A 56,100-nucleotide genomic window follows, 5' to 3' on the forward strand; every position below is an offset into this window, starting at 1 on the left:
CGCAGCTCGTCGCCACGCTCCTCGTCCTGCCCGACGACGCCCGAGCGGCCGTCGAGGGCCGCGGTGACGGCCAGCTCGGTGCAGCGCCGGATGAGCTCGAGGTCCTCCTGGTTGGGAGCGGCCGCGCGCGCGAAGTAGCCGGACTTCCACACCTTCGCCTTCTCGGCGCCGAGCGCCTCGGCGAAGGTCGAGGCGAGGTACTCACCCGGGTTGACCAGGTCGAGCTGCACGTGACCGAAGGGGTCACGGGGCACCTCGTGGCCGGAGGCCTCCATCGAGGCGACGACGTCCGCGACACCCGCCCCCTCGGCGACGAAGAGGTTGACGCACCCGATCTCGTCCATGACCGCCCGAAGGCGCCGGCCCTCACCCGCGAGGTCGAGGGGCAGCTCCGGCACGTACACGCCGTGGACGTCCCAGCGTCGCGGGTCGTTGCCGATGCCGGGGACGAAGCGCCGCGTGGCCAGGTCTGCGCGGTAGCGCCGTGCGGTCTCCGCGGTGAGCCACCCGCTGTGCCGGCCCATGACCTCGTGGACGACGAGCATCCGGGGGTTGGAGGAGTGCTCACCGATGATGTTGCGGGCGAAGAGCGCACCCTGCTCGGCCGCCGTCCAGGCGCCGAGGCTCTGCAGGATCGGGACGATGTCGTTGTCGATGGTCTTCGGCAGGCCGACGACGCGCATCGCGTGGCCCTCCGCCGCCAGGTGGGCGGCCAGGTCCGCGGCCGTCGTGTTGGTGTCGTCGCCGCCGATCGTGTGGAGCACGTCGACGCCGTCGGCGGCCAGCTGTGCCGCAGCGGTGCGAAGGGGGTCCTCCCCCGCCCGCACGAGGCCGCGTCGCTCGCAGTCGGCCGCGTTGGTCAGCTTGACCCGCGAGTTGCCGAGCGGGGAGCCACCGAAGTCGTGGAGGCGGGAGGCCTGGGAGCGCACCTCGTCGGTGACCTCGACGCTGCGGCCGGTGAGCAGCCCGGCGTACCCGTCGAGGTAGCCGACGATCCGCACCTCGGGAGCGACCTGCGTGTAGCGCTCGATGAGCCCGCCGACCGCCGAGGAGAGACAGGGCGCGATGCCCCCGGCCGTGAGGAGGCCCACCGTGCGGACGGTCACGAGCCCTCGGGCACGCAGGGCTTCTGGATCGTCTCGGCCGGACGCACGTACGGCTTGACCTGCGGCACCCGGGACTCGGGCTTGAGCCGCTCGAACTTGTTGCCGAGCACGAGGTCGACCTTGCGGCTCGTCCGGTCGTCCTTCTGCAGCTGGGCTCCCTCGATCTGCTGCGCGAGCCGCTTGGCCGAGCGCTGGCCCTCGGGCCCGAAGCGGATGATCGCGACCTCCTTCTCGAGGAAGCTCATCTGCGGGTCGTTGCCCGTGGCCTTGATCTTGAACCCGCGGTCCCTGAGGTCATCGGCGACCTCCGAGGCCAGACCTTCCTTCCACGTCGTGTTGTAGACGTTGAGGGTGATCTCCGAGGGGGCGGGCAGCGGCGGCTCGGGCTCCTTGACCAGCTTGTCGTAGCCGTAGCCGAGGACCAGCTGCACGCTGTCGCCGGGCCGGGCGTCGTTCCAGATCTTCGCGCCGGGGATCTGCTTCTGCAGCAGCAGCGCGTTGTCGCGCCCCTCCTCGCCGTAGTAGATCGTCGCCGAACCCTTGACGTAGACCGAGCTGTCGGCGTTGCCGACGGAGGCGACGTCGAAGTCGCGCAGCGTCAGCTCGCGGGCGACCTCGCTGCCGAGGCCGTTGGTGTCGTTGCTGTTGAGCAGCTGGATCTCGAAGGAGTCGCGCTCAGGGGCGGGCTCGCTGATGGGCTCGCAGACCGTCGCCTCGGTGCCGATGAGACCGGTGCCGTAGGCCGTGGCCACCGTCGCGGTGCCGAGCATCAGACCGGGCAGGGTGACGAAGAGCAGGAGCCGGCGCCGACGCTGCCGGCGGTAGTGCTCCGCGGCCGAGCCGTCGAGCTCGTCGAAGCCCACGACGCGATACGAGGCGCGCTCCTCGTCAGGCTGCAGATCCACGTCGCCCTCCTGGTCCCTCATGCGGTGTCCGTCCCCACGGTCGAGTATAGGTGGTCACATCATTCACAGTGACCACACCAGTCACACAAGCCCCACATCTCGATCGTGCTCCGAACGAGACCTGTGCGTGCCGCTCCCCATGGTCGACGACTCGGGTGTCGGAAGGGTTGCCTCCCGGTCACCGTCGGGACTCGGCACCGACCATCTCGGCCACGGCGAGCATCGCGCTCGCCCCGCGGCGCGTGGTGTCGGAGCTGACGAACATGTCGACGTGGTGCCCGGCCCCCTTGGGCTGGCGGATGCGGCCGACGAACCGCGGGTCGATGCCCACGCTGTCGACCGGGGTCGGGACCTCGCCGTCCTGCTCGTCGAGGTGGACGAGCGAGGGGGCGGCGACGCAGGCTTGGCGCACCTTGTCGATCGCGACGGGGCGGGCACAGCGGGCGTGCAGCGCCATCGAGTGCGCGAGCACGACGGGAACCTGCACGAGCGTGGCGACGACGGGCACCTGCGGACCCAGGCGCAGGATCTTGCGCACCTCGTCGGCGACCGCCAGCTCGGCGGTGGTGTATCCCCCTTCGTCGGGCTGCCCGACCCACGGGATGACGTTGAGCGCCAACGGGGCCGGGAAGGGCGAGCCGATCGGCAGGTCCGAGACCGCGGCGCGGACGTCGCCGGGGTGCTGGCCGATCGAGGGCTCGGCAGCCACGGTGTGCAGCTCCTCGCGCAGGCGGGCGACGCCGCGGTCGGACTTGGAGACGGCCGCGATGAGGCCGGTGACGACGAGGTGCTGCAGCTCCCAGCCCTGGTGCAGGACATGGGCGGCGTCGATGAGCCCCCAGGTCACCGGGCCGGGCAGCGCGACGACCCCCTTGGGGCGGTCGGCGACGAGCACGGAGTTGATGCCGGGGACGACGAGGGGCACGTCGGGGTCAAGACGGTGCGCGGCACTGGCGTCGACGACGACGGCGCCCGCGGCGACCGCCCGTCGCGCCCACTCAGGGGTGATATCGGGGGCGAGGTTGAACAGGGCGACGTCGACCCCCTCGAAGGAGTCCTCGCGCAGCGGCTCGATGACCTGCTCCCGGCCCCGGACGCTCAGGGTCCGGGTGGAGACGCCCGGGGCGAGCAGGTGGATCTCGCCCCAGGCGTCATCCCGCAGAGCGAGCGCGGAGGCGATCGCCTCCGCGAAGCGTCCCGTCGCCCCCACCAGGGCCAACGTGGGCCGGGCGGAGGACGACGGGAAGGCGGTCACCGACCGGTGCCCCCGTAGACGACGGCCTCGCCCTCGGTGTCGAGGTCGAACGCGGTGTGCACGGCGCGCAGCGCCTCGTCGAGCTGGTCGATGCGGGTGACGACCGAGATGCGGATCTCGGAGGTCGAGATCATCTCGATGTTGATGCCGGCGCCGGCGAGCGCGCTGAAGAAGGTGGCGGAGACACCGGGGTTGGTCCGCATCCCGGCGCCGACGAGGGAGAGCTTGCCGATCTGGTCGTCGTACTGGATCGACGCGAACCCGACCTCGTCCTTGGTGCCCATGAGCGCCTCGACCGCACGCTGGCCGTCACTCATCGGGAGGGTGAAGGAGATGTCGGTGCGGCCGGTGTCGGCCTCGGACACGTTCTGCACGATCATGTCGATGTTGACCTGGGCCTTCGCGACGGTCGTGAAGATCTGCCCGGCGCGGCCGGGCTCGTCCGGCACGCCGACGACGGTGATCTTGGCCTCGCTGCGGTCGTGCGCGACACCCGCGATGATCGGTTCTTCCATGTCCTGGGTCCCTTCGGGATCGGCGGTCACCACCCACGTGCCCTCCTTCGAGGAGAAGGACGAACGCACGTGGATGGGCATGTTGAAGCGGCGCGCGTACTCGACGCACCGCAGGTGGAGGATCTTGGCGCCGCTGGCCGCCATCTCCAGCATCTCGTCGTGCGAGATGCTGTCGATCTTGCGCGCCGAGGGGACGACGCGCGGGTCGGCCGTGAAGATGCCGTCGACATCCGTGTAGATCTCGCACACGTCGGCCTCGAGGGCCGCCGCGAGCGCCACCGCCGTGGTGTCGGAGCCACCGCGCCCGAGCGTGGTGATCTCCTTCGTCCCCTGGCTGACGCCCTGGAACCCGGCGACGATGACGATGTGCCGGTCGCCGAGCGCGGAGGTGATCCGGCCGGGCGTCACGTCGATGATCTTCGCCTTGCCGTGGGCGGCGTCGGTGATGACGCCCGCCTGGCTGCCGGTGAAGGAACGCACGCTGTGCCCGAGGTCGGCGATGGCCATGGCGACCAGGGCCATGGACATGCGCTCACCTGCGGTGAGGAGCATGTCCATCTCGCGCGGTGGGGGCACGGGGCTGACCTGCTCGGCCAGGTCGAGCAGCTCATCGGTCGTGTCACCCATCGCGGAGACGACGACACAGACGTCGTTCCCCGCCTTCTTCGTCTCGACGATGCGGTGGGCCACGCGCTTGATGCTCTCGGCATCTGCGAGCGACGAACCGCCGTACTTCTGGACAACCAGGCTCAAGGGAGAACTCCGTGGAATCTCGCGGGTCCGGCCCGGGCACGGACCGGCACGACCTCTTGAGGATAACGACCGTCGGTCCCACGACCCATTCGCGTCCACCCTGCAGATGTCACGACCGCTATCCGTTGGGCGCGACGGCGAGCGCCCGAGGCGAGCCGCTCAGGAGTTCAGCGCGTCGAACTCGGCCTCGCCGACGACGTCGGCGTCGGCGTCGAGCCGCAGGTGGGCGAGCAGTGTCTGCAGGACGCGCACGGCCATCGCCGCCCGGTCGCCCCAGTCGGCGAGATAGCTGTACTGCCACCACCACAGGGCCTCCGTCGCCCGGCCCGCGTCGTGGTGGGCGAGCCCGTGCGCCAGAGCGGCGGCGATGATCGCGAGGTCGTTGCTCAGGGCACCCCCCGCGGTCTCCGGCGAGGTGACGGGGTCGACGAGGTCGACGTACTCGTCGACGCCGTCGAGCAGGTGGGCCAGTCCGGTGCGCAGCGGGTCGATCTCGGTGTCGGGACCGGGATCGTCCTCGAAGCGCTGCTCGAGCACGACGTCGGCGATGGCGCCCAGGCGTGCCCCCACGAGCTGGATCTGGCTCGTCGTGAGGAGCAGGAGCGGGATGGCGCTCTCGGGGGCGACGCCGGAGGCGATGTCGGCGACGGTCGTCAGCCAGGCCCGGGCCTCGGCCGCGCACTCGTCCGCGAGCAGCGTGGTCTCGTCAGGCATTGAGCAGCTTCCTTCCCTCGAAGGCCCGGCCGAGGGTCACCTCGTCGGCGTACTCCAGGTCACCGCCGACGGGCAGGCCCGAAGCCAGTCGGGTCACGGTGATGTCGAAGGGGATGAGCAGCCGGGCCGTGTAGGAGGCCGTGGCCTCGCCCTCGAGGTTGGGGTCGGTCGCGATGATGACCTCGGTGACGGTGCCGTCGGACAGGCGCGACATGAGCTCGGTGAACCGCAGGTCGTCGGGGCCGATGCCGTCCATCGGGCTGATCGCGCCACCGAGCACGTGGTAGCGACCGCGGAACTCGCGGGTGCGCTCGATCGCGACGACGTCCTTGGGCTCCTCGACGAGACAGATCGCGGTGGCGTCGCGGCGCGGGTCGGCGCAGATGCGGCACTGGGGGCCCTCGGCGACGTTGCCGCAGGTCTCGCAGAAGGTCACCTTGTCCTTGACCTCGCTGAGGGTGTGGACGAGTCGTTGCACGTCCTGCGGGTCGGCCTGCAGGAGGTGGAAGGCGATGCGCTGGGCACTCTTGGGACCGACCCCGGGGAGTCGCCCGAGCTCGTCGATCAGGTCCTGGACCACGCCTTCGTACACCCTTGAACCCTACGCCCCGGCACCGTCGGCGCGGGACACCGGCGCGGGCGGTACGCCGCGAGGCCGTTCGTCACTCCTCGCGGATGACGGTGCCCCCGAGGATGCGCTCGATGACCGCCGGGCCGGCCGCGCCGGCGTCGACGATGTCCTCGTCGTCGTCGCTGACGGACGAGTCATCGGGCTCGGCCCGGGGCGTCGACTCCGGGACGAAGGGGGGCGCCCCGGCGTCCGACGCCGGCCCGCCCGTCGCGGACGGGGTGGCCGTGGGACCGTCCGCCCCGCCGGGGGCGGCGGTCGCCCAAGCCGGCGCCGAGGCCGCGCTCGAGGGCGCGCTCCCCCAGTCCGGGCCGGACGGACCGCCGGCAGGTGCCGGGACGCCGACGTCGGAGGGTGCCCCTCCTGAGGCCGCTCCACCCGAGGGGCCTGAGGGCGCGGGAGCACCGACGGGGTCACCGGCGGGTGCCGAACGAGTCGTCGTGGCCTGGGCGCCGCCGCCGGTCGGCATCGTCCCGGTGTCGTGGGGCACACCCTCGACCCGGGCGTCGACACCGAGCGAGTCGATGAGCGCCTGCCGCACGACCTCGGCATGCGAGCCGTTGCGGAAGGCGTTGGCCAGACCGACCGTCGCGATCCCGAGCACGAGCCGCTGCCCGTCGTAGCTGAGCACCTGCGCGTGCTCGGACAGGAAGGTCCAGGTCGCCCGGCGCATCTGGTAGATCCGTCCGAGGACGTCGGGCCAGCTACGACGCAGCGCCTCGACGTCGATGCCACCCGTCGACGGTGCCGCTACCGCGGGCTCGGCGGTCGGTCCCGCCGTGGGCTCGGGCTCCGGGGCAGGGGCCGCCTCGCGCTCCGGCGCCGGCGGCGCCGGCGCAGCTTGAACGGGTGTCGGCTGCACGAGCGCCGGCGGCTGCACAGGTGGCTGCTGCACGGGTGCCGCCACCTGGGGGGCGGGACGGGGATCCCCTTCGGCCGTGGGCACACCCCCGACCTCGAGACGACGCTCGATCCGGTCCAGGCGCGCGGCATAGCCGGACTCGCCCGCCGCGGCGGGCAGGAGGACGCGGGCGGCGATGATCTCGAGCTGGACGCGGGGCGAGGTCGCACCCGTCATCTCGGTCAGGCCGGCGTTGACGATGTCGGCGGCGCGGGACAGCGACGCGGGCCCGAAGACGCTGGCCTGCTGCAGCATCCGGTCGATCTGGTCCGCGGGCAGACCGCGCAGGATCGCGCCGGCCCCGTCGGGGGCCGCCGAGACGACGATGAGGTCACGGAAGCGCTCGAGGAGGTCCTCGACGAAGCGCCGCGGGTCCAGGCCGGTCTCGATGACCGAGTCGATGACCTTGAAGACGCCCGCGGCGTCACCGGCGCCGAAGGAGGTGACCGCGGAGTCGAGCAGCTCGGCGTCGGTGAACCCGAGGAGCGCGGCGGCGCGCTCGTAGGTCAGGCCCTGCTCGTCGCTGCCGGCCATGAGCTGGTCGAGCACGGACAGCGAGTCGCGGACCGAGCCGCCGCCCGCGCGCACGACGAAGGACAGCACCCCCGGCGCGACCTGGACACCCTCGGCATCGCACAGCTGCTGCAGGTAGTCCGTCAGGCGGGCCGGCGGGACGAGCCGGAAGGGGTAGTGGTGGGTGCGGGAGCGGATCGTGCCGATGACCTTCTCGGGCTCGGTCGTCGCGAAGACGAACTTCACGTGCTCCGGCGGCTCCTCGACGATCTTCAGCAGGGCGTTGAAGCCCTGCGGCGTCACCATGTGCGCCTCGTCGATGATGTAGATCTTGTAGCGGCTCTGGGCCGGGCCGAAGGACGCCCGCTCACGCAGGTCCCGGGCGTCGTCGACGCCTCCGTGGCTGGCGGCGTCGATCTCGATGACGTCGATCGTGCCGGCGCCCCCGCGGGCCAGCGCGGTGCACGAGTCGCACTCGCCGCACGGCGTGGGTGTCGGCCCCTGCTCGCAGTTGAGGCAGCGGGCCAGGATGCGTGCACTCGTCGTCTTGCCGCAGCCGCGTGGCCCCGAGAAGAGGTAGGCGTGGTTGACGCGCCCCGAGCGCAGAGCCTGCATGAGCGGCTCGGTCACGTGCTCCTGCCCGATGACGTCGGTGAAGGACTCGGGTCGGTAGCGGCGGTACAGCGCGGTGCTCACGGGCCCGACTCTACGTGCGGACGGCGACAGCGGCCTCCCCCGCCGGGAGGCCGCTGTGGACGCGCCTGGTCAGGAGCGGAGGGAGGCGGTCGCCTCGGTCAGCCGGGTCAGCTGCCGCAGGACGTTGCCGAGCTCCTTGGCGCGCCGCTCGGCCGGGGCGAAGACGACACCGTCGGCACCCTCGCTCACCTCGAGCATCGTCGAGAAGGAGACCTGGCCGCGCACGACGTGCATCTGCGGGTTGGCCAGGATCGTGCGCCAGTGCTCGACGGCCCGGACCCCGCCGTCGGCGCCGTAGGAGACGAGTGCAGCACCCTTGTGCAGCCATTCGGGGTAGAGGACGTCGAAGGCGTTCTTCAGCGCGGCGGGGACGCCGTGGTTGTACTCCGGCGTGACGAAGACGTAGCCGTCGAACTCGTCGATCCTGGCGCTCCAGCGCCGCGTCTTGGGGTTGTCGTACTGCCGCTTGGCGGCACCGGGGACGGTGGGCTCGTTGAGCAGGTCGAGGTCGTACTCGGCGAGGTCCACGAGCTCGTACTCGGCGTCGTCGCGATCGGCGACCTGCGTCATGACCCAGTCGGCGACCTGCGCGCCGAGGCGGCCGGGGCGGGTGCTGCCGAGGATGATGGCGATCTTCACGTGACTCCTTGGGGTCGGGGCACGGGGAGGGCCCGCCACCCGGAGGTGACGGGCCCCACCGTCGGTCTGCTCAGCCGCCGGGACGGTCGTCGCCGCGGCCGCCGTCGACCTTACCGCGCAGCTTGTCCATGAAGCCCGGCTTGCCGTGCTCCGGGTGGGTCGAGCCGGCGGACGCCACCCCGGTGCCCGGCATGTCGACGTCACGGTCGCGCACGCCCTGCTCCTCGGCGTACCCCTGGTCCCGACGGTGGGCACCGGGCTCGTCGTAGGCGCGGGGCTGCTCGTCGTGGTCGCGGCGCTGCTCGTCGTAGGAGTCCTCGGACTCGATGACGCCGTCGCGGTAGCCGTCGCGGTCGGCGTCGACGTCGTGCTGCCGGTCCCGGCCGTGACGCGCCACGCCGTCGTCGACCCGGTCGCCGTCGCCGAGCCGGTCGCCGTCGCCGAGCCGGTCGCCGTCGTCCAGCCGGTTGCCGTGCTCGTCGGTCCGCACGTCAGGGTCCTTGAGGTCGGCCTGGCGACGGGCCTCGTCGTGGGCCTCGCGGTCCTGGTGCGCGACGTCCGCCTTGGCCTGCGCCTCCTGCTGCAGGCGCTCGGCCTCGACGCGGCGCTGCTCGGCCTCCGCGGCCTGCCGGTCGGCCTCTGCGGCCTGGCGCTGCGCGTCGGCCTCGGCCGCACGGGCGTCGGCGTCGGTGGCGGCCGCGGCCGCCTGGCTCTCGCGGGTGCGGCGCTCGCGCTCTGCTGCCTCGACCCTCAGCTGCTCGGCCTCCGCGCGTTCGCGCTCGAGGCGCTTGGCCTTCGAGCCGCGCGACAACGCCACGACCAGCCCGATGATGATGAGCAGGACGATGATGCCGATGATGATCCAGATCCAGGTGTCCATGGTCCGCCTCCTAGGGGTGGGGCACGCGGCCGCGGGACACGACCGCTCTCGGGTCCAACCTAGGCGTATTTCCCCTCCGCGCCACCCGGGGGAGGCCGCTGATCCCGGCGACCGCTCGCATCGCGGGGACAGACGAGGACACCCCGCGTACCTGGAAGAGCTCGCCTACCCTTGCTGCATTCCTGCCCTGGGGGAGTTCGGTGAGGTACCACCACGCGGGGTGCCGATCGCCGAGTCTACGTGGCCTCGCAGCCAGGGGCCAAAGCGGGGCCCGAGGGGAGCAGAGAAGCCCCGGTCGTGACGACCGGGGCCTCGCTCTGGCGGAGGATAGGGGATTCGAACCCCTGAGAGCTTTCACTCAACGCGCTTTCCAAGCGCGCGCACTAGGCCACTATGCGAATCCTCCGCGGGAGAGATTACCCGAGCACCTCGCTACCTCGAAATCGGGCGGATTTCACCCCTTCGTCACCCGTCGGCGACCATGGGGCCCATGCCCTTCCCCTCCCCTCGCCGCCTCTTCATGACCGTCGCGACCGCGGAGGCGGTGACGTGGTCCCTGCTGCTCGTCGGGATGTTCCTCAAGTACGTCACCGAGACCACCGAGCTCGGGGTGCGGATCGGCGGGATGCTGCACGGCGTCGTCTTCATCGCCTACGTGCTCGTGACGATCCTCGTGTGGGTGGACCAGCGGTGGCCCGCCCGACAGGGGCTCCTCGCGCTGGCCTCCGCGGTGCCGCCGCTCCTGACGCTGTGGGCCGAGCGCCGGCTCGACCGGGCCGGCCTCCTCGCCGGCACGTGGCGGCTGCGGACGAAGGGGGTCGCCCGCACCCCGGTCGAGCAGGCCGTGTCCGGCGCGCTGCGCCGCCCGGCGCTCTTCGCGCTCGGGCTCGTCGTGGCCGTCGCCGTGCTCACCACGGTCGCCCTGGCCGTCGGCCCGCCGGTCGGCTGACGCATGGGCGGGGTGCTGCTCGGCTTCTCCACGATCGCGGCCGTCATCGGCCTCGGGGCCCTGCTCGCGCACCGCGGCGTCGTCGACGTCTCCGCGCAGGTCCTGCTCTCCCGGCTGGCGTTCTTCGTCGCCACGCCCGCCCTCATGGTCACGACGATCGGTGAGGCGCACGTCGTCGACGCGTTCTCCGGCAACCTCGTCGCGACCGCGGCGGCGGTCGTCGTCACCGCGGGCCTCTACCTCGCCGGGGCGAGGTGGGTCTGGCACCACCGGGCACCCGAGGCCGTCATCGGTGCCCTGAGCTCGGCGTACGTCAACGCCGGCAACCTCGGCATCCCGATCGCCGCGTACGTCCTCGGCGACGCGGCACTCGTCGCCCCCACGCTCCTGCTGCAGCTCCTCGTCCTGCAGCCGATCGCGCTGAGCGTCCTCGACCGCCACACCAGGGACTCACCTGCGGGCCTGCTGAGCACGGTGCGCGGGATCATCTCCAACCCGCTGACCGTGGGTGCCCTCATCGGCCTCGTGCTCTCCCTCGGCGGCTGGACGCTGCCGCCCTTCGTCGCCGACCCGCTGGGTCTCGTCGGTGACATGGCGGTGCCCGCGATGCTCATCGCGTACGGCATCGCGCTGCGCCTCGGGCCGGGCTTCGGTGACGGTGGGACCGGCAGCGAGGTCTTCGTCGCGAGCGCGCTCAAGCTGCTCGTGCAGCCGTTCGTCGCGTGGGTCGTCGCGCACTGGGTGCTCGGGCTCGACGGCACGGCGCTCTTCGCGGTCGTCGTCACCTCGGCGCTGCCGACCGCGCAGAACATCTTCGTCCACGCCACCCGCTACGGCCGCGGTCAGGTGATGGCGCGCGACACGATCCTGTTGACGACCATGGGATCGGTCCCGGTGATCCTCGTCATCGCCCTGCTGCTGGGGTGAGTCGGGCGAGCGTCAGCGCCGTCGACGACGCGAGGTGCCGAAGAGCGAGCGGGTGATCTCGCGGCCGATCACGGTGCCGGCCGAGCGCAGCGCGGACCGGAAGGCCGAGCTGGCGACCACCTGCTCCACCATGCCGGGCTCGTCCTCGTCGGCCTTCGGTGGGGACGAAGGGCGCTCCGCTCCCCCCTTCGTCCCGACCGGCGCCTCCTCGCGGGTCGGAGCGGCCTCGAGCCGGCCCGAGAGCTGCTCGTAGGCGGACTCGCGGTCGAGCGCCTCGGAGTACCTGGGCGCGAGCGGCGAGGCGGCGACGGTCTGCTCGAGGAGCTCCTGGGTCGAGGGGGACATGAGCGACTGCGGCGCCCTCATCATCGTGTGCGCGACGGGCGTCGGGGTGCCCTTCTCGGAGAGCACGGTGACGACCGCCTCGCCGGTGCCGAGCTGGGTGAGCAGCTCCTCCAGGTCGTACTCCGTGTGCGGGTAGGTCGAGACCGCCGCCCGGATCGCCTTGGAGTCCTCGGGGGTGAAGGCGCGCAGCTGGTGCTGCACGCGGTTGCCGAGCTGCGCGAGGACATCCCTCGGCACGTCCTTCGGGCTCTGGGTCACGAAGAAGACCCCGACGCCCTTGGACCGGATGAGCCGCACGGTCTGCTCGATCGCGTCATGGAAGTCCTTGCTCGCCTCGTCGAAGAGCAGGTGCGCCTCGTCGAAGAAGAAGACGAGCTTCGGCACCTCGACGTCGCCGACCTCGGGAAGGTCGTGGAAGAGGTCCGCGAGCAGCCACATGAGGAAGGTCGAGAAGAGCTCGGGCCGCGCCTGCACGGCCGGCAGCTCGAGGCAGCTGACGATCCCCCGCCCGTCGTCGGTGACGCGCAGCAGGTCGGCGGTGTCGAACTCCGGCTCCCCGAAGAAGACGTCGGCGCCCTGGTCCTCGAAGGCGATGAGCTCGCGCAGGATGACACCGGCGGTCGCGCTCGAGAGGCCACCGAGCGCCCTGAGCTCGGCCTTGCCGTCGTCCGAGACGAGGTGCTGGATGACGGCGCGCAGGTCCTTGAGGTCCAGCAGCGCCAACCCCCGCTTGTCGGCGTAGTGGAAGACCAGGCCCAGGCTCGACTCCTGCGTGGCGTTGAGCCCCAGGACCTTGCTCAGCAGCGTCGGGCCGAAGCTGGTCATCGTCGTGCGGATCGGCACCCCGATGCCCTGGCCGCCGAGCGAGAGGAACTCGGTCGGGAAACCGGTGGCCTGCCAGTCCTGGCCGATGGAGGCCGTGCGCGAGGTGAGCTTCTCACCCCCTTCGCCGGGGGTCGCGATGCCCGAGAGGTCACCCTTGATGTCCGCGAGGAACACGGGCACACCCGCGGCGGAGAGCTGCTCGGCCATGAGCTGCAGGCTCTTGGTCTTGCCCGTGCCGGTCGCTCCCGCGACGAGACCGTGCTTGGTCAGGCTCGCGAGCGGGACGCGCACCGGGGTGTCGGCGTGCGGTCGGCCGTCGACGACCGCTGCACCGAGGTCGATCGCCGGCGCCGCGAACGTGTAGCCGGCGCGGATGGAGTCCAGGTGTGAAGAGTCGGTCACGACCCCGACACTAGTGCGGTCCGCGCAGAGCCCCCCCTCTTATCGTGTCGGGGTGATCTTCCAGTCCGTGGGCGACTCCCGCCCCTACCCCGACCACGGGCTCCGCAGCCCCCGCGACTGGGCCGACGTCCCTCCACGGGCCCTGCGTCTCGAGCAGCTGACGACGACCAAGAGCTCGCTCAACCTGCATGACCTGCTGGCGGACGACTCGACCTTCTACGGTGACCTCTTCCCCCACGTCGTGCTCTGGCGCGGACGGCACTACCTCGAGGACGGGCTCCACCGCGCCCTGCGTGCGGCGCTGCAGCAGCGCTCGACCCTGCACGCCCGCGTGCTCGAGCTGGCCGACTGAGGCGTCATGGCACCGGAGGACTACGGCATGAGCAACGAGGCGCGTGGCCGTCGCCGACGTGCCGTCGTGACGATCCTGCTCGTGCTGCTCCTGATCTTCTACGCCGCCTGGTACGCGCTGTCCTACATCCGCGCCGACACCGTGAGCAGGCAGCAGGCAGCGCCGGTCACGCGGTCGGTCACGTGCACCACCTCGCCCAAGCAGGTCGAGGTCAACGTCTACAACGCGACCAACCGCGACGGCCTCGCCGCCCGCGTCGCGTCGGACCTCAAGGCCCGCGGCTTCACCGTCAAGACCGTCGCCAACGACCCGAAGAAGCGCAAGGTCACCGGCCGGGGCCAGCTGCGCTACGGCTCCGCCGGGGCGAAGGGCGCCAAGCTCGTCGCCCTGCACGTCGGCCACTTCGAGAAGCTCGCGGACAGCCGGGCGCGCACGACCGTCGACGTCGTCCTCGGGCCGGACTTCACGCGGCTCGCGAGCGAGTCGCGGATCGAGACCTGCTGAGGGTCACCGTCGGACCGAGCTCAGCTCGACCTTGCGGTCGCCGACGACGTCGCACGTGATCGTCGTGTCGGCGACGACGAAGCTGGCACCCTGCGTGCAGCGGTTCTCGACGCCGTTGGTCTCGATGACCGCCTCGCCACCCGGGGCCGCCGAGACGAGGGTGATCGTCGTCTTGTCCCGGCTCGTGCCGTCCTTGCTGTAGGGCAGCGGGAAGTCGTTCCACGCGTCCCCCTCGATCGCGACGCTGCACTCCTGCCCCGAGCAGGACGAGCTGAAGCTGTTGCTCTCGCAGGCCGCCAGGGTGGTCACGAACGAGGCGGCGGCGACGGCGACGAGGGCGCGGGTGGGGCGACGCATGGGTCCAGACAACCAGACGCCCGCAGGACCTGCAGCGGCTCCCGGGCACCCGGCGGCGCGGGTCTGGTGCGTGACGCCGTCCGACTCCATACTGCTGTGATGGCCGCTTCGCAGGCAGAGGTGCGCATCTCGACGGGGCGAGGAGAGATGCCGGCCTACTGCGCCGTGCCGACGACACCGCCCCCGTGGCCGGGTGTGGTGGTGATCCATGACATCACCGGGATGAGTCATGACCTCCGCGCCCAGGCGGACTGGCTGGCCGGACAAGGGTTCCTGGCGGTGGCGCCGGACCTGTACTACTGGAGCAGTCGACTGGGCTGTCTCCGCACGATCATGCGCGACCTCGGCAAGCGGGCGGGACGCAGCTTCGATGACATCGAGGCCGCCCGGACCTGGCTCGGTGAGCACGCCGGCTGCAGTGGACGGATCGGGGTGATCGGCTTCTGCATGGGTGGCGGGTACGCGCTGGCACTGGCCCCCGACAGCGGGTACTCGGCCGCCAGCGTGAACTACGGCGGATGCCCCTCCGACGCCGAGGACTGGCTTGCGCAGGCGTGCCCCATCGTCGGCAGCTTCGGCGGTGCCGACGGCTCGCCCCTGGGCAGGGAGGCCGGCAAGCGCCTGGACCGGCTGCTCGATCAGCACCAGGTGCCTCACGACGTGAAGATCTACCCGGGCGTCGGGCACGGCTTCATGAACGACCACGACCCGGCCGACGCCACCCTGGTGCTGCGGTTCCTGGCCCGCATCTCGGGCACGAAGTACGACCAGGCCGCCACCGAGGACGCCCGACGCAGGATCATCGGGTTCTTCGACACCCACCTGCGCGGTGGGGTCACCGACTGACCTGCTCCCGGCCTCAGCTGCGGGCGCTCCAGCGGAAGAGCCGCGCCCCGAGCAGCCCGCCGCCCGTCAGCCACGCGGCCATCACCGCGATCCCCACCCAGCTGATCGCCGGGCCCGCGGGGTCGAGGGCACCTGACATCGAGTTGGCCAGGTGCTTGAGCGGGAAGAACGCCCCCACGGTGCTCATCCACTCGGGCACCGCCCCGATGACGAACACGTCGGAGAAGAACGCCAGCGGGATCGTCAGAGCGAGCCCGACGGCCGTGACCGCCTTGCCGCTCGACAGCACGGAGACCAGCAGCACACCGCACGCGGCCAGCGCCGCGGTACCCAGGACCAGGAGGGCGGCGGCCAGCGGCACCCCACGCCAGGCGACCTCCAGGTCGAACAACAGCGTCCCGGCCAGGAGGATCAGGCCCGCGGTGGCGAGCACCAGCAGGAACGCGGAGGCGAACCGACCCACGAAGTAGATCCCGAGCTCCAGCGGGGTCCCTCGCAAGCGCTTGAGGATCCCCTCGTCGCGAGCCCGGACGATGGCGTCGGGCACCATCACGGTCGCGGTCACGATCGCCCCCCAGGCGATCATCCCGGTGGCGGACTGCAGCCCGTACGGCGGCGAGGACTGGGTGCCCGTCGTCGCGTCGCCCAGGATCGCGGCGGTGAACAGGTACTGCGCGAGTGGGAAGGCGATGGCGAAGAACACCCACGAGGTGTCGTGCAGCGCCGACTGGGTGGCCCACCGCGCCTGGTCGCCCAGCAGCGCGAGACGGCTGGGCCGTCCCACCGCGAGCGCCTCCAGCGCGGGTCCGGCGCCGGGCTCGGCGCCGGGCCCGGCGCCGAGCCCGGGGATCGGGGCCGGCTCCGGCCCGGCGTGCGCCGCCTGGATCCGGCGTCTCCGCGCTCGCCTCGCGGGCACGGGGCTCCAGTGGAAGGTCAGCGCGGCGACAGCGACGGCACCGGCGGTCCAGACCGCCATGACGGCCAGTGCGCCGAGGCCCCAGCCGTTGCCGGTGGTGAACGGGTCGAACTGGTCGGCGAGGGCGTCGTTGAAGGGCTTGAGGGGAAAGACCTGCGCGATCCGGTCCGCCCAGCTCGGCATGTCGCCGTACCCCATCACCCCGGAGACCCAGGACAGGACCACTGCGGTCGCGATGGATGCTGCCTGGGCGACCGCAGCGGAACGGGCCAGTCCGGCGACCGCGACACCGGCGGAGGCGAAGCAGGTCACGGCGACCAGCACCGTCACCACGGTGGCCGGCATCGTGTGCCACTGGACCTGCACGTCGTAGGCGATGACACCGACGACCAGCATCAACGTCAGCGAGCCGAGCGCGAAGAGCACCGCGGCGCCGATCCGCCCCGCCAGGTACACCCAGCCGGGCAGCGGCGTGCCGTGCACGCGCTTGAGCACCGCTCTTTCGCGGGCATCGGCCAGGGACGCGGCCACCGTGGGGTAGGCGCCGTACAGGGCACCCATCACCGCAGCCGAGGGGGTCACGAACTGCATGACCCGCACGGTCGAGTCGGCGCTGACCCTGGTGTTGCCGACCATGGCGCCGATGACGACCAGGAAGATGAGTGGGAACAGGAACGTGAAGATGAACGCGATCCGCGTGCGCCACAGATCCCGTACCGCGTAGTCCAGCTGGTCCAGCAGCAGCCGAGCCACCGAGGGTCGACCCGCGGTCAGGACGGACATCACGGGACCCCCACCGGGTGCGGCGGGACAGCCATGGCGCCGGCGTCCTCGATCAGCTCGAGGTAGACATCCTCGAGGGAGGGGCGCTCGACGGTCAGCCCCGCGAGGGTGACACCGCGCGAGCGTGACCAGCCGAGCAGTCTCTCCAGCACCTGCGTGGGCTGGGCGCTGCGCAGCTGCCAGTCCCCGCCCTGGGGCCGCAACGGCGCACCCACGTCGGGCAGCTCGGACTCCGCCACCCCGGCAGGCAGCCGGAACGTGATCGTCGAGCGCGCTCGAGCCTCACCGCCGATCTCCGCGGGGGCACCGAGAGCGATCAGCCGTCCGGCGACCACGACCCCGACCCGGTCGGCCAGGTGCTCGGCCTCGTCCATGTAGTGCGTGGTGAGCAGCACGGTCTTGCCCAGCCCCCGCAGGTTCTCCACCAGCTCCCAGGCCCGACGGCGCGCTGAGGGGTCGAACCCCGTGGTCGGCTCGTCGAGGAACAACAGCTCCGGATCTCCGACCAGCCCGAGCGCCAGGTCCAGCCTCCGCCGCTGACCCCCCGAGAGGCTCTTGACCTTCGCGTCCGCCTTGTCGGTGAGACCGACCAGGTCGATCACCCCGTCGACCGGCAGCTGACGCGGATACATGCCGGAGTACAGCCTCACGAGCTCGCGTGGCGTGAAGTCCTCATCGACCCCTGCGTCCTGCAGCACGATGCCGATCCGCTCCCGGTAGTCGCGACCGCCGGTCTCGGGGTCGAAGTCCAGCACCTCGACCCGGCCGGAGGTGCGACGACGGTGGCCCTCCAGGATCTCCACGGTCGTGGTCTTGCCCGCACCGTTGGGTCCCACCAGGGCGAAGACCTCCCCCGGTTCGACGCAGAACGACAGCCCGTCGACCGCGTGGGTCTCCCCGTAGTGCTTGTGCAGACCCTGCACCTCGATGGCGTGCATCGCCGTCACCTCCTGGTCGATCGCGCACTGGCTCGTTCGTCCAGTACACGCCCCGCAGCCACGACCCACCAGAGGCGAAAGCCCCGACTGCACCCGCCTGCGGTGCCGAGGACCTTCGGCCCTCCCCCGAGGCCTCGTCGCTGCATAGCGTGATCACCGACCGTTGGGGACGCCACCGAGCCCACCCACACCGGAGACGAGGGCGCGATGAACCGCAAGGACAAGATCCTCCTCGGGTTGCTGCTGTTCAACGGCCTCACGGCCGCGGGCGGGGGGCTCGCACTGATGACCGACTGGATCCCCGAGCACACGTCCTGGCTCCGGGACACCGACTTCCCCAGCAACTACTTCCCGGGCGTGATCCTGCTGGCCGTCGTCGGAGGCAGCTCGCTGGTCGCGGCCGTCGCCCTGGCCAAGCGCAGCGACGGTTGGCACCTCGCCAGCATCCTCGCCGGGACCATCATGGTGATCTGGATCGTCGGAGAGGTCGCCTCGATCCGAGGGTTCCACGTCCTGCAGGTGGTCTACCTCGTGACGGGCGTGCTCGTCGTGGCGTGGACACCGGCACTCCCCCCTTCGGCCGACCTCGGCGAGGAGGAGGGATCGTGGCGATGACGCCGGCCGACGACGTCCGACGGTCCACCGAGGAGGTGAGCCGCCGGACACAGCGGCTCTGCGCCGCCGTGGCCGCGCTGGTGGTGATCGCGGCCGTCCCGACGTTCTTCGTGGACGGGATCCTCAACGGGACGGCGGTGATGAACGGATCGGCGCGCGGCACCGCGCTCACCATGTTCGCGCTGGCGCTCCCCGTGCTCGGGCTCGGCATGGTGACCTCGACCCGGGGCTCGGTCCGGGGACGGGCGGTCCTCATCGGGTCGCTCGCCTACCTCACCTACAACGCCACCCTGCTGGTCTACGCCACCCCGTTCAACGAGCTGTTCCTGGCCTACGTCGCCCTGCTCGGGCTGTCGCTGTGGTCCCTGGTCAGCGCGCTGCTCGACCCCCGCCCGCTCCTGCTGCCGGACAGCCGGTTGCCGGCGCGCGGCATCGCCGCGTTCATCCTGACGGTGGTCGCGCTCAACGCGCTGGCCTGGTTGCGGTTCATCGTGCCCGACCTGGGGCAGGACCCGCCGGGCTTCCTGGACGGGACCGGCCTGACCACCAACCCCATCTACGTCCAGGACCTCGCGGTCTGGCTGCCCGCGCTGGCGATCGTGGCCGTGCTGCTCTGGCAGCGCCGACCTTCCGGCCTCTTCCTCGCCGGGGCCGGGCTGGTCTTCTGGCTGATCGAGGCGATCGGCGTGGCAGCCGACCAGTGGTTCGGGCACCGAGCCGATCCGACCTCCGCCGTGGCGACCCAGGGCGGCGTCGTGGTGTTCGTCGTCCTCGCTGCAGCGACCCTCGTCCCCCTGGTCCTGTGGCTGCGCGGCTCGACCCATCACGAACGGAAGTCGCCAGCGATGACCACCTCGACGTCCCCGACCGGATACCCCCGTCCAACCATCAGGAGGAAACCATGAAGGCTGCTGTCGTCCCCACGCTCGGCGCACCGCTGGAGATCCGCGATGTCCCGATCCCGACGGCCGGTCCCGGTCAGGTGCTCGTACGCATCGAGACCTGCGGGCTCTGCCACACCGACATCCACGCCGCGCGCGGTGAGTGGCCGGTCAAGCCCAAGGAGCTCCTCGTCCCCGGGCACGAGGGTGTCGGGATCGTCGAGGCCGTCGGCGAGGGAGACCTGCCGGTCCCGGTCGGGCAGCGGGTCGCGCTGCCCTGGCTGGGCCACGCGTGCGGTCACTGCCGCTACTGCGTCGACGGCTGGGAGACCTACTGCACCAGCCCCTCGTACATGGGCTACACCATGGACGGCAGCTACGCGGAGTACGCCGTCGCCTGGGCGAGCCACGTCGTGCCCGTGCCGGACGGGGTCGCGCCCATCGACGCCGCTCCGCTGACCTGCGCCGGCGTGACGACGTACAAGGCGCTCAAGGTCGCACACCCCCAGCCCGGCGAGACCACGATGGTCGTCGGCGTCGGCGGCCTGGGCCACCTCGGCCTGCAGTACGCGCGGATCTTCGGCACGCGCACCGTCGCGGTCGACGTGCATGACGACAAGCTGCAGCTCGCCCAGGAGCTCGGCGCCGACCACGTGGTCGACGCGCGCGGTGACCAGGAGTCGGAGCTGGCGGCCCTCGGCGGCGTCGACATCGCCTTGGTGACCGTGCCCTCCCCCGCGGCGATGCACGCCGCCCACGCCGCACTCAACCCCCGGGGCCGACTCGTGATCGTGGGGCTGCCGGCTGACAACCGGCTCGAGCTGCCGGTGTTCGAGACGGTGCTCAAGGGGATCTCGGTCATCGGATCGCTGGTCGGGACACGCAACGACCTGGCGACGTGCTTCGACCTCCACGCCCGTGGGCTGACCCGGGTGGTGACCCAGCGCCGTCGGCTCGAGGACGTCAACGACTGCTTCGAGGAGGTGCTGGCCGGTCAGGTGCCGGCGCGGCTGGTGTTCGACATGGGGGTCCAGCACGGGGGACGGCAGACATGACAGAGGCCCCGGAACCGCTGACACGTCAGGGTTCCAGGGCCTCGGCCTAGAGCGGTGGCGGTGGGATTTGAACCCACGGTCGGCGTCAACCGACAAACGCTTTCGAGGCGTTCTCCTTAGGCCGCTCGGACACGCCACCGCGGAGCACAATACAGCGCACGTGCCCACGGCCCGAAATCCGGGGCCCGACCCTCACGAGCCGTAGGGCACCTGCTGCCACGACAGCGTCGTCTCGCCGGCGTGGCGGCGCACCGTCGTCTTGAGCCAGTCGGTGTTGTTGTTCGACCCGTCGACCGTGACGCGCCTGAGGTTGTCCGCCGGTGCGTCGACCCCGTAGACGTCGAGCCACGAGGACCCGGTCGCCAGCGGACGGTCGTCGTTGTATGCGTGGCTGTCCCCGTTGACGAGGTAGACATTGCCGTCGAAGTCGCGGGACTCCTCGGCGAGCGCCCTGACGAAGGGGGTGAAGGCGTCCACGTGCCACGTCGGCTGGTACGAGGGGTCGAACATGTCTGCCTGGAGGAAGACCGTCACGGCTCCGTCACGGTGCCTCTTCGCGGAGTCGAAGCTGGCGCGCATCGTCGCGGTGCTGGAGTCCATGCGGGCCTCCTCCTCCGCGACCTGCTCCTGGGTGGGCTCGGTCCTGCCGAGGCCGGTCCACGGCTCGAGGCCGTTGTTGCTCCCGACCACGTGCACGGCAGCCATGGAGACCCCGGCCCTGCGCCAGGTGACGTTCTCCGGGAAGCCTGCTGCCGCGTCGTCCTGCACCCTCATCTCCTGCTCGCCGAGGGTGCGGCCCGCCTCGGGGTAGAAGAGCTCGCGGATCAGGCCGAGGCGCTCGAGCGGGTCGTAGGCGCCGTTGTTCACGCGGTGGCAGTCGGTCCACTCGTTGTCGCCCGGGCTGTAGACGAGCGGGCGGTCGAAGGACTCGAAGCGGTCGCGGATCCCCTCGAGGTAGGCATCGTCGCACCGGCTCGAGCCGTTCTTGATGTCCCCGACGTGCACGGTGAAGTGCACCTGCCGGTCGGCGTCGATCTGCTCGATCCACGACGGGAAGGCGGCGACCTGGTCGGCGCCGTAGGGCACGTCACCGATGACGGCGAACGAGTAGCCGGTCTCGGCGGGCGCCGCGGTGGACGCGGAGGCGAAGGGGGCGGCGGCGACGAGCGCGACGACGGCGGGCGCGGCGAGCAGGCGGACAGGACGCACGGGGGCTCCTCGGGGAAGGACGATCTGGTCTCGTCATGTGTGCCAGAGCGATGTGAACATCAGCCCACGTCCGGGCCAACGTCCTCCCGACGCCGCTCGAAGAAGTCGACGAGCAGCTGCGCGGCCTCCCCTTCGCGCACCCCGCCGACGACCTCGGCGCGGTGGACCGAGCGACGGTCGCGGACGATGTCCCACACCGACCCGCACGCGCCCATCTTGGGGTCCCAGGCGCCGAGGACCACGCGCGGGAGCCGGGTGAGCACGATCGCGCCGGCACACATCGGGCAGGGCTCGAGCGTCACGACGAGCGTGCACCCCGTGAGGCGCCACTCCCCCTTCGCCTCGGCCGCGGCGCGCATCGCGAGGACCTCCGCGTGCCCGGTGGGGTCGCCGTCGCGCTCCCGGGTGTTCCTCCCCTCCCCGATGACGACGCCGTCCGCGTCGACGACGACCGCGCCCACGGGGACGTCGCCGTCCGCCGCCGCCTGCGCGGCGAGCTCGAGGGCGCGCGCCATCCACGTCTCCTCGGCGGGGCGCTGGGGACGGGCGGGGTCGTGACTCACGCGCCCAGTCTCCCGCACGGTAGTTTCACGGGCATGCGCGTCATCGTCGCGGACCACCCGCTCATCGCCCACAAGCTGACCTACCTGAGGCACAAGGACACCGACAGCCCGACCTTCCGTCGTCTCGCGGACGAGCTCGTCACCCTCCTGGCCTACGAGGCCACGCGCGAGGTGCGGGTCGAGCCCTTCGACATCGTCACGCCCGTCGCCCCGACCACCGGGATCAGGCTCTCGACGCCCAAGCCGCTCGTCGTGCCGATCCTGCGCGCCGGCCTCGGGATGCTCGAGGGCATGGTGCGCCTGCTGCCGACGGCCGAGGTCGGGTTCCTCGGCATGCTGCGCAACGAGGAGACGCTGGAGGCGGTCACCTACGCCAACCGGCTCCCCGACGACCTGTCCGGCCGCCAGTGCTACGTGCTCGACCCGATGCTCGCCACCGGCGGCACGCTCGCGATGTCGATCCAGTACCTCGTCGAGCGCGGCGCCGACGACATCACCGCCGTCACCCTGCTGGCCGCCCCCGAGGGCATCGCGGCGCTCGAGGGCCAGCTCGCGAGCCTCGACGTGCCGGTCACGCTCGTCACCGCGGCCGTCGACGAGCGGCTCAACGAGGACGGCTACATCATCCCGGGGCTCGGGGACGCCGGCGACCGGCTCTACGGGGTCGTCTGATCCCCCTTCGTCCGCCGGCTCCGGCGCGCCGGGAGGAATGTCGGACGCCACACCCGTCACATCTGCAACACTTGAGCCCGTCCCACGCCCGCCTCGGGCCGACCCCAGCCCGCAGATGACGGAGGAGCACGCGAGATGAACACGCCGCCGATCAAGAAGATCGTCCTGTGGCTGCTCACGATCTTCCTCCTCTACGCGATCCTCACCTCGCCGAGCGACGCGGCCAACATCGTCGGCTCCGCCTGGGACGTGATCGCCAACGGCGTGCGCAACATCGGGCGCTTCTTCGACTCCCTCATCGCGAGGTAACGATGGCCGCGGAGGTCGCCCACCGAGGGCTGCGCAAGTACCTCCTCCCCGGCGAGACCCCGGTGGCCGAGATCCGGCACCACCGCATCGTCCTGCTCAAGCCCGCCGTGGCCGTGCTCGCCTCGCTCGCGCTCTGTCTCTGGCTCGACATCTCGGTGAGCGACGCCGACGCCGGCATCCTCGGCTACGTGTGGCTGCTGTGGTTCGGCGTGGTCGCCTGGGCCGCGTGGCAGTGGATCGAGTGGCGCCACACGCGGGTCGTCGCGACCGACAAGCGGATCGTGCTCTTCGAGGGCTGGATCAACCACAAGGTCTCGATGATGCCGCTCAAGAAGGTCACCGACATGGGCTACGAGCGCCCGCTGCTCGGCCGCATCCTCGGATACGGCACCTTCGTCCTCGAGAGCGCCGGGCAGGACCAGGCCCTCTCGAGCATCCGCTTCGTGCCCGACCCGGACGACAACTACCGGGCGATCTGCTCGGTGGTCTTCGGCATGGGTCCGATCGACGACGATGACGAAGGGGGCGCCCCCCGCGACGACGAGCCGGCCTGGGAGACCTCGGCGGACTACGCGACGCGCCTGGGGATCGTCGACGGCGTGTACGTCGGGGGCGGTCCGGTGCCCGACCCGGCGGTCTACGGGCCCCCGCCCCGCCTCGACAGCTCCATCTACCGCAGCCGCGACCTCGAGCACCGTGAGCACGACGCCGACACCGGAGAGCTCCCCCCGTACGACCCCGACGCCTACTGACCGTCGGTGCGGGCGCCGACCGGCTCGACGCGGCCGGTGTCGCGCATGCGGCGCACCGCCGTGAACGCCTCCCAGCCGGTGATGACGACGATGCCGACCGCCACCGCCGGGATCGAGAGGCTCCAGCCCGCGTCCCAGCCGAAGGTCGCTTCGAGCTCTCGCGGCAGGTCCGTCAGCAGCTGCTCGGTGAGGAGCAGCCACACGAGCGCGGCCCCGGAGACGACGGCGCTGACGAGGCTGGCTGCGGCGAGCGGGCGGCTCCACCCGCCACGCGCCCACGCACCTCTGCATTGCCCTAGGGGAATGCGGGTTCAGGTGCGCATTGCCCTAGGGGAATGCGGGGTCCGGGGACGACGAAGGGCGGCGCCCACCCCATGAGGTGAGCGCCGTCCTTCGCGGTGGTGCGGTGGTGCGGTGGTGCGGTGGCCCGGAGGACCTCAGAGGGCCTTGAGGATGTCGCTCACCCGGTCCTTGGCGTCGCCGAAGAGCATCTGGGTGTTGTCCCGGAAGAACAGCGGGTTCTGGACGCCCGCGTACCCCGTGGCCATCGAGCGCTTGAAGACGATGACGTCCTTGGCGTTCCACACCTCGAGCACCGGCATGCCGGCGATCGGGCTCGTCGGGTCCTCGGCCGCGGCCGGGTTGACCGTGTCGTTGGCGCCGATGACCAGGACGACGTCCGTCTCCGGGAAGTCGTCGTTGATCTCGTCCATCTCGAGCACGACGTCGTAGGGCACCTTCGCCTCGGCGAGGAGGACGTTCATGTGGCCCGGGAGGCGGCCGGCGACCGGGTGGATGCCGAACCGGACGTCCACCCCCTTCGCCCGCAGCTGAGCGGTGAGGTCGGCGACCGGGTACTGCGCCTGCGCGACGGCCATGCCGTAGCCCGGGGCGATGACCACCGACGAGGCCTCGAGGAGCAGCTCGGCGACGGCATCGGCCTGGATCTCGCGGTGCTCGCCGTAGTCCTTGTCCTCGCCCGTGACCTGGCCGTCGGAGCCGAAGCCACCGGCGATGACGGAGACGAAGGAGCGGTTCATCGCCTTGCACATGATGTAGCTCAGGAAGGCACCGGAGGAGCCGACGAGCGCACCGGTGACGATGAGCAGGTCGTTGGAGAGCATGAAGCCCGCGGCGGCCGCGGCCCAGCCCGAGTAGCTGTTGAGCATCGAGACGACGACCGGCATGTCGCCGCCGCCGATGGAGGCGACGAGGTGCCAGCCGAAGAGCAGCGCGATGACCGTCATGATCGCCAGCGGCAGGAGCGAAGGGGAGACGACGAACCAGACGCACAGGGCGACGGAGACGAGCACGGCGAGCAGGTTGAGCCAGTGCCGCGCGGGGAGCACGAGCGGCGAGGACTTCATCTTCGCGCTGAGCTTGAGGTAGGCGACGATCGATCCGGTGAAGGTCACTGCGCCGATGAAGACGCCGACGAAGACCTCGCCGTTGTGGATGCCGACCATGTCGATCGCCTCGAGCCGCTTGTGCTCGGCGACCGCCTCGGCGCCGTCACCGTGCGACGCGAAGAAGGTGTTGTAGCCGACGAGCACGGCGGCCAGGCCGACGAAGGAGTGCATCATCGCGATGAGCTCGGGCATGCCGGTCATCTCGACCCGGCGGGCGATGCGCACACCGATGAGCCCGCCGAGGGCCATCGTGACGACGAGGACGCCCAGGCCCCACTTGCCGGCGTCGGTGGCCTCGGCGTCGCCGTAGACCCCGTCGATGACGAGGGCGATGGTGGCGAGGAGGGCGATGGCCATGCCGGCCATGCCGAACCAGTTGCCGTGCTTGGCCGACTCGTGCCTGCTCAGGCCGGCCAGGGACAGGATGAAGAGGAGCGCCGCGACGATGTAGGCGGCGGTGACGACGGTGGACAGCACGACTCAGCCCTTCCGGAACATGTTGAGCATCCGGTTCGTCACGGTGAAGCCACCGAAGACGTTGATGCTGGCGAAGAAGATGGCGGCGGCTGCGATGACCTGGATCGTCAGGTTCGACGAGGTGACCTGCAGCAGGGCCCCGACGACGATGATCCCGGAGATCGCGTTGGTCACCGACATCAGCGGCGTGTGCAGCGCGTGGTGCACGTGCCCGATGACGTAGAAGCCGATGACGACCGCGAGCGCGAAGACGATGAAGTGCGACAGGAAGGCGGCCGGCATGAAGGCGGCGAGGACGAGGAAGACCACCGCTGCCCCGCCGATGAGCCAGAACTTGCGGTTGGGGTCGACGGGCTTCGCGGGCTCGGGCTCGACCTGTGCCGCGGCGGCCGGGGCGCTCTGAGCCGCGGAGACCTGCACGGGCGGCGGCGGCCAGAGGGTCTCCTCGGCCCGGGTGACCGTCATGCCGCGCACGACGGTGTCCTCCATGTCGAGGACGGGCCGACCGTCCTTGTCCGGGGTCAGCAGCTTGAGCAGGTTGACGATGTTGGTGCCGAAGAGCTGGCTGGCCTGCGTGGGCAGGCGGCCCGCGAGGTCGGTGTAGCCGATGATCCGCACGCCGCCCTCGGTGACGACACGCTCGTCCGCGACGGACCCGGCGACGTTGCCGCCGGAGCCGGCCGCCATGTCGATGATGACCGAGCCCGGCTTCATCGAGGCGACCATCTCCTCGGTGATGAGGCGCGGCGCCGGCCGGCCGGGGATGAGGGCCGTCGTGATGATGATGTCGACGTCCTTGGCCTGCTCCGCGTACAGCTCGGCGGCCTTGCGGTTGAAGTCCTCGCCGGTCTCCTTGGCGTAGCCGTCGCTCGAGACCTCCTGCTGGACGTCGATCCGGAGGAACTCGGCGCCCATCGACTCGACCTGCTCGGCGACCTCGGGGCGCACGTCGAAGGCGCGCACGATCGCACCGAGCGAACCGGCGGCACCGATCGCCGCCAGGCCGGCGACGCCGGCCCCGCAGACGAGGACCTTGGCCGGCGGGACCTTGCCCGCGGCCGTCACCTGTCCGGTGAAGAGGCCACCGAACTCGTGCGCGGACTCGACGACCGCGCGGTAGCCCGCGATGTTGGCCATCGAGGAGAGCACGTCGAGCGACTGCGCGCGCGAGATGCGCGGCACGGCGTCCATCGCCAGCGCGGTGACGCCCTGGGCGCGCAGCGCCTCGACCTTGTCGGGGTTGAGCGCCGGCGCGAGCAGGGAGGCGAGGATCGCCCCGGACCGCAGGCGCGGCACCTCTTCGTCGGAGGGCGCGTTGATCTTGGCGACGACGTCGCTGGCCCACACCTGCTCGGCGGGCTCGAGGGTGGCTCCGGCGTCGAGGTAGGCCTGGTCCGGGTAGGCGGAGGCCTCACCGGCACCGGGCTCGACGACGACGTCGTATCCGAGCTTGATCAGCTGCTCGACCGTTCTGGGGGTCGCCGCGACGCGGGTTTCTCCGCGCTTCGACTCCTTGGGCACGCCAAGTCGCATCGTCACTCCTGGTCAGGGGTGTGGGTGTGGTTGGTGGGCAACCTACGACAGGCCCCCACGCCACCCGTGGGTCTGGGATGGGGACGATGATCACAGGCCACGAGGTGAGACGGCGTCTCGTCTCACTGGACAGTCCCGGTCGGCGCTCAGTCCGCGTCGTCGACGGGAGGGGCCTCCCCTTCGTCCTCGGCGAGGTGCTCCTCGGCGATGGCCGCCTCCCGGGCGGCCTCCTCGTCGTCCCACACGGTGTGCGAAGGGTCGGTGCTCACCCCGCCACCCTACGGACCTACCGAAGAGTAACCTAGGGGCGCATGGAGCACTTCGACGAGGTCAGCGGCGGCGCGCGCGCCGTCTCCGCCGCGGCGGCGCACGGGGTGAGCACGATGTTCACGCTCACGGGCGCCCACGTGTTCCCGCTCTACGACGGCGCGGTCCGCGCCGAGCCGCCGATGCGCCTGCTCGACGTGCGCCACGAGCAGACCGCGGTCTTCGCGGCCGAGGCGATGGGCAAGCTGACCCGCACACCCGGCCTGGCGGTGCTCACCGCCGGCCCCGGCGTCACCAACGGGATCAGCGCCATCACCCAGGCGCACTTCTCGGGCTCCCCCCTCGTCGTCCTCGGCGGCCGGGCGGCATCCTTCTCGTGGGGAAGGGGGGCGCTCCAGGAGCTCGACCACCCCCGCCTGCTCGGGCCGGTCACCAAGCGCGCGGCGACGGTCGGCTCGGTCGACGAGATCGCCGACGAGGTCGACGAGGCCTTCCACCTCGCGGCGGCGCCGCACCGGGGCCCGGTCTTCCTCGACATCCCGATGGACGAGCTCTTCGGCGACGCCGAGGGGGCGCCGGTCGAGGCGAGCGCGCCCCTGCCCCAGCAGCCGACGAGCGGTGACGTCGACGCCGTCGCCGGGCTCGTGGCCCGCGCCGAACGTCCGCTGCTCGTCCTCGGCACCGACGTGTGGAGCGACGGCGCGGAGGAGTCGGCGCTGCGCCTCGTCGAGGAGCTCGGCCTGCCGACCCTGACCAACGGCATGGGCCGTGGCATCCTCCCCGGCGGGCACCCGCTGCTCGTCGGCAGGGCGCGCAGGACCGCTGTCGGCGAGTGCGACCTCGCGGTCGTCGTCGGCACACCGCTCGACTTCCGGCTCGCCTACGGGCAGTTCGGCGGCCTCGGAGGAGCGGACGCGCAGGTCGTGCACATCGCCGACTCCCTCGGGCAGGTCAGCTCGCACGCGGAGCCGGCGGCGAGCGCCTCCGGTGACCTCACGCTCGTCCTCGACGCCCTGCTCGCCGCGGTCACGGCACGCGGCCACGCGGACTGGACGGCCTGGACGGACCGGCTCGCCGAGGAGGCCGCCGGCCGCGCGAGCCGGGACCGGGAGCTGCTGACGAGCGCGGTCTCGCCCGCGCACCCGGCCCGCATCTACGGGGAGCTGCTCCCCCGCCTCGCGGAGGACGCGGTCGTCATCGGCGACGGCGGCGACTTCGTCTCCTGGGCCGGGCGGTTCGTCGAGCCGCAACGTCCGGGCGGGTGGCTGGACCCCGGCCCCTTCGGGTGCCTCGGCGCCGGCCTCGGTGCGGCGATCGCGGCCCGGGTGGCCCGCCCTTCGTCCCAGGTCGTGCTGCTCCTCGGCGACGGGGCCTCCGGCCTGTCGCTCATGGACGTCGACACGCTCGTGCGGCACGACCTCCCGGTCGTCATCGTCATGGGCAACAACAGCGCGTGGGGGCTGGAGAAGCAGCCGATGCAGATGCTCTACGGCTACGACGTCGCCGCCGACCTCGCCCCCCGGACCCGCTACGACCAGGTGGTCACGGCGCTCGGCGGTGCCGGTGAGCTCGTCACGGACCCGGCGCAGATCGGGCCGGCCCTCGACCGGGCCTTCGCCGCCGGCGTGCCGTACCTCGTCAACATCGTCACGGACCCGCAGATCCCCTACCCCCGCTCGACGACGGGGATGTAGCCCGCCGGGTCCGTCGGCCGGTCGCTGCCGGGCATCGGCCCCTCTCCCTGAGAGACTGACGCCATGCGCCAGATCCGCCAGAGCCGCAAGCTGAAGGACGTGCGTTACGACGTGCGCGGCCCCATCCTCGTCGAGGCCCAGCGCCTCGAGGCCGAGGGCCACAAGATCCTCAAGCTCAACATCGGCAACACCGCCCCCTTCGGCTTCGAGGCCCCCGAGGCGATCGTCGCCGACATGACCCGGCACCTGCCCGGCTCGCAGGGCTACGTCGACAGCAAGGGGATCTACTCGGCCCGCACCGCGGTGGCGCAGTACTACCAGTCGCGCGGGCTGCGGGAGACGACCGTCGAGGACGTCTACATCGGCAACGGCGTGTCCGAGCTCATCTCGATGGTGCTGCAGGCCTTCGTCGACAACGGCAACGAGATCCTCATCCCGGCACCGGACTACCCGCTGTGGACCGGCGCCGTCTCGCTCGCCGGCGGCACGCCCGTGCACTACCGGTGCGACGAGGGCAACGGGTGGAACCCCGACCTGGCGGACATCGAGTCCAAGATCACCGACAACACCCACGCGCTCGTCATCATCAACCCCAACAACCCGACGGGTGCGGTCTACTCGCCGGAGATCGTCCGCGGGCTCGTCGACATCGCGCGGCGTCATGATCTCGTCGTCATGGCCGACGAGATCTACGAGAAGATCATCTTCGACGACGCCGTCCACCACCACGCCGCCGAGTACGCCGACGACGACGTGCTGTGCCTGACCTTCTCCGGCCTGTCCAAGGCCTACCGGGTCTGCGGGTACCGCGCCGGCTGGGTGATGATCTCGGGGCCGAAGCACCTGGCGGCGGACTTCCTGGAGGGTCTCACCCTCCTGGCCAACATGCGGATGTGCGCGAACGTGCCGGCCCAGCACGCGATCCAGACGGCGCTCGGCGGGTACCAGTCGATCAACGAGCTGATCGTCCCCGGCGGTCGGTACCACGACCAGATCAAGCTCGCCTCGCGCCTGCTCAACGAGATCCCGGGCGTCAGCTGCGTCGAGCCGAGGGGCGCGCTCTACTGCTTCCCGAGGCTCGACCCGGAGGTCTACCGGATCGACGACGACGAGGCCTTCGTCATCGAGCTGCTGCGCGCCAAGAAGATCCTCGTCACCCACGGCACCGGCTTCAACTGGCCGGACACCGACCACTTCCGTCTGGTGACCCTGCCCGACGAGGACGTCCTCACCGAGGCGATCGGACGTATCGCGGAGTTCCTCGAGACCCAGCGGGCATGAGCCGGGCCCCGGGGGAAGGGGGGACCCTCCTCGCCGTCGCCGCAGGCGGCGCCCTCGGCTCCCTCGGGCGCTGGGCGGTCTCCTCGGCGGCCGGAGCCCCGTGGGGCACGGTGGTCGTCAACCTCACCGGCGCCCTCACGCTCGGCCTGCTCGTCGCGTGGCTCGGTGCGGCGCAGCGGCACCCGCTCGTGCGGCCCTTCGTCGCCGTCGGGCTGCTCGGCGGCTGGACGACCTACTCGACGTTCGCGCTCGACGGGCACGCACTCGCGACCGACGGTCTCGGCGGCCTGCTCGGCTACCTCGCGCTCACCCTCGGGCTCGGTGTCGGTGCGGCGCTCGCCGGGCTCGTCATCGGCGAGCGGCTCTGGCACACACCGCCGCTCGTCGACGACACCGCGATCGACCAGGAGGAGCTGTGACCGCGCTGCTCGTCGCGCTCGGCGCGGCCCTGGGGGCGATGTCCCGACACCTGGTGACGACCTCCCTCCGCGCCCGGGGCGCGACGCCCGCGGGAGGCGTGCTCGCGGTCAACGCCACCGGCTCGTTGCTGCTCGGGCTCGTCGCCGGGCACGCCTCCGGCGCCTCCCCGGGCTGGGTGCTCCCGCTCGTGGGGGTCGGGTTCTGCGGGGCCTTCACGACCTTCGCCACGCACGCGGTCGAGGTCGCCTCGGCGGCCCGCTCCGGGCGCCCCCGCCACGCGGTCGCCGACGTCGTCCTCAACCTCGTCCTCGGACTCGCCCTCGTCTCCCTCGGCTGGTGGCTGACCTCCTGAGGTTGCATGGACGTCCTAGGATCTCCTGCATGACCGACCGGGACCCCATCGCCGCGGCCCACGACCAGTGGGTCGCCCACGGGTGGGACGACGCCGCCGACGGCATGGCCCTGATCACCTCGATCACCCGGGCCAACCAGCTGCTCGTCGAGCGCATCGAGACCGCCCTGCGCCCGCACGAGCTGAGCTTCGCCCGGTACGAGATCCTGCGACTGCTCGCCTTCAGCCGACGTCGGTCCATGCCGATGAGCCGCCTCGGCTCGCTCCTCCAGGTGCATGCGACGAGCGTGACGAGCGCCGTCGCGCGGCTCGAGGCGCACGGGCTCGTCGAGCGGCTGCGCCGCGAGACCGACCGACGGGTCGTCCTCGCCTCGCTCACCCGCGCTGGCGAGGAGCGCGTCGAGGCCGCGACCGCCGACCTCAACGCGTGCGTGTTCCGCTCGCCGGGGCTCGCGGCGGACGAGGTGCGTTCTGCGACCGCGCTGCTCGGCTCCCTTCGCGCGGCGCACGGCGACACCGTGGAGTGACCCTTCGAGACGCTTGCTGCGCAAGCTCCTCAGGGAGCGAGGGGAAGCCCGCCAGCGCCAGCTCCTCAGGGAGCGAGGGGAAGCCCGCCTGCGCAAGCTCCTCAGGGAGCGAGGGGAAGCCCGCCAGCGCAAGCTCCTCAGGGAGCGAGGGCGGGGGTTTCGGCATTTACTTGGATGTCCTAGTATTTGTCCATACCGGCTCCCCGACGACGAGGACTCACCCATGGCTGCGCCTGCCACGCCCGAGCTGCACTCCCCCACCCACCCGGTCCGTTTCGTGACCGCGTCCGCGCTCTTCGACGGGCACGACGCATCCATCAACATCATGCGACGGATCATGCAGAGCCAGGGGGCGGAGGTCGTCCACCTCGGCCACAACCGCTCCGTCCAGGAGGTCGTCGACGCGGCGATCGACGAGGACGTCCAGGGCGTCGCCGTCTCGTCCTACCAGGGCGGGCACGTCGAGTACTTCGAGTACCTGACGCAGCTGCTGCGCGAGCAGGGCGCAGGTCACGTCAAGGTCTTCGGCGGCGGTGGCGGCGTCATCGTCCCCGAGGAGATCGACCGGTTGCGCGAGGCGGGTGTGCGCATCTTCTCCCCCGAGGACGGCCAGCGGCTCGGCCTGCCCGGCATGATCAACACGCTCATCCGGGACTGCGACACCGACGTGTGGGAGCAGGGCCCCGTCGCCCTCGAGCCGGTCCTCGCCGGCGAGCGCGCCGCCGTCGCCCGCGCCATCTCCGGCGCCGAGCTCGGCCACCTCGACGAGGCCTTCCTCGGCGGCATCGCGGAGGCGGCACGTCGATCCTCCGCCCCCGTCCTCGGTCTCACCGGCACCGGCGGCTCGGGCAAGTCCTCGCTCACCGACGAGCTCGTCCGCCGCTTCCGCGTCGACCAGCAGGACAAGCTGCGCATCGCCGTCATCGCGGTCGACCCGACCCGCCGCAAGGGCGGCGGTGCCCTCCTCGGCGACCGGATCCGGATGAACTCCCTCGGCGAGTCCACGTCCGGCGCCTCCCCCGTGTTCTTCCGCTCGCTCGCCACCCGCGGCGACCGCGAGGTCCCCGACTCGCTGCAGACCGTCATCGACATCATCAAGGCGGCCGGCTACGACCTCGTCATCGTGGAGACGCCCGGCATCGGGCAGGGCGACGCCGCGATCATCCCCTTCGTCGACGTGCCGATGTACGTCATGACGCCGGAGTTCGGCGCGGCCAGCCAGCTGGAGAAGATCGACATGCTCGACTTCGCCGAGGTGGTCGCGATCAACAAGTTCGAGCGCCGCGGCGCGGCCGACGCGCTGCGTGACGTCGCGCGCCAGCTCGTGCGCAACCGCGAGGCCTTCGGCCAGCGTCCCGAGGACATGCCGGTCTTCGGCACCTCGGCCGCGACCTTCAACGACGACGGCGTCACCGCGCTGTACCACCATGTCCGGGACCTGCTCACCGACAAGGGGCTGCACGTCGAGGAGGGCCAGCTCGCACCGGTCGCGACGAAGTACTCCACCCGCTTCGACCAGCTCGTGCCCGCCACCAGGGTGCGCTACCTCGCCGAGATCGCCGAGACCGTGCGTGGGTACCACGCCGAGACAGCGCGGCTCGCCGAGACCGCGCGTCGCGTGCAGCGGCTCGCGCTCGTCGACGACGAGCTGACCGCGGCCGGCAAGGACGGTCACGGCGTCGACGAGCTGCTCGATGCCGCCCGCACGACCCTCCCCGCGGAGATCGGCGAGCAGATCGAGGCCTGGCCGAGCGTCGTCGAGTCCTACTCGGGTGACGAGCAGGTCGTGACGATCCGGGGACGAAAAGAGCCTGTGCGCACACGCCTTTTCAAGGAGTCCCTCTCCGGCAACAAGATCTCCCGCGTCGCGCTCCCCCGGACCACCGACCACGGCGAGCTCGTGAGCTTCTGGCGCCGGGAGAACCTCCCCGGCCGCTTCCCCTTCACCGCCGGCGTCTTCCCGTTCAAGCGGGACAACGAGGACCCGGCGCGCATGTTCGCCGGCGAGGGCGACCCCTTCCGCACCAACCGCCGGTTCAAGCTGCTCTCCGAGGGACAGCCCGCCACGCGCCTGTCGACCGCCTTCGACTCCGTGACCCTCTACGGTCGCGACCCCGGCGAGCGCCCGGACATCTACGGCAAGGTCGGCACCTCCGGCGTCTCCGTCGCGACCCTCGAGGACATGAAGGCGCTCTACTCGGGCTTCGACCTGCTCTCCCCCTCGACGAGCGTGTCGATGACCATCAACGGCCCCGCGCCGACGGTCCTCGCCTTCTTCCTCAACACCGCGATCGACCAGCAGGTCGACGCCTTCCGCGAGCGCGAGGGCCGCGAGCCCTCCGCCGCCGAGGCCGAGGAGCTGCGCGCCCACGCGCTGCACAACGTCCGCGGCACCGTCCAGGCGGACATCCTCAAGGAGGACCAGGGGCAGAACACCTGCCTCTTCTCCACCGAGTTCTCGCTGCGGATGATGGCCGACATCCAGGAGTGGTTCATCGAGCAGCAGGTGCGCAACTTCTACTCGGTCTCGATCTCCGGCTACCACATCGCCGAGGCCGGGGCGAACCCCATCAGCCAGCTCGCCTTCACCCTCGCGAACGGGTTCACCTACGTCGAGACCTACCTCGCGCGCGGCATGGACATCAACGACTTCGCGCCCAACCTGTCCTTCTTCTTCTCCTCCGGCATGGACCCGGAGTACGCGGTCCTCGGCCGGGTCGCCCGCCGCATCTGGGCCGTGGCGATGAAGGAGAAGTACGGGGCCAACGAGCGCAGCCAGAAGCTGAAGTACCACATCCAGACCTCCGGCCGGTCGCTGCACGCGCAGGAGATGGACTTCAACGACATCCGCACGACGCTGCAGGCGCTCAACGCGCTCTACGACAACGCCAACAGCCTGCACACCAACGCCTACGACGAGGCCGTCACCACCCCGTCGACGGAGTCGGTGCGCCGGGCGCTCGCGATCCAGCTGATCATCAGCCGCGAGTGGGGCGTCTCCTTCAACGAGAACCCCCTCCAGGGCAGCTACCTCATGGACGAGCTCACCGACCTCGTCGAGGAGGCCGTGCTCGTCGAGTTCGACCGGATCAGCGACCGCGGTGGCGTCCTCGGCGCCATGGAGACCGGGTACCAGCGGGGCAGGATCCAGGACGAGTCGATGCTCTACGAGCACCGCAAGCACGACGGCACGCTGCCGATCATCGGCGTCAACACCTTCCTCCGCGAGGACGGGTCGAAGGGGGAGGCCGACGAGATCGAGCTCGCCCGCGCCACCGAGTCCGAGAAGGTCTCGCAGCTGCAGCGCGTACGCGCGTACCAGGAGACGCACCGCGAGGAGGCCGAGCAGGCGATCGCCCGCCTCAAGGAGGCGGCGACCACCGATGCCAACGTCTTCGACGTCCTGATGGACGCCGCGCGCGTGTGCAGCCTGCAGCAGGTGACCGACGCCTTCTTCGAGGTCGGCGGGCAGTACCGTCGCAACGTGTGAGCACTGATCGCTGGCCGTCGCAGGTGTACGGCGAAGGGGAGGAACCGGACTACCGCTTTTCCCTCGCCAACGAGCGGACCTTCCTCGCATGGCTGCGCACGACGCTCGCGCTGCTCGCCGCGGGGGTGGCCGTCGACGTGCTCGACCTCGGGGCGCCCGAGGCGATCACGCGCGGGCTGGCGGCGATGCTGCTCGTCCTCGGCGCGCTCTGCCCGGTCCTGGCCTTCCTCCGGTGGGCTATGGCCGAGCGCGCCATGCGCCGAGCCGAGCCCCTGCCCTCCCTCGGCGTGGCGGCCGCCGTCGTCACGGGCGTCATCCTCGTGGCGGCAGCCGTGCTCACCGTCGTCGTGGCGGGGAGGTGAGCCGGGGATGAGCGAGCTCGCGCGGTCGGCACCGCACGGCGCCCAGCCGGAGCGCACCGCGCTGGCTTGGCAGCGGACCGCCCTCGCGGCCGCCGCCGGCGCGGCGATCATCGCCCGGCACACCTCCGGTCAGCTCGGCCCCGCGGCGCTCGTCATCATGCTCGCCACCCTGGGGCTGGCGGGCGCAGCCTTCGTGCTCGGCCGGCGGCGGTACGCCGCCGCGCCGGTCGAGCCCTCCCGACGACGTGACGGCCGGGCCCCCTTCGCGCTGGCCCTGGCGATCTCGGCGATGGCGCTCAGCGAGCTGCTCGCCCTCGCCCTGGCGGGGCGATGACCACTCGCGACGACCTGGACGCCCCGGTCGACCTCCCTTCGCCCCCGCAGCGGGTCGTCTCGCTCGTGCCGAGCCTCACCGAGGCGATCGCCGCGACCTGCCCGGAGCGCCTCGTCGGGGCGACGGACTGGTGCACGCACCCCACCGACCTCGCGGTCGCGCGGGTGCGCGGGACGAAGAACCCCGACCTGCGTGCGATCGCCGGGCTCTCCCCCGACCTCGTCGTGGCCAACAAGGAGGAGAACCGCGAGCTCGACGTGCGCCGCCTCCGCGAGCGCGGGACCACCGTCTGGGTCACCGACATCGAGACCGTGCCGCAGGCGATCACGTCGATGCGCCGTCTCTTCACCGAGGCGCTCGACCTCGCCGCGCCGGCCTGGCTCGAGCGCGCCGACGAGGTGTGGTCGGCTCCCCCGCCGGCCGACCGCGGTCGGGTGGTCGTCCCGATCTGGCGCGACCCGTGGATGGTCGTCGGCCCCCGGACCTACACGACCGACCTGCTCAGCAGGCTCGGCTGGACCAACGCCTGCGCGGGGCCGGACGCAGACCCGTCGCAGCGCTACCCGCACGTCGAGCTCGCGGACATCGACCGCGAGGACGTCGACCTCGTCCTCCTGCCCGACGAGCCCTACGTCTTCACGCCCGAGGACGGCCCGGAGGCCTTCGAGCGGGTACCGACCCGGCTCGTCAGCGGCCGACTGCTCACCTGGTACGGCCCGGCGATGGTCGAGGCGTACGAGCTGTTGGCGCACGAAGGGCCGGACACCTCGCGGTGACCGGCCCTCCTGCGGTGGTGGCGCGTCAGCGCTTCTTCGGCGCGACCGCGGCGTAGGCATTGATGATGCCGTCGCCGTAGAAGCCGTTGAAGTCCTCGTCACCGACGCACTCCGCCGTGTAGGCGGCGGGCAGACCCGGGTAGACGAAGGTGCGCGGCTCCGGGCAGGCCTTGTTGCGGGCCGAGCCCATCAGGATGTCGCGGGTGGTGTCCGCGTCGAGACCGAAGCCCGCCTTGCCCTCGACCTTGCCGTAGCGGCTGACGATGAGCGCCGAGACGCCCGCGGCGTGCGGTGAGGCCATCGAGGTGCCCTGGTAGTACTCGTAGTACCCGCAGGCCTCCTTGCCCTTGACCGTGCCGCAGTCCTTGAAGACGTAGCCCTCACCGAACTCCGTGATGTTGCCGTCCTCGTCGACCGAGCCCTCGGACTTCACGACGTTCTCCGGGACGGAGGAGAGGATCAGGTTGGCCGGGCTGCGGTAGTCCGGGGTCCCGAAGTACTCGCGGGAGTCACCACCGGGGGCGCTGACCTCGATCTCGCCGGACTGCAGGTCCGTCGTGTAGTTCGAGTAGTAGGACTTGCGCTCCGACGGGCCCACGGCCGAGACACCGATGACCTCGGGCCCCTCGACCGGCAGGTCGTAGCAGCTCGCGTTGTCGATGGTCCGCGGGTGGGCGGCACCCTCCGGGTAGTCGGGGCTGGAGTCGTCGAAGGTGACATTGGCCAGGTCCTCCGCGGAGTTGCCGAGGGCACCGACCATCGTGACGTCCTTGGAGTGCGCGTACCGCAGGGCCCGGGACATCGACTCGATGATCATGTCCTGCTCGGCGGCCTCCTCCGGCGTGTCCTCCGGGGCACCGCCCACGCAGTTGTACGCCCACGGGTCGACGTAGAAGCTCATGTTGACCACGTCGAGCCCTGCGTCGGCCGAGTAGGTGAGGGCGTTGACGGTCGGGCCGACGAAGAAGTAGCCCGAGTCCTGGCCGGCACGCGCGTTGACGATCGAGACGTCGGGGGCGACGCCCGAGACGCCGATGCCGTTCTTCGCGGCCGCGACGGTGCCGGCGACGTGCGTGCCGTGGCCACCGTTGTCGACGTCGGCCGGGTCGACACAGGACTCGACCTCGCAGGGACCGTCGACGTCGGGCATGTCTGTGGTGAAGTTGCGCGAGAGCTTGTGGTCGAAGTTCGGCGCGATGTCCGGGTGGCTCGCGTCGACGCCGGTGTCGATGATGCCGACCTTGACGCGGTTGTCGCCGGACTCGATCGCCTGCGCCTGCGGCGCCTGGATCATGTCCATGCCCCACAGCTTGTCGTCGAGCGGGTCCGGGCCGCCCTTGGCGTCGGCCTTGGTGGCCCCACCCTTGGCCTTGACCCGGTCGGGGCGCTCGACACCGTCCTTCTTCTTCGGCTGCGGTGAGCGACCGACGACGCCCTCGTCCGCGGCGCCGAAGACACCGCTCATGCCACGGGCCTTGGCCGCGAACCGGGTGTCGGTCGAGGTGAGCGTGACCATGCCGACGGCTTCGTTGACCGAGGTGATCTTCGCTCCCTTCGCCTTGAGACGGGCGGCGAGCGCCTTGGCGCTGCCGCCGCGGTCCGCCAGGACCACGTAGTGCTTGGCGGGGCCCGTGGTCGAGCTCACTCCACTGTCCACGGTGGGCGCAGCGGCGGCAGTGGTGGTCGCCGCCAATCCGGTCAGCCCGAGCGCGCAGGCGCCCAGGGCCGAGACCATGCGTGTGTGTCGCATGAATTTCCTCCCAGAGTTTGGTCCCGGACGTCAGCCGGGCATGCAGGCCACGATATGACGCGAGTCACACCGGCGGGGCCGAAGCAGCGTCCCTTCTCGACCTACCGCCCGGCGGTGCGGCGAGCGGCACGCAGGGCGTGCGCCAGGATCCCGTCGAAGAGCCCCGCGACCTCACGCGCCCCGGAGCCGCGGAAGGCGTGGATCGGGGCGTAGGCGCCCTGGGCGCGCTGCACGGACGTGCGCTCGGGGATGTGCTGGGAGAGCACGAGAGGACCGAAGAGCGAGGTCAGCTCCTCGACGCGGTACTGGTGCTCGCCGATGTGCGCGCGCACGCGGTTGATGACGATGCCGAGCGGCTGCAGCCGCGGCGCGAGGGAGGTGCGCACCTCGTGCACGGCCCGCAGGGCCCGGTCGGCGGCCGCGATCGCGAAGACACCGGGCTCGGTGACGATCACGGCTCGGTCGGCCGCGGCGAGGCCGATGCGCGTCAGGCCACCCAGCGACGGGGGGCAGTCGACGATGACGAGGTCGTACTCGTCGTCGACCTTGTCGAGCACGGTGCGAAGGGAGGTCAGCCCGCGGCTGGAGAGGTCGGTCCGGTCGAGCCGGGCCAGGTCCAGGCCGCCGACGACCACGTCGATCGGCGCCGCCGCGCCCTCGCTCCAGTGACTGCGCCGGGTGGCGGCGCGCAGGTTGCGACGGCGCGGCTCCTCGATGACCAGGGCGCTGCTCGAGGTGACCTCGTCCTCGATGTCGAGCCCGGCCGTCGAGTCCCCCTGCGGGTCGAGGTCGACGACGAGGGTGCGCAGCCCGGCCTCACGGGCGGCCGAGGTCAGCCCGAGGGTCACGGACGTCTTGCCGACCCCGCCCTTGAGACTGCACACCGCGATGACCACCACGTCCGCATCCTAGGCGCGGCGCGGCCTCGGACTACTTGAGCTCCTTGCTCGAGTACCCGAGGATGCGCCGGGCGACGACGAGCAGCTGGATCTGCTGCGTCCCCTCGAAGATGTCGAGGATCTTGCAGTCGCGGGCCCACTTCTCAAGCAGCTCGGTCTCGGCGTACCCGGTGGCGCCCGCCAGCTCGACGCACGCGAGCGCGACGTCGACGCAGGTGCGGCCCGCCTTGGCCTTCGCCATGGAGGCCTCCATGGAGTTCGGCTTGCCGTTGTCCGCCATCCAGGCCGCACGCAGCGTCAGCAGGTAGGCGCTCTGGTAGTCGGCCTCCATCTCGATGAGCTTCGCGGCCGCAGCGGACTGGACGTTGCCCGGGCGGTCCCAGTCGACCGCGACGCCGGCCTCCCGGAGGAGCTCGGTGGTCCGGTCGAGCGAGGCGCGGGTCAGGCCCAGGGCCATCGCCGCGACGAGCGGCCGGGTGTTGTCGAAGGTCTGCATCGCGCCGCCGAAGCCGCCCTCGATCCTGATCTCCGGGTCGCCGAGCAGGTCCTCGGCGGGCACCCGGCAGTCGTCGAGGACGAAGGCCGCGGTGTCGGAGGCCCGGATGCCGAGCTTGTGCTCGAGACGCACGAGCTGCAGCCCGGGGTTCTCCCGGCTGACGACGAAGGACTTGATCGCCGTCTTGCCGAGGCTGCGGTCGAGCGTCGCCCACACGACGACCAGCTCGGCGCGCTCGCCGGAGGTGACGAAGATCTTCTCGCCGTTGAGGACGTACTCGTCGCCGTCCTTGACCGCCGTGGTGCGGATGGCGCCGGAGTCGGAGCCGACGTCGGGCTCGGTGATCGCCATGGCGGCCCACTTGCCCGCGTAGCGCGCCTTCTGCTCGTCGTTGGCGACGGCCGCGATGGCAGCGTTGCCGAGGCCCTGGCGCGGGATCGACAGCGTCAGGCCGACGTCGCCGCGGCAGGTCTCCAGGATGGACAGGACGGAGGAGATGTTGGAGCCGTTGCGGTTGGCGGAGTCCTCACGCGTGCCGGCCCTGCGCCCGGAGCCGACGGCTGCGACGTCGCCCTCCTGGGCACCGCCGTCCTCGGCGCGGGTCGAGGAGGACGCACCGGCCCCCTGGCCGGCGCCACCGTCGGCCATGCCGTCGATGACGGCCGAGACGAGGTCGAGCTCGGCGGGGTACTCGTGCTCCGCTCGGTCGTACTTGCGCGAGATGGGCCAGAAGACCTCCTCGGCCATGCCGCGCGCCTGGGCGACGAGGGGGCGGAACTTCTTCGGAACCTCGAGGTCGATCATGATCGTGTCCTTCGTGTCAGGTCGGGATGAGGAAGGGGGGCGCGCTCAGACGAGCAGCGTGCCCTCGAGGACCCCGGCGCCCCGCAGGTCGCGGTACCAGCGCTCGTTGTCGAACTCCTTGACGAAGCCGTGGCCGCCGAGCAGCTGCACGCCGCTCGAGCCGATCCACGTGGCGTGGCGGCTGACGAGGCTGCGGGCCTGTGCGATCTCGGCGGAGGCGTCCTCACCGCGGTCGAGGCGGGCGGCGGCCTTCCAGACGACGAGGCGCAGGCCGGCCAGCTCGATGGCGATGTCGGAGACGGTGAAAGCGACTGCCTGGCGGTACCCGATGGGCTCGCCGAAGGCCTTGCGCTCCTTGACGTACCCGCTCACGTGGTCGAGGACCGCCTGCGAGGTGCCGACGGCGGCCGCGGCCCACGCCAGACGCGCCCGGCGCACGGCATCGGCGTGGTCCTCGGTGGTGCCGAGCAGGTCGGACCGCGGGACGCGTACGCCCTCCAGGAAGAGGCGCGCGGTAGTGGCGGCGCGGACACCCATGGCGGGGTCGTCCTGCGTCTGCACGCCCTCGGTGCCCGGCGTGACGATGACGAGACGGGGCTCGCCGTCGATCGCCGCGGAGACGACGAAGAGGTCTGCGGCGCTCGCCCCGGGCACGATCGCCTTGATGCCGTCGAGGACGATCTCGTCGCCCTCGACCCGACCGGTGGTCCGCAGCGCGAAGGGGTCGAACAGCGGCTGCGGCTCGTGGAGGGCGAGGGCTGCGGTGGGCGGGTCCTCGCTGGTGAACTCGGGCAGGTAGGTGGCCTGCTGGTCGGCGTCGCCGTAGCTGGCGATGGCCGTCGCGACCGCGGCGGGGGCCATGATCGCGGTGGTGATGCCCATGTCCCCGCGGGCGAGCTCCTCCAGCACGATCGCGCCGGTCACGGCGGAGCGCTCCTCGGCGATGCCCTCGAGCTCGGCGGGGACACCGAGGAGGTGCAGGCCCATCTCGGCGGCCGCGGTGCGGACCTCGGCGGGGATGGTGCGCTCGGCGTCCGCCTGCGCCGCCGCCGGCCGGACGACCTCGTCCGCGAGCTCGCGCGCGACGCCCTGGATCATCCGCTGGTCCTCGCTGGGCGTGAGGTCGAACAGGGCCCTGGGCCTGGCCGGCGCGACGCGCGCGGGGTCGCCCGCTCCCTGCCGCTCGGCGAAGGCCCGCCCGGCGGCGGTCTGGGCCTTGAACCCGGTGACGGCGCCCTTGTACAGGTACCGCTCGACCTTGGCGCGCACCTCCTTGTCCTTCAGGCCGGGGAGACCGCCGGCCTTGGCGATCAGGCGCAGGCCAAGTCGCTGGCCCTTGTCGGCCAAGGACATCGAGTCGGTGGAAGCCATCTGGGTGATTCCCCTTCGCGCAGGTCGTGGGTGGTGCGGGAAAGTGTGCGGTACCGACGGTACCTGCTACAGGCGGTATCGGTAAACCCGTGGGTCACTACGGGTCGAGGGCGCGTCGGGGGCGTGCGTGAGATCACCCCCCGCCCCGCAGGCCCTCCCCCTCTGCCCGGTCACAGAGCGGTAACCTGCCCGCAACCGGGAGAACCCGCGAGGGACCGCCCGAACACCAGAGCACGTGAGAGGGAAACACAGCATGGTCGACGTCGACGCCGCGCTTGACGCGTCAGGTCTCACCAACGAGGCCGTTCGCGAGTACGTGAAGCACTGGGCCGAGATCACCCAGCCGGACAGGATCGAGGTGGTCAGCGCCGCCGACGACGACCGGCTCATCGCCGAGGCCGTCGAAGCCGGCGAGCTGCTCCCCGCAGGCGAGGGCCGCTACTACTCCCGCTCCTACTCCAAGGACACCGCCCGCTCCGAGGAGCGGACGATCGTCGCGACGAACGACGAGAAGGACAAGGGCGTCTACAACAACTGGCGTCCCGCCTCGGAGATGAAGGCGAAGCTGACCGAGCTCATGCGCGGCCAGTCCAAGGGCAAGACGATGTACGTCCTGCCCTACCTCATGTCCCCCAAGGGCAACGTGCTCGCGCAGTGGGCCACCGGTGTCGAGCTCACCGACTCCCGCCCCGTCGTGCTCCACATGATCCGCATGTCGCGGGTCGGCCTCGAGCACGTCAACGACCTGCCGGTCCAGGACGACTTCGTCCGCGCCGTCCACGTCACCGGCGATCTCGAGAACCTCGGCCAGGGCACGCCCGACGACAAGCGCTACTTCGTGACCGTCGCCGACGAGCGCACGATCCTGCACTTCGGCTCCTCGTACGGCGGCAACGCGCTCCTGGGCAAGATCGCCCACGGGCTGCGCCAGGGCGCGTACGACGGGTGGGCGACGAAGAAGTTCCTCGCCGAGCAGTACATGCTCATCGGCATCTCCGACAAGCAGACCGGCAAGCGCTACCACATCACCGGTGGCTTCCCGAGCGCCTCGGGCAAGACCAACCTGGCGATGATGCTGCCCCCGGACGCACTCGGGGACCGCTACCAGGTCGACTTCTACGGCGACGACATCGCGTGGCTGTGGGTCGACGAGCAGACCGGCAAGCTCATGGGCATGAACCCGGAGTACGGCGTCTTCGGTGTCGCCAAGGACACCAACGAGACGACCAACCCGACCGCGCTGCACTCGGTCGACCCGGGCACGAAGGTCATCTTCACCAACATCGCGTACAACCCGAAGACCGAGGAGGTCTGGTGGGAGGGCCGCACGCCCGAGCCGCCGGCCGACGTCGACGGGTGGCTGGACTGGAAGGGCGAGGCGATCTCCGACCGCGAGCCGGGCGACACCTCGCCGTGGGCGCACCCCAACAGCCGCTTCACGACGACGCTGGCCAATGTCCCGAACGCCGCGCCTGACTTCGACGAGCCCGAGGGCGTCGAGATCGACGCCATCATCTTCGGTGGTCGCACGCGTGACCGCGAGCCGCTGATCCGCGCGATCACCGACCTCGCCGAGGGCGTGTACGACGGCCTGACGCTGGGTGCCGAGGCCACGGCCGCGGCCGAGGGCGTCGAGGGCCAGCTGCGCTACGACCCGATGTCCAACCGGCCCTTCATGGCCTACGGCGAGGGCGACTACGCGCGCCACTACCTCGACATCGTCGGTGCCGCCAAGAACCAGCCGCTCTTCGCGCACGTCAACTGGTTCCAGAAGGACCCGGAGGACGGTCACTACCTGTGGCCCGGCTACCGGGAGAACCTGCGTCCGCTCCTGTGGCTCATGGCTCTCAAGGACGGCGAGGTCAAGGGTCGCCAGACGCCGGTCGGCATCCTCCCGACGCAGGACGAGCTCGAGCTGCTCGGCCTCGACCTGCCGCAGGAGGACCTCGACCGCATCCTCGACATCGACGTGCCGCGCTGGCAGCAGGAGATGGGCTTCCGCGAGGCGCACCTCAAGGCCTTCGAGCGCCTGCCGGAGGAGATCTGGGAGGCCCACCGTCGCGTGGCCTCCGACCTGGACAACGCCCAGGGCTGATCCGCCCCACGCACCGACGAGGCCCCGCTCCCCTGACGAAGGGGGGCGGGGCCTCGTCGTGCACCGGAGGCCTGGGAACGAGTCAGGCCCTGCCGCGTTTCCGCTGGCAGGGCCTGTTCCGTCTGTCTCAACACAGAGTGCGCCCGAAGGGATTCGAACCCCTAACCTTCTGATCCGTAGTCAGATGCTCTATCCGTTGAGCTACGGGCGCTCTCCGCCGGGCTGTGCTCGGCGACAAGTGAAGAGAGTACCTGCTCGCTGCCGAGCAGCGAAATCGGCGCTGCACGGTGCGCTGCTGGCCCCCTTCGTCCACAGCAGATGCACAGCGGACGCATGGCGGGCGTGTGGTCGAGCCCGGTTGGATGGGTCCATGACCGCCCGGACCGCGCCCTTGCTCACCCGACCCGACGGCTCACCCGTCCGGGTGCTCGTCGTCGACGACGAGGTCAACCTCACCGAGCTCATCGCCATGGCTCTGCGGTACGAAGGGTGGGACGTGCGGACCGCGGGCAGCGGCACCGAGGCGGTCCGCGCGGCCCGCGACTTCGGGCCGGACGCGGTCGTGCTCGACATGATGCTCCCGGACTTCGACGGCATGGAGGTCCTGCGGCGCATGCGCGCCGACGAGCCCGAGGTGCCGGTCCTCTTCCTCACCGCCCGCGACTCCGTCGAGGACCGCATCGCCGGGCTCACCGCGGGTGGGGACGACTACGTGACCAAGCCCTTCTCCCTCGAGGAGGTCGTCGCCCGCCTCCGGGCCCTCATGCGCCGCACGGCCGTGAGCACCGACGAGGGCTCGTCCCTGCTCGTCGTCGGTGACCTCACCCTCGACGAGGACAGCCGCGAGGTCGTGCGCGGCGGTGCCGAGATCGAGCTGACGGCGACCGAGTTCGAGCTGCTGCGCTACCTCATGCGCAACCCTCGGCGGGTGCTGTCCAAGACACAGATCCTCGACCGCGTGTGGGACTACGACTTCGGCGGGCAGGCCAACGTCGTCGAGCTGTACATCTCCTACCTGCGCAAGAAGGTCGACGCCGGGCGTGCGCCGATGATCCACACCAAGCGCGGCGCGGGCTACGTCATCAAGCCGGCGTCGTGACGCCCCTCCCGCTCGAGGTGCTGCGCCACCCTGCCGGCTGGACGCTGCGGGCCAAGCTCGTCGCCTCGGTCCTCCTGCTCTTCCTCGCGGTCACCGCCCTCACCGGAGCCCTCACGGGCCTCGCGGCCCGCCAGTACCTCACCCAGCAGGTCGACCAGGACCTGCGCGACGCGTCGGGACGCCTCGTCGGGGCGATCGACGGGACACAACCGCCGCTGCCCACCGGACCCAGCGGCGGGCCCCCCGCAGGCAGCGGCAACGCGGTGCTGCACCTCGTCCTGCGGGACGGCGCCGTCGTCGTCGACGAGCGCGGTGACGAGCTCAACTACGCCGTCAACACGCGCGGGGCCAACGACTCGCTCGACGCCGAGCAGGTGGCCCGGCTCAACGCCGCCGACCTCGGGGCGCGGCCGAGCACCGTGGACCTCGGCGGCGACATCGGCCCCTACCGTCTCGTGTCCGTGCGTACGCGCGACGGGTGGACCGCGGTCACGGGTGTGCCCGTCGGACCCATCGACACGACGGTCCGCGCGATGGTGCTCATCGTCGCCGGCTCGAGCCTCATCGGGCTCGTCGGCGTGTGGGTCGGCGGCACCTACCTCGTGCGCCGCAACCTCCAGCCCCTCGACCGGGTCGCCGGCACCGCCCGGCGGGTCTCCGAGCTCGAGCTCGACGCGGGCGACGTCTCGCTCGCCGAGCGCGTCCCCGACGTCGACCCCCGCACCGAGGTCGGGCAGGTCGGGCTGGCGCTCAACTCCATGCTCGACAACGTCGACGGTGCGCTGCGCGCCCGGCAGGAGTCGGAGACGCGGGCCCGTCAGTTCGTCGCCGACGCGAGCCACGAGCTCCGCACCCCGCTGGCCTCCATCCGCGGCTATGCCGAGCTGTCCCGGCGGGAGCCCGAACCGGTCCCCGAGGGCGTGGTCCACGCGCTGTCGCGGGTCGAGTCGGAGGCGCTGCGGATGCAGGCGCTCGTCGAGGACCTGCTGCTCCTCGCCCGCCTCGACACCGGGCGGCCGCTGGAGCGCGAGAGCGTCGACCTGACGATGCTCGCGCTCGACGTCACCGGGGACGCGCGCGCGGCCTCCCCAGCGCACCGCTGGGAGCTCGACCTGCCGTCGGAGCCGGTGGAGATCGTCGGTGACCGGGACCGGCTCCACCAGGTCCTCGCCAACCTGCTCGCCAACGCGCGCACCCACACGCCGCAGGGGACGACGGTGCGGACCTCCCTTCGCCGTGAGGGGGACCGCGTGCTCGTCGCGATCGCCGACGACGGACCCGGGATCCCGGAGGACCTGCGCCCCGACGTCTTCGAGCGGTTCACCCGGGGCGACGACTCGCGCCAGCGGGCGTCCGGGAGCACCGGGCTGGGGCTGTCGATCGTGCGGGCGGTGACCCGCGCCCACGGTGGGTCGGTCGAGGTCGAGTCCCGCCCGGGCCGGACGGTCTTCACCGTCTCGCTGCCCGCAGGCTGAGGGTCAGGGGACGACGCAGCCCCCGCGCCGATGGCCCGGGGGCTGCGTCTGCTGCGGAGGCGGAGGGATTTGAACCCTCGATGGGCGGTTAGCCCAAACCGCATTAGCAGTGCGGCGCCATAGACCGGACTAGGCGACGCCTCCAGACAACCCGGACAGAGTATCTGCCGGGCGGTCGGGCCTCCAACTCGGGGCCCGGTTCAGGCGCAGATGTCCTCGGACGCCGCCCGGGTCTCGACGGCGGTCGGGGCGGCCGGCGGGCGGACGGTCGCCTCCGGGATCGGGGCGTCGCCGAGGCGGTTCGGGACCTCGCGGGCGTGGCCGGAGCCGGCCCCGAGGACCACCTGGACGCTGCCGCGCTGCTGCCCGGGCTCCACCTTGAGCTTGGCGCCCGGGTACGCGGCGGCGACGGTGCGCGCGGACTCCGTGTCCCCCTTCGCGTGGCGGACGAGGACGCCCGTCGTCCCGGACGTCGGGGCGAGGTCCGCGACGGTCGCGGTGAAGCCCTGCACCTCGAGCGCGGCGACCTCCTGCCGGGCCAGCCCGGACGTCCCGGTGTCGTTGACGACGCTCACGGCCACGGACGAAGGGGGGACCGTGAGCGGACGCTGCTTCGTCGTCCTCTTCTCGGCGCCCGGCAGGGGGGTGTCGTCGCGGACCGCGGCCCACAGCTCGTCCGAGGCCTCCTCGCGCCACTGCACCCGGTTGGGATCGGCGGGGTACGGCTCGGTGGGCACGGTGACGAAGACGAGCTCGTCGGTGCCGAGGTCCTTGAGGCTGGTCGCGATGGACGTGAGGCGGGAAAGCCCGAGGCGGTCGTCTGCGGTCATGGACCGGGTCGCGGCATTCAGGAACCTGTAGAGACGGTCGGGGCGCAGCAGCAGCGAGGTGTCGGTGGCCTCCTGGGCCATCGAGGACATGAAGGCCTGCTGCCGCTTGATGCGCTGCAGGTCGGAGCCGTCGCCGAGAGACTTGCGCATGCGCACGTAGCCCAGCGCCTCCTTGCCCTCCAGGCGCTGGCGGCCGGCCTCGAGATGGATCTGGGCGTCGGGGTCGTCCACCGCCTCCGGCAGGCAGACCTCGACGCCGCCGAGTCCGTCGACCATCGACTGGAAGCCGCTGAAGTCGATGACCGCGACGTGGTCGACGTAGATCCCGGTGAGTCCCTCGAGGGTCTTGACCGTGCACGCCGGTCCGCCCTGGTTGAAGTTGTCGTTCCACCGGCGGACCTCGCCGTCGGCGACGGTCGATGCGGGGTCGTCGCAATCCGTGGGCGCCTTGGTCATCGAGTCGCGCGGGATCGAGATGACGTATGCGGACGAGCGGTCCGCGGAGATGTGCACGAGGAGGTTGGTGTCGGAGCGGGGGCCACCCTCGGCGGTCCCGACCCCGTACTCGGTCGTCCCGAGGCCCTCGCGCGTGTCCGAGCCGATGACGAGCAGGTTGATCGCGCTGTCGACGTCGGCGGGCCGCTGCGCGGACCCCTTGGCGATGTCGACCCGGGTGATGTTGTTGTTCAGCTGCAGGCCGACCGTGAGGCCACCGGCCGCCACCAGTGCGCCGAGCGCTCCCGAGGCGACGAGCCCCCTGCGGCGGAAGGTTGCCCGACGAGCCTGGCGTGCCCGGCGCACCTGCGCGCGGGTGGGGTGGGGGCCGTGTCCGTCGGTGCTCATCGCAGCGCCACGATAGCGCCCCGACGTGCGAAGGGCCCCCACCATCCGGTGAGGGCCCTTCGACGAAGCGGTGTTGTCACCGCATCAGGTCGTGCGTCATCGCGTCGATCAGACGGGGTGAACGCGCTCGGCCTGCGGGCCCTTGGGGCCCTGGGTGATCTCGAACTCGACGCGCTGCGCCTCGTCGAGCGACCGGTAGCCGGTCGTGTCGATCGCGGAGTAGTGAACGAACACGTCGGGGCCTCCGCCGTCCTGGGCGATGAAGCCAAAGCCCTTCTCAGCGTTGAACCACTTAACGGTGCCCTGTGCCATGAGGTGAAACTTCTTTCCTGTTGAACAATCCGGTCCCGCAGGTCGCGGTACCTTGTGCCAGCTGCAAAGCTCCCCTCGGCAGAGGTACACGCCTCTGGTAATACTGTGGGTCCGGCTGGCGGCCGCACCCAAATGCATCGTGCGAGAAGTTCTGTTGTGCAACTACGACATGGACGCTACCAGCAAAAGAGCGCAGGAGCATGTCCTCGGCCACAGGGCATCTGCACGAAGGGTCTCAGGAGCGGTGCCGGACCACCGCGTCGACGGCGTCCACGTACCCCTGGACGCCCCGCCCGACGATGACCTCGTCGGCCACGTCGCTGATGTAGGAGTGGCGGCGGAACTCCTCGCGCGCGTGGACGTCGGAGATGTGCACCTCGATGACCGGGGCCACGACCGCGGCGAGCGCGTCCCGGATCGCGACCGACGTGTGCGTCCAGCCGGCAGCGTTGAGCACGAGCCCGGTGCACGAGCGCCGGACCTCCTGGATCGCGTCGATGAGCACGCCCTCGTGGTTGGTCTGCCGGAAGTCGAGCTCCCAGCCCAGCTCCTCGCAGCGCGCGCGGCACAGGGCCTCGACGTCGGCGAGCGTCTGCGAGCCGTAGATCTCCGGCTCCCGCTCGCCGAGCAGGTTGAGGTTGGGTCCGTTGAGGACGACGAGGACGGGTCGGGCGCTCACGCGCGCAGCCTAGCCCCGGCCGCCTCGCCCCTCCGCGCAGACGTGGACGTCCACGCGTGAGCCGAGCGCGCGGAGGGCGTGGGATTCGAACCCACGATGACGTTGCCGCCATAGCGGTTTTCAAGACCGCCGCACTAGGCCACTATGCGAGCCCTCCAGCCGCCGGGGACCCCGGCGAGCGAGACCACGGTAGGCCATGGGCCCAGTGGGTAGTGTCGGTGGTGAAGCCGACCAACAGATCGAAAGGACGTCAGATGTCGAAGATCTCCTTCCTCCTGGGAGCCGCCGTCGGATACGTGCTCGGTGCTCGCGCCGGCCGGGAGCGGTACGAGCAGATCCGCGCCGGGGCGAGCAGGGCGTGGCAGTCGCAACCCGTGCAGAGCCAGGTGGCCACCGCCAAGCACACCGCCAGGACCAAGGCCGCCCCCGCGGCCCTCGACGCCGTGAGCTCCGCGGCCTCGGTCGCCGGCGACAAGATGCGCGAGGGCGCGGCCAAGATCACCGGCGACCCCCACCGTGATGTCGCGAGCAACCTCGAGGGCCCGTCGACGTACCCGCTCGGCGAGGGGCCGACGCCGTCCTGACGCACGTCCGGGCATGACGAAGGGGGGATCGCACCGGCCGGGTGCGATCCCCCCTTCGTCGTGCTGCGGAGGATCAGATGAAGATCGCCGGGTCCGCGTAGAACAGCTCCTCGGCGCTCGGCCCGCCGGCCTCCAGCTGGGGGAAGCGGTACTGCGCCGGGATGCCCGTCGCGACGGCCCCGGTCGGGACGTCCTTGACGACCACCGAGTTGGCCCCGACCTTGACGTTGCTGCCGACGTGGATGTCACCGAGGATCTTCGCGCCGGCGCCGACCATGACCTTGTCGCCGAGCGTCGGGTGGCGCTTGACCCGCTTGCCGGACGTGCCGCCCAGGGTCACCCCGTGGAAGAGCATGACGTCGTCACCGACGATCGCGGTCTCGCCGATGACGACACCCATCCCGTGGTCGATGAAGAAGCGTCGACCGATGTGCGCACCCGGGTGGATCTCGATCCCGGTCACCGATCGCGACACGTAGGCGAGGAGCCGGGCGGGCCACTTCCAGCCGGGTCGCAGCCACCAGCGGTGGGCGAGGCGGTGCAACCAGATCGCGTGCAGACCGGCAGAGGTGAGGAGCACGACCCACCGCGAGGTCGCGGCGGGGTCGCGCTCCATGGCCGCGACGAGATCCTCACGGATCGTGGCGCGGATCGGCAGGTGGGCGTCCACGGTCAGTCGACGAGACCCTCGAAGAGCGGGGTGGAGAGGTAGCGCTCGCCGAAGCTCGGGATGATGACGACGATCGTCTTGCCGGCGTTCTCCGGGCGGCGGGCCACCTGGTCGGCGGCCGCGAGGGCGGCACCGGAGGAGATGCCGACGAGCAGGCCCTCGTCGGTGGCCGCCTTGCGCGCCCAGTCGATCGCCGTGGGCGCGTCGATGTCGATGACCTCGTTGTAGATCTCGGTGTCGAGGATCTCCGGGACGAAGTTGGCGCCGAGGCCCTGAATCTTGTGCGGGCCGGGGGCGCCACCGTTGAGGATCGCGGACTCGGCCGGCTCGACGGCGATGATCTCGACGTCGGACTTCTTCGAGCGCAGGTAGCGGCCGGCGCCGGTGATGGTGCCGCCCGTGCCGATACCGGAGATGAGGATGTCGACCTCACCGTCGGTGTCCTCCCAGATCTCCGGGCCGGTCGTCTTCTCGTGGATGGCGGGGTTGGCCGCGTTGGCGAACTGGCGGGCCTGGACCGCGCCGCGCTCGGCGGCGATCTCCTCGGCCTTCTCGACCGCGCCCTTCATGCCCTTGGGGCCCTCGGTGAGGACGAGCTCGGCACCGTAGGCGCGCAGGAGCGCGCGGCGCTCCTTGGACATCGTCTCGGGCATGGCCAGGACGACCTTGTAGCCGCGCGCCGCGCCGACCATCGCCAGGGCGATGCCCGTGTTGCCGGACGTCGCCTCGACGATCGTGCCGCCGGGCTTGAGCTCGCCGGAGGCCTCGGCCGCGTCGATGATCGCGGCGCCGATGCGGTCCTTGACCGAGCTGGCCGGGTTGTAGAACTCGAGCTTCGCGGCGACGGTGGCCTCGGACTCGATGATGCGGTTGATCCGCACCAGGGGGGTCCGGCCGACGAGCTTGGTGGCGTCTTCGTAGATGGGCAACGCGGGTCCTTCCATCGGATGGTCAGTGAGCCGCGGCGACCGCGGCTGCTCGTCCGGAAAAACGAACGAGGTGTTATGGATATTCCAACATCGCGTTATCCATGGTCGCAAGGGGGTCTCAGGAAGGGGTGCGCCCCCCTTCCCGCCTCCGAGCCGGGGCCGCGCGAGGTGACGAGGGCCGCACGACCTCAAGGCTGTTGCGGGCCCCGCGCGACCTAGACTCCCCCCCATGTCTGCCCTCCAGATCGTCGCGATCATCCTCGGGGTCGGGGTCACCATCGTCGGATGGGGCCTGCTCGCTCGAGCCGTCAAGCACTTCTTGTCCGTCTTCAAGCTCGGAGCACCGACTCCGGCCAAGGAGCGGACGAACCAGCCGGCCACGCGCACGGCGACCCTGCTCCGGGAGTTCCTCGGCCACACCCGCATGGCGCGGCTGCCCGTCGTGGCGATCGCCCACTGGGTCACGATGATCTCCTTCGGCGTGCTCTTCCTGACGCTCGTCCAGGCGACGGTCCAGCTCTTCGACCCGCACTTCGTGCTGCCGATCATCGGCTCGTTCTTCCTCTACGAGTGGATCACCGAGCTCTTCGCGGTGACGGGCATCGTCACGATCGTCATGCTGATGGTCATCCGGCAGAAGAACCACCCGCGCTCCGCCGACGGGGAGGACGGCCGCAGGTCGCGCTTCTTCGGCTCGACGTTCTGGCAGGCCTACTACGTCGAGCTGACGATCCTCGGCGTCGGCATCTGCATCGCGCTGCTGCGCGGCCTCGAGCGGGCGCTGCTGCTCAACACCGGCGAGACCGACCACGCGTCGCTACTGCACTTCCCGCTCACCGGGTGGCTCGGGTCGCTCTTCTCGGGGATGTCCGTCGGCGCCCTCGAGGCCGGCATCGTCGTCGTCGCGCTCATCAAGCTGCTCATCTCGTACGCGTGGATGATCACCATCTCGATCAACCCGACGATGGGCGTCGCGTGGCACCGCTTCCTCGCGTTCTTCAACATCTACTTCAAGCGCCACGCCGACGGCCGCACCTCGCTCGGTGAGCTGCAGCCGATGCTGGTCGAGGGCAAGCCCTTCTCCATGGAGGTCATGGAGGAGATGGAGGAGGAGACCACCCTCGGCGTGGGCAAGGTCGAGGACTTCACCTGGAAGGGATTGCTCGACTTCTCCACCTGCACCGAGTGCGGTCGCTGCCAGAGCCAGTGCCCCGCGTGGAACACCGAGAAGCCCCTCTCCCCCAAGCTGCTGATGATGACGCTGCGCGACCACGCGCACGCCAAGGCGCCGTACCTGGCCGCCGCCAACGGGACCTCCGGCGTCCTCTCCTCCTCGGGTGGCGCCCGATCGCAGACCGCCCACGGCGCGGTCGCGCTGGCCGGCGCTCCGAGGCAGACCGACGGGTCCGTCGCCACCGCCGAGCCCGACGCGATCAACTGGGCCGAGATGGCCCTCGTCGGCCAGACCGGCTACGACGTCGACCACCCGCTGTCGGCGTACAACCCGCACGGCCCGGACGCCGTCATCGACGAGGACGTCCTGTGGTCCTGCACCACCTGCGGCGCCTGCGTCGAGCAGTGCCCCGTCGACATCGAGCACGTCGACCACATCGTCGACATGCGGCGTTACCAGAACCTCATCGAGTCGGCCTTCCCGAGCGAGCTCGGTGGCCTGTTCAAGAAGCTCGAGTCCAAGGGCAACCCGTGGGGCATGGGCGCCAAGGCGCGCATGGACTGGGCGAAGGACCTCCCCTTCGCCGTCAAGGTGCTCGGCGAGGACGTCGAGTCCGCCGACGAGGTCGACTACCTCTTCTGGGTCGGCTGCGCCGGCGCCTACGAGGACCGGGCCAAGAAGACGACGCGTGCGGTGGCCGAGCTCTTCGACCACGCCGGCGTGGACTTCGCGGTCCTCGGCAACGGCGAGACCTGCACGGGCGACTCCGCTCGCCGCGCCGGCAACGAGGTGCTCTTCCAGATGCTCGCGGAGCAGAACGTCGAGACGCTCAACGAGGTCGGCGCGACGAAGATCGTCGTCACCTGCGCCCACTGCTTCAACACGATCAAGAACGAGTACCCGCAGCTCGGCGGCAAGTACGAGGTGCTGCACCACACGCAGCTGCTCAACCGCCTCGTCCGCGAGAAGAAGATCGTGCCGGTGAACCGCCCCGAGGGCCCGCGCAAGTCGAGCCTGAAGGACGTCGCCTCGTCGGCGCCGTCGGTGACCTACCACGACCCGTGCTACCTCGGTCGCCACAACAACGTCTACGCGCCGCCGCGTGAGCTCATCTCCGCCCTGCCGGGTGTCGAGCTCAAGGAGATGGAGCGCTCCAAGGAGAAGTCCTTCTGCTGCGGCGCCGGCGGTGCCCGCATGTGGATGGAGGAGCAGCTCGGCTCGCGCATCAACCTCAACCGCACCGAGGAAGCCATCGCGACCGGCGCCGACCGGATCGCCGTCGGCTGCCCCTTCTGCCGCGTGATGCTCAGCGACGGCCTGACGGCCAAGCAGTCCGAGGGCGCGTCCGAGGAGATCGAGGTGGTCGACGTCGCGCAGATGCTGCTGGCGTCCATCAAGGAGGCCACCCCGGCCCAGGCCAAGTCCGGCACGACCGAGGCGCAGGAGCAGGCCGAGGCCGAGCCCAAGACCGCCGTCCCGGCTCCGGCCGAGGGCCAGGACGCGAAGGGGGCGACCCCGCAGGCCCCGAGCGAGGCCGAGACGGCCCAGACCGCCGAGGCGGTCGAGGAGGCCGGCGAGGACGCGCAGGCGGTCAAGGGCAACGAGACCGTGGCCGGCAAGAACTCTGCCCCGTCGTGGGAGACCGACTCGGCGGCCGCCAAGAACGCCGCGCCCTCGTGGGAGACCGGCGCCGCTACCCCGGCGGCCGAGGAGCCCAAGGCCGAGGAGCCGAAGGTCGAGGCCACCGCCGCCGACAAGAACGCCGCCCCCTCCTGGGAGACCGGCTCGGCAGCCGCCAAGAACGCCGCGCCCTCCTGGGAGACCGGCGCCACTGCCCCGGCGACCGAGGAGCCCAAGGCCGAGGAGCCCAAGGCCGAGGAGCCCAAGGCCGAGGAGCCCAAGGCCGAGGCCACCGCCGCCGACAAGAACGCCGCCCCCTCGTGGGAGACCGGCTCGGCAGCCGCCAAGAACGCCGCTCCGTCATGGGAGACCGGCGCCACTGCCCCCGCGGCCGAGGAGCCCACGCCCGAGGAGCCGACGGCGACGGCCCCTGCTGCCGCCGACGACTCCGTCGGAGCCAAGAACGCCGCCCCCTCCTGGGAGACCGGCGCTCCAGCGGCACCGGCGACCGAGTCCGCAGCGGCTGAGGCTCCGGCCGAGCAGCTGCAGGCAGAGGTCACGGAGCCCGACGTCCAGGCCACCGAGGCACCGGCTCCGTCCGCCAGCGACAGCGACCTCGCCGCCAAGAACGCAGCTCCCTCGTGGGAGACCGGGGCTCCGGCAGCGACCCCTGCGGCTGCGGCCACGGCCACCGAGACCACAGCGCCCGTCGCGGAGGAGGCCCGCACCGAGGAGCCCAAGGCGGAAGAACCCAAGGCGGAAGAGTCGAAGTCCGAGTCACCGGCTCCGGCTGTCCCGGCCGCCAGCGACAGCGACCTCGCCGCCAAGAACGCAGCTCCCTCGTGGGAGACCAGCGCTCCGGCCACCGCCTCGGAGGCCCCGCACGCCGAGGCTCCCGTTGCCGAGACCGTCGAGGAGACCCCTGTCGCGGAAGCCACGGGCGACGAGACCGCACCTGCGCAGGACCAGGTCGAGGAGGCCCCCGCACCCAGTGCGCCTGCATCGGATGACACGCACATGTCGGACCTGGCGAAGAAGAACGCCAACCCGTCCTGGGAGTGATTCCCGGACGACCCTGCGAAGGGGGCTGCGCACCACGGTGCGCAGCCCCCTTCGTCGTCCGGCCCCTCCACTGTCGGCAAACCACCGCATGGACACACACCTCGGCACCCGGCCGCGGATGGCCGGGTGCGGGACGAGGTCGCTAGACGTGCCAGGTCACGTGCGTGGCGGTGATGGTGGCCGTCAGGTCGTGGGTGTGCACATAGGTGTGGTGCGACTCGCAGAGCAGCGCCCCGTTGCTGATGTCACTGCCCCCACCGCGCGACCACCAGCGCACATGGTGCGCATCGCACCACTGCGGCGGGCGCGTGCACCCCGGGAAGGTGCACCCCTTGTCCCGCAACCAGATCGCCCGCTTCTGCGCCGCGGTGAACCACCGGGCGGCGCGTCCCAGGTCGAGGATCTCACCCCGGGTGCCGAGCACGGCCGGGATGATGCTGCTGTTGCAAGCCATCCTGCGCACCACGGCCGGCGACAGCACCTGCCCGGTGGCGGTGAGCCCACCGCCGCGCAGCCCGTCGAGCAGGGTCTGCAGATCGACGGTCACGATCACCTGCGCCTTGTCACCACTGGGGCGGTCACCCGGTGCAGCGGTCGCCTGCCGCAACAGCTCCACCAGGGCGTCGGCCCGGCGCCGCGTGGCCGCTCGCTCGTCGCGTCGACCATCCGGTCCCGTGACCGGCCCGGAACGCGTAGCGATCGCGGCATCGACCACTGCTGCTCCCTCGCTGTCCAGCGTCACCCGGTACGTCGACAGACCAGCAGGCCCCTCGCTCTTGGT

General features: G+C 71.2%; 54 protein-coding genes, 5 tRNA genes and 1 other RNA gene (2 of these 60 only partly in view). 25 read left to right on the forward strand and 35 right to left on the reverse strand.

The window, feature by feature from the left end:
• From V3C34_RS17115 to V3C34_RS17165, 11 genes are all read right to left on the reverse strand, one after another.
• A protein-coding gene (locus tag V3C34_RS17115; RefSeq protein ID WP_068329623.1) for a pyrophosphate--fructose-6-phosphate 1-phosphotransferase crosses the window boundary here: on the reverse strand, positions 1–1,106 show its 5' portion. The gene continues 118 nt to the left of window position 1, outside the view; only the first 1,106 of its 1,224 coding nucleotides appear in the window; it begins with the start codon at positions 1,104–1,106; the stop codon falls past the left edge of the window.
• Positions 1,103–2,011: a LytR C-terminal domain-containing protein gene (locus tag V3C34_RS17120; RefSeq protein ID WP_170307573.1), complete on the reverse strand. Its 909-nt coding sequence runs from the start codon at positions 2,009–2,011 to the stop codon at positions 1,103–1,105. Before V3C34_RS17120 ends, V3C34_RS17115 begins: the two co-directional genes overlap by 4 nt.
• A 178-nt stretch (positions 2,012–2,189) precedes the next feature.
• Positions 2,190–3,266: an aspartate-semialdehyde dehydrogenase gene (locus tag V3C34_RS17125; RefSeq protein WP_346007733.1), complete on the reverse strand. Its 1,077-nt coding sequence runs from the start codon at positions 3,264–3,266 to the stop codon at positions 2,190–2,192.
• Positions 3,263–4,534 carry an aspartate kinase gene (locus V3C34_RS17130; protein ID WP_068329613.1) on the reverse strand — a complete coding sequence of 424 codons (1,272 nt, stop codon included), beginning with the start codon at positions 4,532–4,534 and terminating at the stop codon, positions 3,263–3,265. Before V3C34_RS17130 ends, V3C34_RS17125 begins: the two co-directional genes overlap by 4 nt.
• Before the next feature lie 159 nt (positions 4,535–4,693).
• Complete coding sequence (locus V3C34_RS17135) at positions 4,694–5,248, reverse strand: DUF5063 domain-containing protein (RefSeq protein ID WP_068329610.1); 555 nt, start codon at positions 5,246–5,248, stop codon at positions 4,694–4,696.
• Positions 5,241–5,840: a recombination mediator RecR gene (gene recR / locus V3C34_RS17140; protein WP_068329608.1), complete on the reverse strand. Its 600-nt coding sequence runs from the start codon at positions 5,838–5,840 to the stop codon at positions 5,241–5,243. The genes V3C34_RS17135 and recR overlap by 8 nt, the downstream gene beginning before the upstream one ends.
• A gap of 70 nt (positions 5,841–5,910) precedes the next feature.
• A complete protein-coding gene (locus V3C34_RS17145) occupies positions 5,911–7,986 on the reverse strand; it encodes a DNA polymerase III subunit gamma and tau (protein ID WP_346007734.1) in 2,076 nt (691 codons plus the stop codon).
• Between the two features lie 69 nt (positions 7,987–8,055).
• Positions 8,056–8,625, reverse strand: a complete 570-nt coding sequence (locus V3C34_RS17150) for an NADPH-dependent FMN reductase (RefSeq protein ID WP_068424307.1) — start codon at positions 8,623–8,625, stop codon at positions 8,056–8,058.
• Between the two features lie 70 nt (positions 8,626–8,695).
• Entirely contained in the window at positions 8,696–9,505 is an 810-nt protein-coding gene (locus V3C34_RS17155; protein ID WP_346007735.1) for a hypothetical protein, read from the reverse strand.
• 131 nt (positions 9,506–9,636) lie between these two features.
• Positions 9,637–9,733, reverse strand: an RNA gene (gene ffs, locus V3C34_RS17160) — signal recognition particle sRNA small type.
• Positions 9,734–9,823: 90 nt separating this feature from the next.
• A tRNA-Ser gene (locus tag V3C34_RS17165) sits at positions 9,824–9,911 on the reverse strand.
• Between the two features lie 84 nt (positions 9,912–9,995).
• Between V3C34_RS17165 and V3C34_RS17170 the strand changes: the two genes are divergently transcribed.
• On the forward strand, positions 9,996–10,454 hold the full coding sequence (locus V3C34_RS17170) for a DUF3817 domain-containing protein (protein WP_338537535.1): 459 nt from the start codon (positions 9,996–9,998) through the stop codon (positions 10,452–10,454).
• 3 nt (positions 10,455–10,457) lie between these two features.
• A complete protein-coding gene (locus V3C34_RS17175; RefSeq protein WP_346007736.1) occupies positions 10,458–11,381 on the forward strand; it encodes an AEC family transporter in 924 nt (307 codons plus the stop codon).
• 12 nt (positions 11,382–11,393) lie between these two features.
• Here the strand turns inward: V3C34_RS17175 and V3C34_RS17180 are convergent, their stop codons facing one another.
• On the reverse strand, positions 11,394–12,953 hold the full coding sequence (locus V3C34_RS17180; protein ID WP_346007737.1) for a helicase HerA-like domain-containing protein: 1,560 nt from the start codon (positions 12,951–12,953) through the stop codon (positions 11,394–11,396).
• Positions 12,954–13,005: 52 nt separating this feature from the next.
• Here V3C34_RS17180 and V3C34_RS17185 point away from each other — a divergent pair, with 52 nt between their 5' ends.
• Positions 13,006–13,305 (forward strand): type II toxin-antitoxin system VapB family antitoxin, encoded by a 300-nt coding sequence (locus V3C34_RS17185; protein WP_068329592.1) that lies wholly within the window; start codon positions 13,006–13,008, stop codon positions 13,303–13,305.
• Positions 13,306–13,332: 27 nt separating this feature from the next.
• Positions 13,333–13,809 (forward strand): LytR C-terminal domain-containing protein, encoded by a 477-nt coding sequence (locus V3C34_RS17190; RefSeq protein ID WP_169702084.1) that lies wholly within the window; start codon positions 13,333–13,335, stop codon positions 13,807–13,809.
• 3 nt (positions 13,810–13,812) lie between these two features.
• Here V3C34_RS17190 and V3C34_RS17195 read toward each other — a convergent pair whose 3' ends face one another.
• Positions 13,813–14,166 carry a hypothetical protein gene (locus V3C34_RS17195; RefSeq protein ID WP_068424296.1) on the reverse strand — a complete coding sequence of 118 codons (354 nt, stop codon included), beginning with the start codon at positions 14,164–14,166 and terminating at the stop codon, positions 13,813–13,815.
• 99 nt (positions 14,167–14,265) lie between these two features.
• On the opposite strand from V3C34_RS17195, the gene V3C34_RS17200 reads away from it, so the two are divergent.
• Positions 14,266–15,012, forward strand: a complete 747-nt coding sequence (locus tag V3C34_RS17200; RefSeq protein WP_338537532.1) for a dienelactone hydrolase family protein — start codon at positions 14,266–14,268, stop codon at positions 15,010–15,012.
• 13 nt (positions 15,013–15,025) lie between these two features.
• On the opposite strand, the gene V3C34_RS17205 is transcribed toward V3C34_RS17200, so the two are convergent.
• Positions 15,026–16,711: an ABC transporter permease gene (locus tag V3C34_RS17205; protein WP_346007738.1), complete on the reverse strand. Its 1,686-nt coding sequence runs from the start codon at positions 16,709–16,711 to the stop codon at positions 15,026–15,028.
• On the reverse strand, positions 16,711–17,649 hold the full coding sequence (locus tag V3C34_RS17210; protein ID WP_346007739.1) for an ABC transporter ATP-binding protein: 939 nt from the start codon (positions 17,647–17,649) through the stop codon (positions 16,711–16,713). Before V3C34_RS17210 ends, V3C34_RS17205 begins: the two co-directional genes overlap by 1 nt.
• A 207-nt stretch (positions 17,650–17,856) precedes the next feature.
• Here V3C34_RS17210 and V3C34_RS17215 point away from each other — a divergent pair, with 207 nt between their 5' ends.
• The 3 genes from V3C34_RS17215 to V3C34_RS17225 are packed head-to-tail and all read left to right on the forward strand — an operon-like array spanning position 17,857 to position 20,200.
• Positions 17,857–18,264 (forward strand): hypothetical protein, encoded by a 408-nt coding sequence (locus V3C34_RS17215; protein WP_346007740.1) that lies wholly within the window; start codon positions 17,857–17,859, stop codon positions 18,262–18,264.
• Positions 18,255–19,169 (forward strand): hypothetical protein, encoded by a 915-nt coding sequence (locus tag V3C34_RS17220; protein ID WP_068329566.1) that lies wholly within the window; start codon positions 18,255–18,257, stop codon positions 19,167–19,169. The genes V3C34_RS17215 and V3C34_RS17220 overlap by 10 nt, the downstream gene beginning before the upstream one ends.
• Positions 19,166–20,200: a zinc-dependent alcohol dehydrogenase gene (locus tag V3C34_RS17225; protein ID WP_068329564.1), complete on the forward strand. Its 1,035-nt coding sequence runs from the start codon at positions 19,166–19,168 to the stop codon at positions 20,198–20,200. The genes V3C34_RS17220 and V3C34_RS17225 overlap by 4 nt, the downstream gene beginning before the upstream one ends.
• A 52-nt stretch (positions 20,201–20,252) precedes the next feature.
• On the opposite strand, the gene V3C34_RS17230 is transcribed toward V3C34_RS17225, so the two are convergent.
• The 3 genes from V3C34_RS17230 to V3C34_RS17240 form a co-directional block, all read right to left on the reverse strand.
• Positions 20,253–20,339, reverse strand: a tRNA-Ser gene (locus V3C34_RS17230).
• A 53-nt stretch (positions 20,340–20,392) separates the two neighbouring features.
• The gene (locus tag V3C34_RS17235; RefSeq protein ID WP_338537527.1) at positions 20,393–21,409 is read right to left on the reverse strand and encodes a hypothetical protein; all 1,017 of its coding nucleotides are present in this window, start codon (positions 21,407–21,409) and stop codon (positions 20,393–20,395) included.
• A gap of 59 nt (positions 21,410–21,468) precedes the next feature.
• Positions 21,469–21,924, reverse strand: coding sequence for a nucleoside deaminase (locus V3C34_RS17240; protein ID WP_068329558.1), 456 nt, complete (start codon positions 21,922–21,924; stop codon positions 21,469–21,471).
• Positions 21,925–22,005: 81 nt separating this feature from the next.
• Here V3C34_RS17240 and upp point away from each other — a divergent pair, with 81 nt between their 5' ends.
• The 3 genes from upp to V3C34_RS17255 all read left to right on the forward strand — a co-directional run bounded on the left by upp (position 22,006) and on the right by V3C34_RS17255 (position 23,705).
• Complete coding sequence (upp, locus tag V3C34_RS17245) at positions 22,006–22,644, forward strand: uracil phosphoribosyltransferase (protein WP_068329555.1); 639 nt, start codon at positions 22,006–22,008, stop codon at positions 22,642–22,644.
• A gap of 135 nt (positions 22,645–22,779) precedes the next feature.
• Positions 22,780–22,953, forward strand: a complete 174-nt coding sequence (locus V3C34_RS17250) for a hypothetical protein (protein ID WP_169702081.1) — start codon at positions 22,780–22,782, stop codon at positions 22,951–22,953.
• Between the two features lie 2 nt (positions 22,954–22,955).
• On the forward strand, positions 22,956–23,705 hold the full coding sequence (locus V3C34_RS17255; protein ID WP_068329550.1) for a PH domain-containing protein: 750 nt from the start codon (positions 22,956–22,958) through the stop codon (positions 23,703–23,705).
• Here the strand turns inward: V3C34_RS17255 and V3C34_RS17260 are convergent.
• The 4 genes from V3C34_RS17260 to V3C34_RS17275 form a co-directional block, all read right to left on the reverse strand.
• Positions 23,699–23,908, reverse strand: a complete 210-nt coding sequence (locus tag V3C34_RS17260; RefSeq protein ID WP_068424288.1) for a hypothetical protein — start codon at positions 23,906–23,908, stop codon at positions 23,699–23,701. The two genes, V3C34_RS17255 and V3C34_RS17260, sit on opposite strands and share 7 nt — an antisense overlap.
• Before the next feature lie 234 nt (positions 23,909–24,142).
• Positions 24,143–25,591: a Re/Si-specific NAD(P)(+) transhydrogenase subunit beta gene (gene pntB, locus V3C34_RS17265; protein WP_338537525.1), complete on the reverse strand. Its 1,449-nt coding sequence runs from the start codon at positions 25,589–25,591 to the stop codon at positions 24,143–24,145.
• A gap of 3 nt (positions 25,592–25,594) precedes the next feature.
• Positions 25,595–27,124, reverse strand: a complete 1,530-nt coding sequence (locus V3C34_RS17270) for a Re/Si-specific NAD(P)(+) transhydrogenase subunit alpha (protein ID WP_346007741.1) — start codon at positions 27,122–27,124, stop codon at positions 25,595–25,597.
• A gap of 146 nt (positions 27,125–27,270) precedes the next feature.
• On the reverse strand, positions 27,271–27,393 hold the full coding sequence (locus V3C34_RS17275) for a hypothetical protein (protein WP_255218353.1): 123 nt from the start codon (positions 27,391–27,393) through the stop codon (positions 27,271–27,273).
• 42 nt (positions 27,394–27,435) lie between these two features.
• On the opposite strand from V3C34_RS17275, the gene V3C34_RS17280 reads away from it, so the two are divergent.
• The 9 genes from V3C34_RS17280 (at position 27,436) to V3C34_RS17320 (ending at position 36,627) form a co-directional block, all read left to right on the forward strand.
• Positions 27,436–29,085: an acetolactate synthase gene (locus V3C34_RS17280; protein ID WP_346007742.1), complete on the forward strand. Its 1,650-nt coding sequence runs from the start codon at positions 27,436–27,438 to the stop codon at positions 29,083–29,085.
• Positions 29,086–29,148: 63 nt separating this feature from the next.
• Entirely contained in the window at positions 29,149–30,366 is a 1,218-nt protein-coding gene (locus tag V3C34_RS17285) for a pyridoxal phosphate-dependent aminotransferase (RefSeq protein WP_068329523.1), read from the forward strand.
• Positions 30,363–30,785 (forward strand): fluoride efflux transporter FluC, encoded by a 423-nt coding sequence (locus V3C34_RS17290; protein ID WP_068424280.1) that lies wholly within the window; start codon positions 30,363–30,365, stop codon positions 30,783–30,785. Before V3C34_RS17285 ends, V3C34_RS17290 begins: the two co-directional genes overlap by 4 nt.
• Positions 30,782–31,138: a fluoride efflux transporter FluC gene (locus tag V3C34_RS17295; protein WP_068424279.1), complete on the forward strand. Its 357-nt coding sequence runs from the start codon at positions 30,782–30,784 to the stop codon at positions 31,136–31,138. The genes V3C34_RS17290 and V3C34_RS17295 overlap by 4 nt, the downstream gene beginning before the upstream one ends.
• Positions 31,139–31,167: 29 nt before the next feature.
• Positions 31,168–31,665, forward strand: a complete 498-nt coding sequence (locus tag V3C34_RS17300) for a MarR family winged helix-turn-helix transcriptional regulator (protein ID WP_068329513.1) — start codon at positions 31,168–31,170, stop codon at positions 31,663–31,665.
• Positions 31,666–31,888: 223 nt separating this feature from the next.
• Positions 31,889–35,155 carry a fused isobutyryl-CoA mutase/GTPase IcmF gene (gene icmF, locus V3C34_RS17305; protein WP_346007743.1) on the forward strand — a complete coding sequence of 1,089 codons (3,267 nt, stop codon included), beginning with the start codon at positions 31,889–31,891 and terminating at the stop codon, positions 35,153–35,155.
• Positions 35,152–35,517, forward strand: a complete 366-nt coding sequence (locus tag V3C34_RS17310; protein WP_068329507.1) for a YidH family protein — start codon at positions 35,152–35,154, stop codon at positions 35,515–35,517. The genes icmF and V3C34_RS17310 overlap by 4 nt, the downstream gene beginning before the upstream one ends.
• A gap of 7 nt (positions 35,518–35,524) precedes the next feature.
• Positions 35,525–35,851 (forward strand): DUF202 domain-containing protein, encoded by a 327-nt coding sequence (locus tag V3C34_RS17315; RefSeq protein WP_068329504.1) that lies wholly within the window; start codon positions 35,525–35,527, stop codon positions 35,849–35,851.
• Positions 35,848–36,627 carry a helical backbone metal receptor gene (locus V3C34_RS17320; RefSeq protein ID WP_346007744.1) on the forward strand — a complete coding sequence of 260 codons (780 nt, stop codon included), beginning with the start codon at positions 35,848–35,850 and terminating at the stop codon, positions 36,625–36,627. The genes V3C34_RS17315 and V3C34_RS17320 overlap by 4 nt, the downstream gene beginning before the upstream one ends.
• 25 nt (positions 36,628–36,652) lie before the next feature.
• Here the strand turns inward: V3C34_RS17320 and V3C34_RS17325 are convergent, their stop codons facing one another.
• The 4 genes from V3C34_RS17325 to V3C34_RS17340 form a co-directional block, all read right to left on the reverse strand.
• Positions 36,653–38,377, reverse strand: coding sequence for a S8 family serine peptidase (locus V3C34_RS17325; RefSeq protein WP_338537519.1), 1,725 nt, complete (start codon positions 38,375–38,377; stop codon positions 36,653–36,655).
• Between the two features lie 101 nt (positions 38,378–38,478).
• Positions 38,479–39,276, reverse strand: a complete 798-nt coding sequence (locus V3C34_RS17330) for a ParA family protein (RefSeq protein WP_068424271.1) — start codon at positions 39,274–39,276, stop codon at positions 38,479–38,481.
• A 31-nt stretch (positions 39,277–39,307) separates the two neighbouring features.
• On the reverse strand, positions 39,308–40,576 hold the full coding sequence (locus tag V3C34_RS17335; protein WP_338537518.1) for an acyl-CoA dehydrogenase family protein: 1,269 nt from the start codon (positions 40,574–40,576) through the stop codon (positions 39,308–39,310).
• A gap of 45 nt (positions 40,577–40,621) precedes the next feature.
• Positions 40,622–41,947 carry an acyl-CoA dehydrogenase family protein gene (locus tag V3C34_RS17340; RefSeq protein ID WP_346007745.1) on the reverse strand — a complete coding sequence of 442 codons (1,326 nt, stop codon included), beginning with the start codon at positions 41,945–41,947 and terminating at the stop codon, positions 40,622–40,624.
• A 253-nt stretch (positions 41,948–42,200) separates the two neighbouring features.
• Here V3C34_RS17340 and V3C34_RS17345 point away from each other — a divergent pair, with 253 nt between their 5' ends.
• A complete protein-coding gene (locus V3C34_RS17345) occupies positions 42,201–44,042 on the forward strand; it encodes a phosphoenolpyruvate carboxykinase (GTP) (RefSeq protein ID WP_068329487.1) in 1,842 nt (613 codons plus the stop codon).
• Positions 44,043–44,180: 138 nt separating this feature from the next.
• On the opposite strand, the gene V3C34_RS17350 is transcribed toward V3C34_RS17345, so the two are convergent.
• Positions 44,181–44,253, reverse strand: a tRNA-Arg gene (locus tag V3C34_RS17350).
• Between the two features lie 159 nt (positions 44,254–44,412).
• On the opposite strand from V3C34_RS17350, the gene V3C34_RS17355 reads away from it, so the two are divergent.
• Complete coding sequence (locus tag V3C34_RS17355) at positions 44,413–45,141, forward strand: response regulator transcription factor (RefSeq protein WP_346007746.1); 729 nt, start codon at positions 44,413–44,415, stop codon at positions 45,139–45,141.
• Positions 45,138–46,616 carry a HAMP domain-containing sensor histidine kinase gene (locus V3C34_RS17360; protein WP_346007747.1) on the forward strand — a complete coding sequence of 493 codons (1,479 nt, stop codon included), beginning with the start codon at positions 45,138–45,140 and terminating at the stop codon, positions 46,614–46,616. The genes V3C34_RS17355 and V3C34_RS17360 overlap by 4 nt, the downstream gene beginning before the upstream one ends.
• A 54-nt stretch (positions 46,617–46,670) precedes the next feature.
• On the opposite strand, the gene V3C34_RS17365 is transcribed toward V3C34_RS17360, so the two are convergent.
• The 5 genes from V3C34_RS17365 to V3C34_RS17385 form a co-directional block, all read right to left on the reverse strand.
• Positions 46,671–46,760 (reverse strand) — tRNA-Ser (locus tag V3C34_RS17365).
• A gap of 56 nt (positions 46,761–46,816) precedes the next feature.
• The gene (locus tag V3C34_RS17370) at positions 46,817–48,289 is read right to left on the reverse strand and encodes an LCP family protein (RefSeq protein ID WP_346007748.1); all 1,473 of its coding nucleotides are present in this window, start codon (positions 48,287–48,289) and stop codon (positions 46,817–46,819) included.
• 108 nt (positions 48,290–48,397) lie between these two features.
• Entirely contained in the window at positions 48,398–48,601 is a 204-nt protein-coding gene (locus V3C34_RS17375) for a cold-shock protein (RefSeq protein ID WP_068329438.1), read from the reverse strand.
• A gap of 235 nt (positions 48,602–48,836) precedes the next feature.
• Positions 48,837–49,280 (reverse strand): type II 3-dehydroquinate dehydratase, encoded by a 444-nt coding sequence (aroQ, locus tag V3C34_RS17380; protein WP_068329430.1) that lies wholly within the window; start codon positions 49,278–49,280, stop codon positions 48,837–48,839.
• Between the two features lie 70 nt (positions 49,281–49,350).
• Positions 49,351–49,437, reverse strand: a tRNA-Ser gene (locus V3C34_RS17385).
• A gap of 97 nt (positions 49,438–49,534) precedes the next feature.
• Here V3C34_RS17385 and V3C34_RS17390 point away from each other — a divergent pair.
• Positions 49,535–49,864, forward strand: a complete 330-nt coding sequence (locus V3C34_RS17390) for a hypothetical protein (protein ID WP_068329428.1) — start codon at positions 49,535–49,537, stop codon at positions 49,862–49,864.
• 73 nt (positions 49,865–49,937) lie between these two features.
• On the opposite strand, the gene cysE is transcribed toward V3C34_RS17390, so the two are convergent.
• On the reverse strand, positions 49,938–50,534 hold the full coding sequence (gene cysE / locus V3C34_RS17395; protein WP_068329426.1) for a serine O-acetyltransferase: 597 nt from the start codon (positions 50,532–50,534) through the stop codon (positions 49,938–49,940).
• 2 nt (positions 50,535–50,536) lie between these two features.
• Entirely contained in the window at positions 50,537–51,463 is a 927-nt protein-coding gene (cysK, locus tag V3C34_RS17400; protein WP_068329422.1) for a cysteine synthase A, read from the reverse strand.
• 229 nt (positions 51,464–51,692) lie between these two features.
• Between cysK and V3C34_RS17405 the strand changes: the two genes are divergently transcribed.
• Complete coding sequence (locus V3C34_RS17405; RefSeq protein WP_346007749.1) at positions 51,693–55,319, forward strand: heterodisulfide reductase-related iron-sulfur binding cluster; 3,627 nt, start codon at positions 51,693–51,695, stop codon at positions 55,317–55,319.
• A 142-nt stretch (positions 55,320–55,461) separates the two neighbouring features.
• Here V3C34_RS17405 and V3C34_RS17410 read toward each other — a convergent pair whose 3' ends face one another.
• On the reverse strand, positions 55,462–56,100 hold the 3' end of the coding sequence (locus V3C34_RS17410) for an HNH endonuclease signature motif containing protein (RefSeq protein ID WP_346007750.1). The gene runs 660 nt beyond the window's last position; only the last 639 of its 1,299 coding nucleotides appear in the window; its start codon lies off the right edge, out of view; the stop codon is at positions 55,462–55,464.

Origin of the sequence: Janibacter terrae, from assembly GCF_039636765.1 — a bacterium.
GTDB lineage: Bacteria > Actinomycetota > Actinomycetes > Actinomycetales > Dermatophilaceae > Janibacter > Janibacter terrae.

What these genes read in the sequence shown, in the direction of transcription:
- V3C34_RS17315 (WP_068329504.1), top strand. Translation starts at nt 35,525, where the DNA reads ATGAGCGAGCTCGCGCGGTCGGCACCGCACGGCGCCCAGCCGGAGCGC.
- V3C34_RS17285 (WP_068329523.1), top strand. Translation starts at nt 29,149, where the DNA reads ATGCGCCAGATCCGCCAGAGCCGCAAGCTGAAGGACGTGCGTTACGAC.
- icmF (WP_346007743.1), top strand. Translation starts at nt 31,889, where the DNA reads ATGGCTGCGCCTGCCACGCCCGAGCTGCACTCCCCCACCCACCCGGTC.
- V3C34_RS17210 (WP_346007739.1), bottom strand. Translation starts at nt 17,649, where the DNA reads ATGCACGCCATCGAGGTGCAGGGTCTGCACAAGCACTACGGGGAGACC.
- V3C34_RS17155 (WP_346007735.1), bottom strand. Translation starts at nt 9,505, where the DNA reads ATGGACACCTGGATCTGGATCATCATCGGCATCATCGTCCTGCTCATC.
- V3C34_RS17250 (WP_169702081.1), top strand. Translation starts at nt 22,780, where the DNA reads ATGAACACGCCGCCGATCAAGAAGATCGTCCTGTGGCTGCTCACGATC.
- V3C34_RS17280 (WP_346007742.1), top strand. Translation starts at nt 27,436, where the DNA reads ATGGAGCACTTCGACGAGGTCAGCGGCGGCGCGCGCGCCGTCTCCGCC.
- V3C34_RS17190 (WP_169702084.1), top strand. Translation starts at nt 13,333, where the DNA reads ATGAGCAACGAGGCGCGTGGCCGTCGCCGACGTGCCGTCGTGACGATC.
- V3C34_RS17375 (WP_068329438.1), bottom strand. Translation starts at nt 48,601, where the DNA reads ATGGCACAGGGCACCGTTAAGTGGTTCAACGCTGAGAAGGGCTTTGGC.
- V3C34_RS17290 (WP_068424280.1), top strand. Translation starts at nt 30,363, where the DNA reads ATGAGCCGGGCCCCGGGGGAAGGGGGGACCCTCCTCGCCGTCGCCGCA.
- upp (WP_068329555.1), top strand. Translation starts at nt 22,006, where the DNA reads ATGCGCGTCATCGTCGCGGACCACCCGCTCATCGCCCACAAGCTGACC.
- V3C34_RS17370 (WP_346007748.1), bottom strand. Translation starts at nt 48,289, where the DNA reads ATGAGCACCGACGGACACGGCCCCCACCCCACCCGCGCGCAGGTGCGC.
- V3C34_RS17340 (WP_346007745.1), bottom strand. Translation starts at nt 41,947, where the DNA reads ATGGCTTCCACCGACTCGATGTCCTTGGCCGACAAGGGCCAGCGACTT.
- V3C34_RS17255 (WP_068329550.1), top strand. Translation starts at nt 22,956, where the DNA reads ATGGCCGCGGAGGTCGCCCACCGAGGGCTGCGCAAGTACCTCCTCCCC.
- V3C34_RS17225 (WP_068329564.1), top strand. Translation starts at nt 19,166, where the DNA reads ATGAAGGCTGCTGTCGTCCCCACGCTCGGCGCACCGCTGGAGATCCGC.
- V3C34_RS17170 (WP_338537535.1), top strand. Translation starts at nt 9,996, where the DNA reads ATGCCCTTCCCCTCCCCTCGCCGCCTCTTCATGACCGTCGCGACCGCG.
- V3C34_RS17270 (WP_346007741.1), bottom strand. Translation starts at nt 27,124, where the DNA reads ATGCGACTTGGCGTGCCCAAGGAGTCGAAGCGCGGAGAAACCCGCGTC.
- V3C34_RS17195 (WP_068424296.1), bottom strand. Translation starts at nt 14,166, where the DNA reads ATGCGTCGCCCCACCCGCGCCCTCGTCGCCGTCGCCGCCGCCTCGTTC.
- V3C34_RS17240 (WP_068329558.1), bottom strand. Translation starts at nt 21,924, where the DNA reads ATGGCGCGCGCCCTCGAGCTCGCCGCGCAGGCGGCGGCGGACGGCGAC.
- V3C34_RS17135 (WP_068329610.1), bottom strand. Translation starts at nt 5,248, where the DNA reads ATGCCTGACGAGACCACGCTGCTCGCGGACGAGTGCGCGGCCGAGGCC.
- V3C34_RS17300 (WP_068329513.1), top strand. Translation starts at nt 31,168, where the DNA reads ATGACCGACCGGGACCCCATCGCCGCGGCCCACGACCAGTGGGTCGCC.
- V3C34_RS17325 (WP_338537519.1), bottom strand. Translation starts at nt 38,377, where the DNA reads ATGCGACACACACGCATGGTCTCGGCCCTGGGCGCCTGCGCGCTCGGG.
- V3C34_RS17355 (WP_346007746.1), top strand. Translation starts at nt 44,413, where the DNA reads ATGACCGCCCGGACCGCGCCCTTGCTCACCCGACCCGACGGCTCACCC.
- V3C34_RS17200 (WP_338537532.1), top strand. Translation starts at nt 14,266, where the DNA reads ATGGCCGCTTCGCAGGCAGAGGTGCGCATCTCGACGGGGCGAGGAGAG.
- V3C34_RS17320 (WP_346007744.1), top strand. Translation starts at nt 35,848, where the DNA reads ATGACCACTCGCGACGACCTGGACGCCCCGGTCGACCTCCCTTCGCCC.
- V3C34_RS17405 (WP_346007749.1), top strand. Translation starts at nt 51,693, where the DNA reads ATGTCTGCCCTCCAGATCGTCGCGATCATCCTCGGGGTCGGGGTCACC.
- V3C34_RS17215 (WP_346007740.1), top strand. Translation starts at nt 17,857, where the DNA reads ATGAACCGCAAGGACAAGATCCTCCTCGGGTTGCTGCTGTTCAACGGC.
- V3C34_RS17175 (WP_346007736.1), top strand. Translation starts at nt 10,458, where the DNA reads ATGGGCGGGGTGCTGCTCGGCTTCTCCACGATCGCGGCCGTCATCGGC.
- V3C34_RS17390 (WP_068329428.1), top strand. Translation starts at nt 49,535, where the DNA reads ATGTCGAAGATCTCCTTCCTCCTGGGAGCCGCCGTCGGATACGTGCTC.
- V3C34_RS17205 (WP_346007738.1), bottom strand. Translation starts at nt 16,711, where the DNA reads ATGTCCGTCCTGACCGCGGGTCGACCCTCGGTGGCTCGGCTGCTGCTG.
- V3C34_RS17335 (WP_338537518.1), bottom strand. Translation starts at nt 40,576, where the DNA reads ATGATCGACCTCGAGGTTCCGAAGAAGTTCCGCCCCCTCGTCGCCCAG.
- V3C34_RS17345 (WP_068329487.1), top strand. Translation starts at nt 42,201, where the DNA reads ATGGTCGACGTCGACGCCGCGCTTGACGCGTCAGGTCTCACCAACGAG.